The sequence below is a fragment of the Kitasatospora sp. Xyl93 genome (assembly GCF_055383135.1).
Map to the genome: position 1 here is coordinate 2,036,676 of NZ_AP029185.1, position 56,085 is coordinate 2,092,760.

A 56,085-nucleotide genomic window follows, 5' to 3' on the forward strand; every position below is an offset into this window, starting at 1 on the left:
CGGCCCGGACGGCGAGCTCGCCGCCGAGGTCGAGCGGCTGGTGCGGATCGCGCTGCGGATCGGCGCCGCCGAGCCCGCGCACGCCGACCACGCCCCCGGGCAGCTGCGCGCCGCGCTCGGCCGGCTGCTCACCGGCTACCCGGCGTACCGGCCGTACGCCCGGCCCGGCGAGCCCCCCTCGGCGGCCACCGCGGCGCAGCTTCGGGCCGCCCTGGACGGCTCCACCGACCCGACCGACCGGCTGGTGGCCGCGCTCGCGCTCGGCGAGCTGGGCCGCGGCGCGGACAAGGACGAGTTCTGCGCGCGCTTCGCCCAGACCGCCGCCGCGGTGGCCGCCAAGGGCGTCGAGGACACCGCCTTCTACCGCTGGAACGCGCTGCCCGGCCTCAACGAGGTCGGCGGCGAGCCGGCCCGGCCCGGGGTCCACCCGGAGGAGTTCCACGACTGGTGCCGCTACCTGGAGCGCACCTGGCCGCACAGCATGACGGTGCTCTCCACCCACGACACCAAGCGCAGCGCCGACGCCCGGGCCCGGCTCGCCGTGCTCGCCGAGCGGCCGGACGCCTGGGCCGCCGAGGCCGCCGCCTGGACCACCGCCGCGGGCCCCGGCTTCGACCCGGACGCCGACTGGCTGCTCTGGCACACCCTGGTCGCCGCCTGGCCGATCGACCCGGACCGGCTGGTCACCGCCCTGCTCAAGGCCGCCCGCGAGGCCAAGCTGCGCACCTCCTGGACCGCCCCCGACCCGCGCTACGAGCGGGCCCTGGAGCAGCGGGCCCGCTCCGTCCACGGCAATCCCGGACTGCTCCCCCGGATCGAGGGCGCGGTGCACGCCCTGGCCCCGTACGCCCGGGCCAACACCCTGGCCGCGGCGCTGCTGCACCTCACCGTGCCGGGCGTGCCGGACCTCTACCAGGGCAGCGAGGAGCCGCTGTACACCCTGGTGGACCCGGACAACCGGGGCGTGGTGGACCTCGGCGCGCTCGCCGTGCGGCTCACCGACGCGGCCGCGCCGCGCCCCGGCGACCTCGCCCGGGAGAAGCTGCACCTCACCACCACCGCGCTGCACCTGCGCCGCGACCGGCCGCTCGGCCCGTACCGGCCGCTGCCCGCCGCGGGCCCCGCCGCCGACCACCTGCTGGCCTTCGCCCGGGGCGAGGACGTGGTCACCGCCGTCACCCGGCTGCCGTACGGGCTGGAGCGGGCGGGCGGCTGGCGCGACACGGCGCTGGAGCTGCCGGCGGGCGGGCCGTGGACGGACGAGCTCACCGGGCGGAGCCTCCCGGCGGGCGCGGTGCCGGTGGCGGAGCTGCTGACGGCGCTGCCGGTGGCACTGCTGACGAGGAGGGCCTGATGCCGCTCTACCAGGTGTGGGCGCCCAGCGCCGGCTCCCGGGTGCGGGTCGAAGTCGACGGCACGGCGCACGAGTTGGCCCGCTGCCCGGACCGGGACGGCTGGTGGTCCGGCGAGGCCCCGGCCGGCGACTACGCCTTCCGGCTGGACGACGGCCCGCCGCTGCCCGACCCGCGCTCGGCCCGGCAGCCGCACGGCCCGGACGGGCCCAGCCGTACCGTGGACCACGCCGCGTTCCGCTGGTCGCGCACCGACTGGCGCGGCCGGGCGCTGCCCGGCGCGGTGCTCTACGAGCTGCACGTGGGCACCTTCACCGCCCGCGGCACCTTCGACGCCGCCGCCGAACGCCTGGACCACCTGGTCGAGTTGGGCGTGGACTTCGTGGAACTGATGCCGGTCTGCCCGTTCCCCGGCCGGCACGGCTGGGGCTACGACGGCGTCTCGCCCTGGGCCGTCCACGAGCCCTACGGCGGCCCCGAGGGGCTCAAGCGCTTCGTGGACGCCGCGCACCGCAAGGGCCTCGGGGTGGTGCTCGACGTCGTCCACAACCACCTCGGCCCGTCCGGCAACCACCTTCCCGCGTACGGCCCGTACTTCACCGACCGGCACCACACCCCGTGGGGCTCGGCGGTCAACCTGGACGCGCCCGGCTCGGACGAGGTGCGCGCCTACCTGGTCGGCAGCGCCCTGGCCTGGCTGCGCGACTACCGGATCGACGGGCTGCGGCTGGACGCCGTGCACGCCCTCGCCGACGACCGGGCGGTCCACTTCCTGGAGGAACTGTCCGGCGAGGTGCGGAAGCTGGCGGTCGCCACCAACCGGCCGCTGTTCCTGGTCGCCGAGTCCGACCTCAACACCCCCGCCACCACCGCCCCGCCCGAGGCCGGCGGCCTGGGCCTCACCGCGCAGTGGAGCGACGACTTCCACCACGCCCTGCACTGCGCGCTCACCGGCGAATCCCACGGCTACTACGGGGACTTCGCGCGCGCGCCGCTCGCCGCCCTCGCCAAGACGCTCACCCGGGGGTTCTTCCACGACGGCACCTGGTCCTCCTTCCGCGGCCGCCGCCACGGCCGCCCGTTCACCCCGCTCGGCGACGGCCACCGGCTGCTCGGCTACCTCCAGACCCACGACCAGGTCGGCAACCGGGCGCTCGGGGACCGCGTCTCCACCAGCCTCACCCCCGGCCGGCTCGCCTGCGGCGCCGCGCTGGTGCTCACCTCGCCGTTCACCCCGATGCTCTTCATGGGCGAGGAGTGGGGCGCCGCCACCCCCTGGCAGTACTTCACCGACCACACCGACCCCGGCCTCGCCGAGGCCGTCCGGCAGGGCCGGCGGCGGGAGTTCGCCGAGCACGGCTGGACCGCCGAGGCCGTCCCCGACCCGCAGGAGCCCGCCACCGTGCTGCGCTCGGTCCTCGACTGGACCGAGCTCCGGCGCGCCCCGCACAGCGAACTGCTCAGCTGGTACCGGACGTTGATCCGCTTGCGGCGCGAGCGCCCGGAGCTGTCCGACCCGGACCTCGGCGCGGTGCGGGTGACGTTCGACGAGGCGGCGGGCCGGCTGGTGGTGCACCGCGGGCCGTACCGGATCGCCGTCAACCTCGGGCCGGACGAGGCCGCGCTCCCGCTGGGGGCCGCCGGGCGCGAGGTGGTGGCGGCCTTCGGCGCGGCGGCGCTGGAGGGGACGGCGGTGCGGCTGGCGGCGGACGCGGTGGCCGTCGTGCTGACGGGCTGACCGGCCCTCGTACGGACGGGCCGGCGGGTCGGCGGGCCGGCGCGCTGACCGGCCGGCCGGCTCACCCGCCGGGCTCACCAGAGGAAGGTGCCGATCCGCTCCCGGAGCGACGGCGCGTCCAGGCCGTAGGCCGCCAGGTGCTCCCCGATCGAGCCGTAGTGCCGGTGCTCCTCGCGCGGCACGCCCAGGCCCAGCACCCGGTGCGCGCGGTCGGCCAGCGCCGCGTGCGCCTCGTTGGCGGAGGTGCCCGCCAGGTACGGCTCGACCAGCACCACGTCCGCCCGGTCACCGAGCGCCGCGCGCAGCCCGGCGCCGTCGAAGGGGCGCACCGTCGCCGCGTACAGCACGGTGACGTCCAGGCCCTCGGTGGCCGCGAGCACCGCGTCCAGCATCGGCCCGACGGCGAGCACCGCGCCGCGCGAGCCCTTCCGGACGGTGGTGAAGCGGCCCGGCTCGACCGGCACCGGGGCGGCGTTCTGGTGCGCCGAGAGCCGGACGTACACGTTGCGGTCGCCGTCCGCGTAGGCGTGGCGCAGCAGCTGCTCCGCCTCGTCCGGGTGGCCGGGGACGTGGACCGTCCAGTCCGGCAGGGTGTCCAGCAGGGCGACGTCGCCCGGGGACATGTGGGTGCGGCCGCCGGCCGGCCAGTCGTACGAGCCCGCCGCGCTCACCAGCACGGCGCCGACGCCCTGGTGGACCAGGTCCAGCTTGACCTGCTCGAAGGGCCGCTCGATCAGGAAGCTGGCGAAGGTGTGGGCGATCGGGCGCATCCCGGTGAGCGCCAGGCCGCCGGCGGCGCCGATCAGCAGCTGCTCGCGGATGCCGACGTTGACCACCCGGTCGGGGTGGCGCTGCTGCGCCGGGGTGAAGGCGGCCGCGGTGATGTCGGCGAGCACCAGGGCCAGCCGGGGGTCCTCGTCCAGCAGGCGGGTGGTCAGGTCCACGAAGCGGTCGCGCATGGTGTCCATCGGTGGAGTTCCTCTCGGGGGCTCGGTCGGGTGGCGTGCTCGGGCATGACGCGCCGGCTCAGTGCGGTCCCTTGGGCTCGACCCGGGCGACCACCACGTGCGGGCGGCCCGGGTGCTCCGCGGTGTACGCGCGGTACAGCGCCTCGTGGTCGCGGCCGTCCACCGTCGCGGTCGACCAGCCCTCGGCCGCGAACCGCCGGGCGATGCCGCCCTGCCAGCCGTGGGTGGCCGAGGAGTTGTCGATCACCACCGCGTGCAGCCGGTCCAGTCCGTAGGCCCCGGCGAAGGCCACCGCCTCGGCGTTGGAGCCCTCGTCGAACTCCGCGTCGCCGACCAGCACCCAGACCGCCGGGTCGGCCAGGCCCTGCGCCCGCAGCCCGAGCGCGGTGCCGACGGCCAGCGGCAGGCCGTGCCCGAGCGACCCGGAGGCGATCTCCACGCCGCGGACCAGGGTGCGGTCCGGGTGGTGGCCGAGCGGCGAGTCGTAGCCGCCGAAGCTCGGCAGCACCTCCGGGTCGACGAAGCCCTTGGCCGCCAGCACGGCGTAGTACGCCATCGGGCCATGGCCCTTGGACAGCAGGAAGCGGTCGCGGTCCTGCGCGTCGGCGCTCTCCGGGGCCACCCGCAGCACCCGGTCGTACAGCACCCAGAGCGCGTCCAGGGTGGAGGTGGCGGCGGGGCCGTGCTTCTCGTCCCCGGTCATCAGGCTCATCAGGGCGGGCAGGTCCTCGAAGCGGGTGCCGGTCGCGGTCTTGGCGGTCGCGTTCGTCGTCATGGCAACGATCGTGCAACTTAAAGCCGACTTGAGGTCAAGCGGCTACAGTGGGCTTCCATGACCGACCGCCCCGACGGCCGCCGCACCACCGGCCCGCACCACAGCGACCTGCTCACCATCGGCCAACTCGCCGACCGCAGCGGCCTCGCCGCCTCCGCGCTGCGCTACTACGAGAGCCTCGGCCTGATCCACGCCACCCGCACCTCCGGCGGCCAGCGCCGCTACACCCGCGCCACGCTGCGCCGGATCGCCTTCGTCCGCGCCGCCCAGCGGGTCGGCCTCTCGCTGGACGAGGCGAAGGTCGCCCTGGACCGGCTGCCCGACCGCCCGGCCCCCAGCCGCGCCGAGTGGGACCGGGTGGCCGAGTCCTGGCAGAACCGGGTCGACGACCAGATCGCCGAACTGCAGCGGCTCAAGGAGAAGCTCACCGGCTGCATCGGCTGCGGCTGCCTCTCGCTCTCCCGCTGCGCCCTCTACAACGCCGCCGACCGCGCGGGCGAGGCCGGCCCCGGCGCCCGCTACCTGCTCACCCGCGACCCGGACGGCGGGCCGGAGCCGCTGTCGGCGGCCGCCGACCCGTTCGGGACCTGCCCGGACGGGTACTGAGAACCCCTTTGCGCCGGGTCCGCCCGCCTGGTTAGCGTGCCGCCATGCTGCCCCTGGTGCTGACGGACGAGGAATGGGACGCGGTCGTCCCCGACGAGACGGTGATGCGCCCCGGCGCCGAGGCGCTCTGCGCCCGACTGGGCGTCGGGGGCCTGCCGTTGGAGCGCTTCGCGGAGGGCTCCGTCCCGGTGTACGCGGTCGGCGCGGAGCACGTCCTCAAGCTGTTCCCGGCGGCCAGTGCCCGGGACGGCGTCGTCGAGGAGCGGGTGCTCACCCGGCTGGTCGGCGCCCTGCCGATCCCCACCCCGACCGTCCGGGCGGCCGGCGAGGACGCCAACGGCTGGCGGTACGTCCTGATGTCCCGCATGCCCGGCGAGGGCCTCGCCCCGGCCTGGCCGCGCGTCCCGCAGGGCGAGCGCGAACGGATCGCCCGCGACTGCGGCGAGGCGCTCGCCGCCCTGCACGCCCTCGACCCCGAGCCGCTCGCGGACACCCTCGGCCCCGGTGACTGGCCGGCCTTCCTGGCCCGCCAGCGGGCCGGCGCGGTGGCCCGCCAGCGCGAACGCGGCCTGCCCGAGCACTGGTTGGAGCAGATCCCCGACTTCCTCGCCGCCGCCCCGCTGCCCGCCGCCCCCGGCCGCGCCCTGCTGCACACCGAGTTCATGCGCGAGCACCTGCTCACCGACCCGGCCGACGGCTGGCGCCTGACCGGCCTGATCGACTTCGAGCCCGCGATGATCGGCGACCCGGCCTACGACCTGGTCGCCGTCGGCCTCTTCACCACCCGGGCCGACCCCCGGCTGCTGGGACGGCTGCTGGACGCCTACGGGCGCCGCTTCGAGCCCCGGCTGCTGCTGGCGTACACGCTGCTCCACGTGTACAGCCACCTGCCGTGGTACCTCCGGGAGTTGAAGCCCTCGGCGCGGACGCTGGACGCCCTCGCCGAGGAGTGGTTCGGGGCACTCTAGGGGCGGCCGACGGTTCGCGCCCGGGCGGAACCGTCGGAACCGCTCCTACGGCCGCGGGTCGGTGCGCAGCAGGCCGTAGCGGACGATGTCGCGCCACTCGCCGTCCCGGAACGTCACCGCGCGCTGCACGCCCTCCCGGGTGAAGCCGAGCTTCTCCAGGACGCGCTGCTCGGCCAGGTTGCCCGCCTCGGTGTCCGCCTCCAGCCGCATCACCGGCGAGTGCGCGAACAGGTAGTCCACCAGCAGCCGTTGGGCCCGGGTGCCGATCCCGCGCCCGCGCACCTGCGGCAGCAGCTGCACCCCGATGCTCCAGTACGGGGCGGCCGGCCGCACCCCGCTGCGGTTGGCGGCGACGAAGCCGCCGAACCCGCCGTCGACGACGACCGCGAGCACCCACTGCCCGTCCTCCAGCAGCCCGTTCTCCTGCCACCGGCGGCGGAACCGCTGCGGGTCCCGCCAGCCGTACCACTGGAACTCGCCCAGCGCCTGCGGGTCGTTCACCAGCTCCTCGACCGCGGACAGGTCGTCCTCCGCGATCGGGCGCAGGGAGACTGATTCTTCGCTCATGCAGGCGCCAACGGCCGGGAGATCGTCGCGGTTCCTCCGTCGAGCGGCGGACGGGGATCGGTGCGCAGCAGGCTGTAGAGGACGACGTCGCGCCATGCGCCGGCCCGGAAGAGCTGCGCCCGTTTCACGCCCTCCCGGGTGAAGCCGAGCTTCTCCAGGACGCGCTGCTCGGCCAGGTTGGCGGATTCGGTCTCCGCCTCCAGCCGCATCACCGGCGAATGCGCGAACAGGTAGTCGGCGAAAAGCCGTTGCGCCCGGGTGCCGATCCCCCGGCCCCGCGCGCCGGGCAGCAGCTGCGCGCCCATGCTCCAGTGCCAGCCCGTCGGCGCCGCGACCTCCCGCATGGCGGCGGCGTAGCCGCGGAACTCCCCGTCCACGGTGATCGCGAGCGTCCACTGCTCCTCCGTGAGCAGCCCGTTCTCGGCCCAGACCCGGCGGATCCGGTCAGGCTGCCGCCAGCCGAACCACAGGTGCTCGCCCATGGCGTCGGGGTCGTTCAGCAGGGACAGGAAGTGCGGGAGGTCGGCTTCGGCGATCGGGCGCAGGGTGACGTTTTCCTCGTTCATGCCGGCGTCAACGCGCATATGGAAGGTGCCGGTTCCTCATTCCGCGAAAAAAGTCCCCGGGAATTCCGATTGGCCCGCGATTTACCGCGGCGGGCATTCTTTTACCGCGGCGGGCTCCCGTTTACCGCGCCGCGCCCGCTATTACCGCGGGCGCCGTCATCCGGCGATCGAGCGGGCGAGCCGGAACCCCACGTCGTCGATCCGCAGGGTCGGGTGGCTGCGGCGGCGGACGGAGGCGCGGCAGCTCCAGTGCTCGTCGAACCAGCCGCCGCCGCGCAGCACCCGGTAGTCGCCGTACACCTCGGGGTCGTAGCGGTCCCAGCACCACTCCCAGACGTTGCCGAGCAGGTCGTACAACCCGTAGCCGTTCGGCCGCAGCCCGCCCACCGCGTGCGGGCGCTCGTCCGAGTTCCCGCGGTGCCAGGCGATCTCGTCCAGCGGGCCGTAGCGCGGGCCGTCCGTGCCGGCGCGGCAGGCGTGCTCCCACTCGGCCTCGGTGGGCAGCCGGTAGCCGTCGGCGGCGCGGTCCCAGACGGCGTCCTCGCCGTCCACCTCGTAGGCGGGCGCCAGGCCCTCGCGCCGGGAGAGCTCGTTGCAGTAGCGGGCGGCGTCCAGCCAGGAGACGCTGTGCGCGGGGCGGCGGTCGCCGGTGGCGCCCTCGTACTGCTCGCGGGTCACCGGACAGGCCGCCAGCTCGTACGAGGCGACGTCGACGGCCCAACTGCGCTGGGTGCGACGGTCGGAGAGGGTGACCCGGCCGGACGGAACGGTGATCATCCACCGATCCTAGGGCCCCGGGCGGCAGGGCGGTCGCGCGGGAAGCCGGCCGGACCGGCTTCCCGCGACGACACGCCTCCTACGCCCGGACGACGACCGTGCACAGGCGCTTGGTGGCGCGGGTGAGGGCGACGTACAGGTCGCGCTCACCGGCCGGGCGGGCGGTGACGATGCCGTCCGGGTCGACCACGACGGCCTCGTCGAACTCCAGGCCGCGCGCCTCCGACGCCGGGACCAGCCGGGCGTACCGCTCGACCCCCGCGGCCGCCAGTTCCGCCACCCGGCCGTCCGCGCAGACCACGCCGAGCAGTTCGCCCGGGTGCGCGGCGCTCTGCGCCCGCAGCTCCCGGACGACACCGGCCGCCACCCGGTCCGGGGCCACCGCGACGGTCCGGGGCTCGTCCCCGTTCCGGATCGAGCGGATCGGCGGCTGGTCCGGGGCGATCCGGCGCAGCAACTCCGCGGTGGTGGCCAGGATCTCCTGCGTGGTGCGGTAGCTGACGGTCAGCGTCCGCAGGTCGAAGCGGTGGCCGAGGTGCGGGTCGAGCGCCTCGTTCCAGCCCTGCGCGGCCGTCACCGGGCCGGCCTGGGCGAAGTCACCGACCAGGGTCATCGACCTGCCGGGGCAGCGGCGCAGCACCATCCGCCACTGCATCGCGGTCAGCTCCTGCGCCTCGTCGACGACGACGTGCCCGAAGGACTGCTCGGGCGGGCCGTCGACCAGGCTCGCCGCCTCGTCGAGGAGCGGCAGGTCGGCGTCGGTCCACGGCGCGCCGGGCGTGCGCCGCAGCAGGGCCCGCTCCTCCCCGGTGAGGTGCGGGAGGTGCGCTTCCAGCGCGTCGGCGTCGGCCAGCAGGGCGCCGACCACGTCGCCGGGCTCCAGCCGCGGCCAGAGCTCCTCGACGGCCCGGTCGATGTGCGGGTCGTCGAGGAGCGCGGCGCGGACGGCGTCGGCGTCGAACTCGTCGGCCCCGGTGGCGGGCGCCTCGTCGATGCCGAGGTTGCGCAGGTCCCGGGCCGCCATCCGGTCGAAGTCGACCCCGGTGAGCTGGGCGACCTCGGCGTCGATGCGCTCCAGCGTCTCGGCCATGCCGCGGGCCAGCGCGCTGGTCAGGGCGTCGACCAGCAGTTCCAGGAACAGCCGGCGGGCCCGGTTGTGCGCGAGCCCGCTGCCCTGCGCCGCCTGCCGCGCCCCGGCGACCTCCTCCTCCGCCAGGCCGACCCACTCCTGCCCGACCCGGACCGTGAAGTCTCCGGCCGGGGCCTGCCGCGAGCGGACCGATTCGGCCAGCGCGTCCGCCAGTGCGGCCCCGCCCTTGAGGCGGGCCACGTCGAAGCGGTTCACGGCACCGGGGACCACGCCGGCCAGGTCCGCGCAGGTGGCCAGGACGACGTCGTTCTCCCCGAGCGAGGGCAGCACCTGGGAGATGTAGTCGAGGAACCGCGTGTTCGGCCCCAGCACCAGCACGCCGCGCTCGGCCGCCTTGGGGAACGCGTACAGCACGTACGCGGCCCGGTGCAGCGCCACCACCGTCTTCCCGGTGCCCGGGCCGCCCTGCACCACCGTCACCCCGCGGTGCGAGGACCGGACGATCGCGTCCTGCTCCGTCTGGAGCGTCGCGACCGCCGTCCCCATCCGGCCGGTCCGCCGCTCCTGGAGCGCCGCCGTCAGCGGACCGTCGCCGACGACGTCCCCGGCGGCCGGCTCCGAGCCGTCCAGCAGCTCGTCGCTCACCCCGACCACCGTGCGGCCCGTCAGGCTCAGGTGGCGGCGGCGCCGCAGCCCCAGCGGGTGGACCGGCGTCGCCTCGTAGAAGGCCCGCGCCGCCTCCGCCCGCCAGTCCACCAGCAGCGGCAGCTCGTCCTCGTCCCGCTGCAGGCCCAGCCGCCCGATCCGCAGCACCGTCCCGTCCGCCAGGTCGATCCGGCCGAAGACCAGCCCGCCCTCGGCCCCCTCCAGCCGGCGCACCTCACCCGCCAGCCGGCCCGCCGCCACCTCCCGCTCGTACACCTCGCCCGCACTGTCCGCCGCCGACGCGAGCACCTGCCCCAGCTGCGCCCGCGCCCCGGCGAGCCGCTCGTCGAACAGCTCGGCGATGACGGACACCTGCGCCCGCTCCAGCTCCACCTGCTGGACGGCGTTGTCATTGGTCTGCGACACGGAAGAGCCCCTCTCGATTCAACCCGCCACTATGCAGAGGGAATCCGGGGAAGTAAATGTTGACTTGTCCGGGATGAACGTGTCTTCCGATTCCCCGCACGGACTTTTCCGGCGGGAATTCCGGACGGCCGCCGGGGCCTCTCTCGCCGCCCCGCCCAGACGGCCCTTCCCGGCCCTGGGCCGGGGTGGGGCCGGGCGCCGGCCGGGGTCCGGACCCACCCGCCGGAAGCTGTCCTCGGCAGCTCCAACAACCCTACCCACAAGGCGTTTTGCGCCGCCTGCACCCGCCCGCCGGGCCGCCTAGGGTCGGCGGCATGAACCGTACGATCCGCACCACCGAAGACGTCCTCGCGCTTCTCGACGGCCTCTTCCCGCCGGCCGAACCGTTCTGGGACCGGTTCTACGCGGACCGGTCCGCCGGGCGCCCGTTCTTCGCGCCGGAGCCGGACGAGAACCTCGTCTCCTGGCTCGGCCGGGGCCTGCTGCCCCCGGCGCCCGGGCGGGCGCTCGACCTCGGCTGCGGCGTCGGCCGCAACGCCGTCCACCTGGCCTCGCTCGGCTTCGAGGTGGACGCCGTCGACCTCTCCGCCACCGCCGTCGCCTGGGCCGAGGAGCGCGCCCGCGAGGCCGGCGCGGGCGCCCGGCCGCGGTTCCACCGGGCGAGCATCTTCGATGCCCGACTCCCGCACGCCCACTACGACCTGGTCTACGACTCCGGCTGCCTGCACCACCTCCCGCCGCACCGCCGGGTCAGCTACCTGGCCCTGCTCGACCGGGTCCTGGCGCCGGGCGGGCACTTCGCCGTCACCGCCTTCGCGGCCGGCGCCATGGGGTCCGAGCGGCCCGACGAGGAGCTCTACCGGCTCGGCGCGCTGGAGGGCGGCCTGGCCTACTCCCCGGACGAACTGCGGTCGCTGTTCCGCGAGTTCACCCCGCTGGAGATCCGCCCGATGGTCGCCCAGGAGGCCGACTCGCCGCTGTTCGGCGTGCCCTTCCTCCTCGCGGCGCTCTTCCGGCGCACCACCGACGGCCCCGTCGGCGTTCCCACCGGCGGCCCCGTCGACGGGCGCGGGTAGGCGGCACCGGGCCCCGGCGCCGTCAGTCCCGCTCCCGCCCCACCGCCGCCTCGTACGCCAGCAGCGTGTCCACCACCAGACGCCGCTGCGCCGCGCTGAGCGGCCCGAGGGCGGTGCGCCAGGCGGCGGCCCCCGGGGCGAGCCACGCCTCGATGGCGGGCAGCCGGGCGGGGGCGATCGCGACGATGCGGCGCCGGCGGTCGGCCTCGTCCTCGCGCCGTTCGAGGATGCCCTGCCGGCTGAGGTCGCCGACCATCAGACTGACCGTGGTGGGGGCGACCTCCAGTCGGGCGGCGAGGTCATTGACGCCCGCCGGCCCGTCCAGCAGCAGGACGGCCAGCAGGGACAGATGACGGGGCGCCAGGGCGAAGCCGCGCAGCGGCTCGGGGACGGGGATCCGCTTGGCCCGCCCGACCAGTCGGGGCATCAGCAGCAGCATCGACCGCACGGCGTCGTCGAGCCGCTCCCCGGGCACCGGCTCCCCCTCCGGCGCCAGCCCGTTGCGCGGTTCTCCCTCGGGCGTTGACATCGCCCACCTCTCTCCGTTTACCTTTGGTAGCAAAGCTGTTTGACGTGCAAAGTGAGCCCGTCGGCCATGGTACGAACCGAGCCGAACGGAGCTCCACCATGCCGCACCTGGGCCTGCACATCCGCGAGGAGTCCCTCGGCCTGATGTCGAGCGGTCGCTCATCGCCGCTCTCACCGAAGCCGTCGCCTCGGTCTTCTGCGAGGGGTTCCGCCCCCTGGTCGCGGTCGAGTCGATCGGGGCCCCGCAGCGCCGCCCGGGCATCGGCGGGCTGCCGACCGAACGCGCCCGAACCGAACCGACCGGCCGTCGGCGCCCGTCCTTCCGAGAGGAGGCCCGGGCGCCCGCGTCCGGCCCGCCTCCGGCGCATCCGCCCCCACCAGGGTGGATGCGCCGCCCCGACCCGCGCGCGGGCACGATCGCACGCACCGGGGATCCACCGCACGCCCGCCACGGATCCGCCACGCCTGACCACATTCGTCCCACAGGCCTCACCAGCCCCAAAAGGGAATCCGGGCGTCCGGCCGGAACCCGGCTTTGCGACCGGCCGTCCGGTGGCATAGGTTTCGACCGCCGTCGACGCACCATCGACGCTGACCACCCCTCAATCTCGGGGCGGGCGGCGGGGCGAGGAGCCGACGGCCGTACGCACAGGGGGGAGGAGCTGCCATGCCGCACGCCCGCGACCACGGGTCGACCGGGCGGCGAGGACGGACGGACGGCGCCGCGCACCAGCGGCCGACGGCCGACGGCCGACGCGCGCCCGACCCCGACCCATGCCACCGGACACCCGAGGAACCGTCAGTTGCGCACCACCAGACTCGCCACCGCCACCGCCGCCGCCCTCGTCTGCCTGGGCGCGCTCAGCGCCTGCGGCCCCGACAACGGCGGCCAGGACACGGGCAAGCCCGCCGCCCCGGCCGGGGCCGGCACCGCCACGCCGAGCGTCAACCCCAACAAGCCCACCGGCGGCGAGAAGGGCATCCCGGACAAGGCCTGGATGGACGTCAAGAGCATCCCGATGGACGAGAGTTACCACTACACGCCGCTGGCGGCCAACGCCAAGCCGGTCTCCGGCCCGCTCCAGTTCAAGGGCATGGAGCTGTGCCACGCCGCGGTCACCAAGGACGACGAGCCGCTGTTCACCGGCACCGCCGCCGCGAAGTCCTCGGTCGGCTTCGGCGGGGACCGCTGGACGGCCCAGCAGACCCTGCTGTTCATCGGCGACCCCACCCACAGCAGCGGCGCCAAGCAGACCACCAACCTGGCCGAGGGCCGTTTGACGGAGGCGCTCAAGTCCTGCGCCAAGACCGCGCCCGGCGCCACCGTGAAGGTGGACAGCGCCCCGGAAGCGCCGTACTTCGCCGCAGTCCTGACCGTCCCGCAGGCCGACGGCGGCACCGTCACCCTGCACGAGTACGTGGTCAGCGACGGCGGCGCGGTCAGCGAGCTGGCCGTCTGGGCCACCACCAAGGCCGGCGCCCAGCCCAAGGACGCCTGGAAGGCCCCCGAGGACAAGTACGTCGGCACCGGCATGACGGCGCCGATGTGCGAGGCCCTCCCGGGCTGCGACGGGCGCTGACCCATCCGCGGGCGCCGGCCCCCTCCGCGGGCGCCGGCCCCTGCGAGGGCGCCGGCCCTCCACGGGTGCCGCCGCCTCGACGGGCGCTGACGCCCGACGGGCGCCGGAGCAGGAGCGCCCACCCCACAGACGGCCGCCCGGCCCGTCCGGAACAGGGGACCGGACGGACCGGGCGGCTCCCTTCGGCCCGGCCCGCGCCGAGCGGTCAGCCCCGCAGGACCGCCAGTTCGATCTCCCGGCCGCTCTGGTCACCGGGCACCGACAGCACCACCCCGGAGGGTTCGAAGCCGGCCTTCCGGTACAACGCCTCGGCCCGGGGGTTGTCCTCGTGGACGAACAGCCGCACCCGCTCGATCCGGGGCTCGGTGAGCGACCACGCCCACTCCTGGACCGTCCGGATCAGGTCGAGCGCCAGCCCGGTGCCGCGCGCCTCCGGCCGGACGTAGACCGCGACCACGTGTGCCTGGTCCACCTCGACGACGTCGCCCTCCAGGGCGCCCGCCCCGCCGGACCGTTCGACCAGCGCGGTCATGGAGCCGAGCCAGCGCCCGTCCTCGGCCTCGGCGACGAACTGCGCCACGTGCGGGTCCGTCGCGGCCCGGGTCGTGCGGTCCTGCCAGAACTCCTCGGGCCTGGTGACGGCCTGCTCGTGGGTCTCCAGGAAGGCCACGGCCGCGACCGGGTCCAGCAGTGCTTCCAGTCGGAGGTCCCTGGCCTGCCGCCAGTCCTCGACCCGTACCCGTCTGATGATGATTCCGCTGCTCATCGCGTGATCATTTCATCGGCACCGGTGGCCCTCGCAAGCGAATTCGGCGCCGCCCGGGCCGGCGCCGAAGGTCAGGCCTGAGCCGCCGCCCGGGCCGGATCGACTGGCCGGACCGGGGCCGCCGCCCGAACCGGAGCCGCCGCACGGGCCGGATCGACCCGGGACTCCTCCAGCAGCCGCGCCAGCAGCGCCGCCGGCCCCTCCGGCAGGCTGCCGTGGACGAGCTCGGTGCGGTGCACCAGCCGGGGCGCGGCGATCGGCGCGCGCCCGACCCCGGGCGCCGCCGCGAGCACCGGCTCGGGCAGCAGGCTGAGCCCGTGCCCGGCCGCCACCAGCGCGAGCAGCCCGTGCAGGTCGGTGCCCTGGTAACGGGTGGCGGGCCGGAAGCCGTCGACGCCCGCGGCCGCGCGCAGCCGGGCCGCCGTCGGGGTGAGGTCGGGGGCGTCCAGCCAGCGGGCGGCGGAGAGGTCGGCGAGCGCGAGGCCGCCGCGGCCGGCCAGCGGGTGGCCGACCGGCAGGGCCACGGCCACCGGCTGCTCGGCCACCGCGACGGTGCGCAGCGGGCCGACGTCGGCCAGCGGCAGCGGGTCGCTGGGCGCGGCGAGTCCGTCGATCAGGGCGAGGTCGACCTCGCCGGTGGCGACTTGGGCGGGCAGCACGTCCTGGGCCAGCACCCGGACGACCAGTTCCGCCCGCGGATACGCCCGGCGCACCTCGCCCAGCGCGCGCCCCAGCGTCGCCCCGACCGCCAGCGGGGTGGCTCCGAGCACCAGCCGGGCGCTCGGAGTGCCGGCCAGACGCGCGACGTCGGCGCGCGCCGCCGCCAGCCGGACCAGCAGCGGCGCGGCGTGCTCCAGCAGCCGCTGCCCGGCGCCGGTCGGACCGACCGGACGGCGGACCAGCAGGGCCGTCCCGAGGTCCGCCTCCAACGCGGCGATCTGCTGGGACACCGCGGACTGGGTGTAGCCGAGCTCCCGCGCCGCCTCCGAGAAGGAGCCGAGGCGGGCGACGGTGACGAAGGTGCGCAGCTGCTGCGGGTCCACGGCGGGCATCAACCGATCTGATCGAAGCTTAAGGAATCATCGTTGGCGCTGATCTCGGGGGCGGGGTCAGGATAGCCGCATGACCTATCCGACCCCGCGGATCGCCCTGGTCGGCGACCGCTCCCCCGCCGTCCGCTCGCACGCCCGGATCCCCGGCCTGCTGGACGCCCTCGCCGAGCACGACCACCTCGTCCTGGACGCCTACTGGATCCCGACCGGGGACGCCGCCGAGCCCGGCGCCCTGGACGGCTTCGACGCGGTCTGGCTGCTGCCCGGCAGCCCGTACCGCAGCGAGGCGGGCGCGCTGGCCGCCGTCCGGACCGCCCGCGAACGCGGCATCCCCTTCCTCGGCACCTGCGCCGGGTTCCAGCACGCGGTGCTGGAGTACGCCCGCGGCGTCTGCGGTCTGGCCGACGCCGTCCACGGCGAGGAGCACCCGGACGGGGAACGGCAGGTCATCACCCCGCTGGCCTGCTCCCTGGTCGGCCACGAGGGGGCCGTCACGCTCACCCCCGGGAGCCTCGCCGAACGCGTCCTCGGCGCCACCCGCACCCTGGAGCGCTACCACTGCGCGTACGGCCTCAACGGCGCCCACCTGGAACGGCTGTCCGCGTACGGCCTGCGGTTCAGCGGCGCGGACGAGTCCGGCGAGGTGCGCGTCCTGGAGCTGCCCGGCCACCCCTTCTTCCTGGCGTCGCTGTTCCAGCCCGAGCTGGCCGGCGACGGCACCCGGGCGCACCCCATGATCCGCGCCCTGGCCGGCGCCGCCGTGGCCCACGCCGACTCCAAGGCTCCGGCGGCGCACGCCTGAGCCGGCGTCACCAGCCGGCCTCACGACCCGGTCTCGCGATCCGGCATCACGGCCCGACAACACGGTTCGAGGTCACATCGGCAGCGACCGCAGCCGCACCGGCCCCTCCGGCCACCCGGCCCCCGCCACCAGGGGCGCCCACATGGTGCGCAGCGGCATCTCCGCCAGTCGGCCCTCCGGCTGCTCCACCGTCACCCCCTCCGCGACCTCCCGGAACCCGAGCCCCCGGTAGAACCCGGACAGCGGCGGGCGGCAGAACAGCAGCGCGTGCCGGTGGCCGAGCGTGCGCGCGTGGTCGAGGGCGGCCCCGACCACGGCCCGCGCGAGGCCGCCGTGCCGGTGGTCGGGCGCGACGCAGACCCCGCCGACGCCCATCACGGCCAGGTCGGTGCCGCCCACGGTGAGCGGCAGCGGCAGCAGCCCGGTGTGGGCGACGAGCCGGCCGCCGGCGGCCCGGACGCCGAAGTGGATCTCCTTGGGCAGGAAGGCCAGCCCGGTGTACGCGACGCCGTACGGGTCGTCGCCGGGGCCGAGGATCTCCTCCTGTTCGGCGCGGCCGTACTGCGCGAGCCGTTCGACCACCGGCGCCCCGACGAGGTGCGGCTCTGGCGAGAAACGATCATTCATCCCGCCATGCTCTCCTCCCACCAGGGCTTTTCACCAGTCCCTTCCCGGCCACTCGGTCCGACGCCCCTTCAGGCACCCTTACCGGACCCCCGGCCGGCGCCGGCCGGGGGTCCGGCTCTCCGTCAGGCCGCCGCGCGCCGCGCCAGCTCCGCCCAGACCTCGTCCACCCGCGCCTCCAGCTCCGCCAGGCCGCCGCCGTTGTCGATCACCAGGTCCGCGATCGCCAGCCGGTCCTCCCGGGAGGCCTGCGCGGCCATCCGGGCCCGGGCCTCCTCCTCGGCCATCCCGCGCAGCCGCACCAGCCGGTCCAGCCGCACCCCGTCGGCCGCGTCCACCACCACGACCAGGTCGAACAGCGGCGCCAGGCCGTTCTCGGCCAGCAGCGGCACGTCGTGCACCACGACCGCGTCCGGCGCGGCCGCCGCCTCCAGCTCGGCGGAACGGGCCCGCACCAGCGGGTGGACGATCGCGTTCAGCGCCTTCAGCCGCTCCGGGTCGGCGAACACCACCGCCCCGAGCGCCGGACGGTCCAGCGCGCCGTCCTCCCGCAGCACCTGCGGGCCGAACTCGGCGACCACGGCCGCCAGACCGTCCGTCCCGGGGGCGACCACCTCGCGGGCGATCACGTCGGAGTCCACGATCACCGCGCCACGCGCGGCGAACAGCCGGGACACCTCGCTCTTGCCCGCGCCGATGCCACCCGTCAGTCCGATCTTCAGCATGGCGTCAGGCTACCGGCGAGGCACCGGCGGCGTCAGCGCGGGCCGCCCCCGGAGCGGCCCCGCCCGACACCCGGCCGTCGCCGGAGTCCGTCAGTCCAGCTCCAGGCCCTCGCCGTCCCCCAGCAGCACCAACTCCGCGCCCGCGCTCGCGCCCGGCCCCTCCGGCCCGACCAGCCGGGTGTGCACGGCGAATCCGACCGGGCTGAGCACCGCCTCGTGCACCGGTACGGCCCGGCGCGGCCCGGCCTCCCGGATGTAGTCGACCACCTCGGAGGCCTTGCTCCAGGGTGCCGCGATCGGCAGCAGCAGGGTGTCCACGGTGTGCGGCGGCAGGGTCAACGCGTCGCCGGGGTGGAACAGCCGGCCGTCGAAGAGGAAGCCGACGTTCGGCACCCGCGGGATGTCCGGGTGGATCTCCGCGTGCCACTCACCGTGCACCGAGACGCCGAGCCCGCCGACCTCGAAGGCGTCGCCCTCGCCGACGACGGCGACCCGCTGCGCCACGCCGTCCAGCTGGGCGGCGACGGCGCGGTTGGTCCACACCCGCAGCGCCGGGTCGGCCTCCAGCGCGGCGCGCAGCCGGGACTCCTCGAAGTGGTCCATGTGCTCGTGGGTGATCAGGACGGCGTCCGCCCCGGCCAGGGCGGCGGGGTCGGTGAACGCCCCCGGATCGACGACGACGGTGGCCTCGCCGTGCTCGACGCGTACGCAGGCGTGTCCGAACTTGGTGATTCGCATGCCGGAAACCATACAGCAAGGCTGTACAGCTGTGCTGCATTAATTCCCGGTAGACTCCTCCCATGAGCAGTGAAGACCCCCACGCGGACACCCTGGAACTCGCCGCCGACCTGCGCGCCGCGATCGGCAGCCTGGTCCGCTCCCTGCGCGGCGGCGACGAACTCCCGCAGAACCAGGCCGCCGTCCTCGGCCTGCTGGTCCGCGACGAGCACACCTGCACGGTCGCCGAACTCGCCGCCCTCCAGCGGGTCCGCCACCAGTCGATGGCCCGCACCGTCGCACTGATGACCGGGGCCGGGCTGGTCACCCAGCAGCCCCACCCCACCGACGGCCGCAAGCTGCTCGTCACCGCCACCGAGGCCGGCCGCACCGCCCTGTTCGACCAGCGCGCCCGCCGCGAACGCCGGATCGCCGGCGTCATCGAGTCCCGCCTCACCCCCGAGGAGCAGCACACCCTGCGGGCCGCCGTCCCCCTGCTGCGCCGCCTGCACTGACCCCCCTGGCACCGCCCGCACCGCCCGCACCGCCGACACCGCCGACACCGCCATCGCCCCGCCGCCCCAGTCGCGCTGACGGACCGACACCCGCGACGAGCCGGCCTTCCGCCCCTGCTAGGGTCCGACCACGTGACGGACCGGGCAGAGCAGCACCACCAGGCCATGCGCGAGCACTTCCACCGCGCCGCCCACCAGCGGGGTTTCACCCTCGCTCCCGCCCAACAGGCGGCGGCCGAACGGCTCAGTCGGCTCGCCGGCGAACTGGCCCGGCCCGCCTGGCGCTTGCGGCACCCGCCACGCCACCTCTACCTGTGGGGCCCGGTCGGCCGCGGCAAGAGCTGGCTCGTGGACACCTTCCTCGACGGCCTGTCCACCCCGCACAAGCGGCGGCTGCACTTCCACGACTTCTTCCGCCGCCTGCACGAGGGGGTCGCCCACCACGACGCCGGCCCCCAGCACTCCGCACGCGACGGCGCCGCCGTCGACCGCGCCGTGGACGACCTGCTCGGCGACTGCCGGATCCTGGTCTTCGACGAGTTCCACGCCCATGACGCCGGCGACGCGATGCTCGTCGCCCGCCTGCTGCGCACCCTGCTGGACCGCCGGATCACCCTGGTCACCACGTCCAACTACCCGCCCGTCGGCCTGATGCCCGACCCGCTCTACCACCACCTCTTCGAACCGACGATCAGGCTCATCCAGGAGCGGATGGACGTCCTCGACGTCGCCGGCGCGGTCGACTTCCGCCGGGCGGCCCCGGCCGGGGACCGGCCCGCGGGGCAGGAGCCGCGCTTCACCACCGGCGCCGTCCTGCGCCCCGGCCAGGAGGCGGCCGCCGGCCTGACCCCGCCCGGGCCCGGGGAGGCCGCCCCGGTGACCGCCCACCACCGCGAGCTGCCCGCCCGCGCCGTGCGCGAGGGCGAGGGCCTGGTCTGGTTCGGCTTCGACGCGCTCTGCGAGGGCCGCACCGCCGTCCCCGACTACCTGGCGCTCGTCGAACGCTTCCCCACCCTCGTCCTGGACGGCGTGCCGCCGCTCACCGAGGCGAGCCCGGACGGCCGCCAGCGGTTCGCCAACCTGGTGGACGTCTGCTGCGACCGCGACGTCCGGCTGGTCCTGATCGGCGCCGACCCGATGACCGGCCTGGACCCGGGCTCCCCGCTCCAGCGCGACCTGGACCGCACCGCCAGCCGCCTCGCCCTGCTCCGGCAGCGGCCGGTCCCGGCGCCCTAGGTTCCGGACGCCCCGATGGAGCAGCCCCCTCCGGAGAAAGCCCCTCCGGAGCAGCCCGCTACGCCGTCCCGACCAGCGGCTTGGCCGGCCGCTGCACCGGGATCACCACCGGCTCGATCTCCGGCAGGTCGACGTGCTCGCTCAGCCCGAACCGCCGGTGCAGCCGCCGCAGCGGGGCGGGCGCCCACCAGTTGAACTCGCCGAACAGGCTCATCGCGGCGGGCACCAGCAGGCACCGCACCAGGGTGGCGTCCACCGCGACGGCGACGGCCAGCGCGATGCCCATCTGCTTGACCATCAGCATGTCCCCGAGCGCGAACCCGGCGAAGACGATCACCATCAGCAGCGCCGCCGAGGTGATGATCCGACCGCTGCGCTGCACGCCCAGCTCCACCGCCCGGGTACAGCTGTGGCCCTTGTCCCGCAGCTCCTTGATCCGGGCGAGCAGGAACACCTCGTAGTCCATCGACAGCCCGAAGGCGAAGGCGAAGACCAGCACCGGGATGAAGGTCTCCAGCCCGCCGGTCGGGCTGAACCCGAGCAGCCCGCTGAACCAGCCGTCCTGGAACACCAGGGTGAGCGCGCCGAGCGAGGCGCCCAGCGAGAGCAGGTTCATCAGCAGCGCCTTGACCGGCATCACCACCGAGCCGGTCATCAGGAAGAGCAGCACCAGGGTGCCGACCGCGACCAGGCCGAGCGCCCACGGTCCGCGGGAGAGCAGCTCGTCCTGGAAGTCCACCACCGAGGCCGCGCCGCCGGTGACGTAGGTGGTCAGCCCGCCGCGGTCGGCCCGCAGCTCCTTCACCACCTGCTTGGCCTGTCCGCCCTGCGGGTCCCCGTGCACCAGCACGTCGATCGTGGAGACCGTGTCGCCCACCGGCGTCACGGCCCGCACCCCGCTCACCCCGGGCAGCTTGGCGACCACCTCGTCCGCGTACGCCTGCGCCACCGGCGCCCCGCCCTCGACCACCACGGTGATCGGCGCGGCCGCGGCCTGCGGGAAGCGCTGGTCGACCGTCTCGGCGACCTGCCGCCCGGCGGAGGAGGCGGGCAGCACCGCGGCGCCGGAGCTGCGCATGTCGGCGTGCAGGAACGGCGCGCCGGCCGCCATCAGCAGCGCCACCGAGGCGAGCGTGACCGCCACCGCCCGCTTGCGCACCCGGCGCACGGTCCGGCTGAAGAACCCCTCGTCCGCCACGGGCGCGACGGGCGTCCTGATCCGCGCGCCGGCGAAGCCGAGCAGGGCGGGGATCAGGGTCAGCGCGGCGGCGACGGCGATCACCACCACGCTCACCCCGGCCGCGGCCACCGCGCCGAGCACCGGGCTGGTGAAGACGAACAGGCCCGAGAGCGCGACGGCAACGGTCAGCCCGGAGAAGGCCACGGTGCGGCCGGCGGTCGCCGCGGTCCGTTCGACGGCGGCGGCGATGCCCGCGCCGTGGCCGCGTTCCTCGCGGAAACGATTCACCATGAGCAGCGCGTAGTCGATCGAGAGCCCGAGCCCCAGCACCGTGGCGATCGGCAGCACGCTGGTGTCGATGTCCATGATCCGGCTGAAACCGAACATGGCCAGCAGCGCGCCGCCCACCGAGGCGACCGCCCCGATCACCGGCAGCGAGGCCGCCGCCAGCCCGCCGAAGACCAGCACCATGACGATCAGCGTGAGCGGCAGCGTCACCAGCTCGCCGAACCGGGTGTCCTTCTCGGTCTGCTTCTTGACCTCCTGCTGGAGCACCAGGTCCCCGCCGACCGTGACGTGGGCGCCACCGGTGCCGTCCAGCGCGGTGAGCCGCTGGGTGACGGCGTCGGTCTGGGCGGTGGACGCGGTGTCGGCCATCCGGACGCTGACCAGGCTCGCCGTCCCGTCGGCGGACCGCAGCGCGGCCGGTGCCGGGCCGGAGCCGTACGCGTCCAGCGCGGAGGAGACCCCGGGCAGGGCGGCGATCTCGGCGGTGGCCCGCTCGACGGCGGCCCGGACCGCCGGATCGTCCACCGGCCGGCCGTCCACCACGGCGGTGACGGTGCCCTTGGCCGGGTCGGCCGCGGTGACCACCGCGCCGCCCCGGTCGGCCTCGGCACTGGCGGAGGTGGCCCCGGCCACCGAGCCCTCGAAGACCCGCCCCCCGATCAGGACGCCGACCACCAGGACGACGGCCCACAGGCCGAGCACCCAGCGACGGTGGCGGAAGCAGAACCGGCCGAGGGCCGCGAGCCGGCCACCGACCACGGCGGTGGGGGCGGCGGAAGAGGGGTTGCGCATGAAGGAGCCTTTCGGGCAGCTCCCATCAATTTAGGTGCAACCCGAACTCCGGCCTATAGACGGGCAATGAGCCTCATCTCACACTTTCCTTCACATAAGGCACACATAAGTCGGAGCGGTATAAATCAGGGCGGAAAACGAAATGGGCCCCACCCGGAATTCCGGGTGGGGCCCACCGTCTAGCTATCGGCTAGCGGGAAGCGAGAGCCTCAGCTCTGGCCGCCGGCCAGCTTCTCGCGCAGGGCGGCCAGGGCCTCGTCGGAGGCCAGGGCGCCCGAGCCCTCGTCGCTGCTGGACGAGTAGGAACCACCGGCGGCGGCGGCGACGGCGTCGCCACCCTCCTCGGCGGCCTGGGCGTCGGCCTCGCGGCTCTTGATGACCTGGGCCTGGTGCTGCTCGAAGCGGGCCTGCGCCTCGGCGTACTGGCGCTCCCACTCCTCGCGCTGCTTCTCGAAGCCGGGCAGCCAGTCGTTCGCCTCGGGGTCGAAGCCCTCCGGGTAGATGTAGTTGCCCTGGTCGTCGTACGAGGCGGCCATGCCGTACAGGGTCGGGTCGAACTCGACCTCGGCCGGGTTGGCACCCAGGGCCTCGTTGGCCTGCTTCAGCGACAGGCTGATGCGGCGACGCTCGAGGTCGATGTCGATGACCTTGACGAAGATCTCGTCGCCGACCTGGACGACCTGCTCCGGGATCTCGACGTGGCGCTCGGCCAGCTCGGAGATGTGGACCAGACCCTCGATACCCTCGTCCACGCGGACGAACGCACCGAACGGAACCAGCTTGGTGACCTTACCCGGAACGACCTGGCCGATCTGGTGGGTACGGGCGAACTGCTGCCACGGGTCCTCCTGGGTCGCCTTCAGCGACAGGGAGACGCGCTCGCGGTCCATGTCCACGTCGAGAACCTCGACGGTGACCTCCTGGCCGACCTCGACGACCTCGGACGGGTGGTCGATGTGCTTCCAGGACAGCTCGGAGACGTGCACCAGGCCGTCGACGCCACCCAGGTCCACGAAGGCACCGAAGTTGACGATCGAGGAGACGACGCCGGAGCGCACCTGGCCCTTCTGCAGGGTGGTGAGGAAGGTCTGGCGGACCTCGCTCTGGGTCTGCTCCAGCCAGGCACGGCGGGACAGGACCACGTTGTTGCGGTTCTTGTCCAGCTCGATGATCTTGGCCTCGAGCTCCTTGCCCACGTAGGGCTGGAGGTCGCGGACGCGACGCATCTCGACCAGCGAGGCGGGGAGGAAGCCGCGGAGGCCGATGTCGAGGATGAGACCACCCTTGACGACCTCGATGACGGTACCGGTGACGATGCCGTCCTCTTCCTTGATCTTCTCGATCGTGCCCCAGGCACGCTCGTACTGAGCGCGCTTCTTGGACAGGATGAGACGACCCTCCTTGTCCTCCTTCTGGAGAACCAGGGCCTCGATGTTGTCACCGACGGCGACGACCTCGTGCGGGTCAACGTCGTGCTTGATCGAGAGCTCGCGGGACGGGATGACGCCCTCGGTCTTGTAACCGATGTCGAGGAGGACCTCGTCACGGTCGACCTTCACGATGACGCCCTCGACGATGTCGCCATCGTTGAAGTACTTGATGGTCTCGTCGATCGCGGCGAGGAAGGCCTCCGCGTCGCCGATGTCGTTGACCGCGACCTGCGGGGTGGTGCTGAGGGAGGAGTCGGTGGGGCTCGTCATTAGGAAAAGGGCTCCGGTACGGACATGAAAGTCGTAGGTAATGCCACGCGGAGGGCCCGTATCGCTCCCACCGAAAGCCGGACAGCCAAGAACACGGCGCACCGGGATTCCCGTAACAACGAGAACCGGCGTCCGTCTTGCGACCGTGGGGTCTTCGACAGATGCGAGCGCGACCTGCTCCGTCCGAGGCGCGCAGGCCCGCAGCGCAACTTGTAGCATACGGGGACGGCCAGGCACGGTCAATGCCGAAGGACGGCAAGACGGTGGAGCCCGGTACGGATCAGGCCATATCCTCCGAATGCGCGCCTCGCGGCGGCGCCCGAAGGGGCCCTGTCCCCGGATGCCACCGCCAGGACCCGGACCCTTACGGGCCGGTTCTCGGCAGCGACGCTTCCGCACTCCATACCCTACGCGATGGGCATTGTCACCGTGGCCACCACCCCCCAGTCGAACCTGCACGATCTTGACACCTCCCCCGTTCGGGACGAGGAGGAGGACGGCGACGACGCGCTCCGGCGGGAGGCCGGCAGCGGGGAGAGCAGCCGGGCCAGCCGGCACTGGTGGGACCGCAACGCCGACGAGTACCAGGACGAGCACGGCGAGTTCCTCGGCGACGACCGCTTCACCTGGTGCCCCGAGGGCCTGGACGAGGCCGACGCCCGGCTGCTCGGCGAGGTGGCCGGCCGGGACGTGCTGGAGATCGGCGCCGGCGCCGCCCAGTGCTCCCGCTGGCTGGCCGCCCGGGGCGCCCGGCCCGTCGCCCTGGACATCTCCTACCGCCAGCTCCAGCACTCCCGTCGGATCGACCTCGGCCGCGGCACCGCGCCCGTTCCGGTCGTCCAGGCCGACGCCGCCGTGCTGCCCTTCGCCGACGCCTCCTTCGACCTCGCCTGCTCCGCGTACGGCGCCGTCCCGTTCAGCGCCGACACCGCCGCTCTGATGCGCGAGGTTCACCGGGTGCTGCGGCCGGGCGGGCGCTGGGTGTTCTCGGTGACCCACCCGATCCGCTGGGCCTTCCCCGACGAGCCCGGCGTCGAGGGCCTCACCGCGGTGTCCTCCTACTTCGACCGCACCCCGTACGTCGAGCAGGACGAGCAGGGGCGCGCCACCTACGTCGAGCACCACCGCACCCTCGGCGACCGGGTCCGCGAACTCGTCGCCGCCGGCTTCCGGCTGGTGGACCTGGTCGAGCCCGAGTGGCCGGCCGGCCTGGAGCAGGAGTGGGGCGGCTGGTCCCCACTGCGCGGACGGCTGATCCCCGGCACGGCGATCTTCGTCACCGAGCGGGGCTGAGGTTGCCTCCGGTGGGGCACGACCTGCCCGTCCGCACCGCCCTGCCCGCCCTCCACGACGCGCTGGCCGGGCACGGCACCGCCGTCCTCGCCGCGCCGCCCGGCACCGGCAAGACCACCCTGGTGCCGCTGGCCCTGGCCGGGCTGCTGGCCCCCGGGAGCCCGGTGCGGCGGGTGCTGGTCGCCGAACCGCGCCGGCTCGCCGTCCGGGCGGCCGCCCGGCGGATGGCCTGGCTGCTCGGCGAGGCCGTCGGCGGCCGGGTCGGCTACACCGTGCGCGGCGAGCGCCGCACCGGCCCCGAGACGGTCGTCGAGGTGGTCACCACCGGCGTGCTGCTGCAACGGCTCCAGCGCGACCAGGAACTGCCCGGCGTGTACGTGGTCGTCCTGGACGAGTGCCACGAACGGCACCTGGACGCCGACACCGCGCTCGCCTTCCTGCTCGACGTCCGGGCGGCGCTGCGGCCCGACCTCGGGCTGGTCTGCGCCTCGGCCACCTCCGACACCGAGGCCTGGGCCGAGCTGCTCGGCGGCGCCCCGGTGGTGGAGGCGCACGGCACCTCCCACCCGGTCGGGGTGGTCTGGGCGCCGCCGCCGCGCGCCGTCCGGCCCGCGCACGGCACCCGGGTGGACCCGGCGCTGCTCGACCACGTCGCCTCGGTGGTGCGGCGGGCGCTGACCGAGCGGGACGGGGACGTGCTCTGCTTCCTGCCCGGCGTCGGCGAGATCGCCCGGGTCGCCGGGGCGCTGGGCGGTGTTCCGGCGGACGTCCTGCAACTCCACGGCCGCGCCCCGCAGGCCGTCCAGGATGCCGCCCTCTCGCCCGGCGAGGGCCGGCGGGTCGTGCTCGCCACCGCCGTCGCCGAGTCCTCGCTCACCGTCCCCGGCGTCCGGGTCGTGGTGGACGCCGGACTCGCCCGGGAGCCGCGCACCGACCACGCCCGCGGGCTCGCCGGGCTGGTCACCGTCCGGGCCTCGCTCGCCGCCGCCCGCCAGCGGGCCGGCCGGGCCGGGCGCGAGGCCCCGGGCACCGTCTACCGCTGCTGGAACGAGGCCGAGGACGCCCTCGCCGCCCGCTTCCCCACTCCGGAGATCGCGCTCGCCGACCTCACCTCCTTCGCCCTCCAGGCCGCCTGCTGGGGCGACCCGGACGCCACCGGCCTCGCCCTGCCCGACGCCCCGCCCGCCGGGGCGATGGCCGCCGCCCGGCAGACCCTGCTCGCGCTCGGCGCGGTCGACCCGGACGGACGGGCCACCGCGCGTGGCGTCCGGCTCGCCCGTACGGGGCTGCACCCCCGGCTGGGGCGCGCCCTGGTCGACGGCGCGGCGGCGGTCGGCGCACGGCGGGCCGCCGAGGTCGTCGCGCTGCTCTCCGAGGAACCGCCCCGGGCGCTGGGCGACGACCTCGGCGCGGTCTGGCGCACGGTTCGGTCCTCCCGCGACCCCTACGCGGGGCGCTGGCGCGACGAAGTCCGCCGGCTGCTGCGCGCCACCTCCGACGAGCCCGCCACCGACCTGCCCGACGCCGTCGCCGCCGGCCTCGTCGTCGCGCTCGCCTTCCCGGAGCGGATCGCCCGCGCCCGCGTCGAGCGGCCCGCCCCCGGCGAGCGCAGCCCGTACCTGATGGCCAGCGGGACGGCCGCCGAACTCGCGCCCGGCACGTCGCTGGGCGCCCTGCCCTGGCTCGCCGTCGCGGTCGCCGACCGCCCGGCGGGCTCGCACTCGGCCCGCGTCCTGCACGCCGCGGCGCTGGACGAGGCCACCGCGCTGGCCGCCGGAGCGGCGCTGCTGGCTTCTCGCGAGGAGGTCCACTGGGACACCCGGCGCGGGGAGGTCGTCTCGCGCCGGGTCGAGTCGCTGGGCGCCGTCGAACTCGCCGAGAAGCCCCTCAACCGCCCCGACCCCCTGCTCGTCCGGGCTGCTCTGCTCGAAGGCCTCGCCCGTGAGGGCGTCGGCACGCTGCTGACCTTCCCGTCCAACCTGCGCGAACGTCTGGCCTTCCTCCACGCCGCCATCGGCGATCCCTGGCCCGACGTCAGCGACGAGGCACTGCTCGAACGCGCCGAGGAGTGGCTGGAGCCCGAACTCTCCCGCGCCCGCCGCCGCGCCGACCTGGCCAGGATCGACACGACCGCCGCCCTCCAGAGGTTGCTCCCCTGGTCCACCGGTGAGGCGGGTCGGCTGGACGAGTTCGCCCCCGAGCGCATCACGGTGCCGTCGGGCTCGAAGATCCGCGTCGACTACACCACCGAACGCCCGGTCCTGGCAGTCAAGTTGCAGGAGCTCTTCGGCTGGACAGCGACGCCTGCCCTGGCCGGAGGCCGCGTCCCGCTGACCATCCACCTCCTGTCGCCCGCCGGCCGCCCCGCCGCCGTCACCGGCGACCTGGAGAGCTTCTGGCGCGACGGCTACCGCGCCGTCCGCGCGGAGTTGAGAGGCCGATACCCCCGCCACCCCTGGCCCGAGGACCCGACCACGGCCGAACCCACCCGCCGCACCAACACTCGGAAGTAGGTCAGTCCCGTCGGTTCGGCCGGATCGCGGAGAAGAGGACGAGTGTCAGGATCAAGGCGGTGAAGAGGATCAGGAACTTCCGTCCTCCCTCGGAGCCGGCGGGCAGCCAACCCTGCAACAGCCCGATCAACAGCACGATGTCGAGCACGACCGCGATCGCGTACCCTGGCCGCTTCATGGCCGATCTCCCTCCCCGGTTCCGTTCGCATCACACCTACCCCGTTCCAACCGCCAAGCACCAGAAGTCGGACCCGCCGACTTCCTGTGCACCCCACCGCCTCACGGCGCCGAAAACCGCCTCCCAGCCCGGCCAGTGGGCGAGTCGAAGGCCGTGCGGGACGCGAAACCGGTTGCGGGTGCGGCCCCCGGCGTCGGCGTCGACCACGCCAAGGACCTGAACATCGACCCGTCCCACGTCTACGTCGCCCGGGGCAGCGAGGACACGATGATCAAACACGTAGCGAGCACCGGCCTGGCCTTCGGGCTGGACCCCGTGGACAGCGGCTTCGGTGCCCAGCACCTGCCGGCCGGTAGTACCGACCACTCGCACTACTGGCTGCCAGGGAGCACGTCCGTCAAGGCGTTCGGCGCCGTGATCGCAGGCAACGGGGCCGGCCGGTGACGCGACACCGGCCGATCGCGGCAGCGGTGGCCGCCGGACTGCTGTTGACGGCCGCGGCATGCGGCGAGGACTCCGATGCCCCGACCATGACACAGGCGCAGGCGAAGCAGCGGACCGCGGACTACATGGGGCAGGCCCTCGCCGATCTGCCCCAGCCCGTCGCCACGGCCGGCGAGCGGGAGAACGGCACCAACTGCTTCAGGAACGACGCCCCCTCCGAGTACGACGGCCGCGTCGTGGAGGTCACGGAGAGGCGGCTCTCCGGCATTCCGGTGGACCGCCAGGCCGAGTACGTCGAGCGCCTCCGGACCCGGATCGAGGCCATGGGATTCCGGCAGGACGACTCCGGCGCCCTGCGCACGTCCGCCCACTTCACGAACTCGACCGACCAGTTCACCGGCTCCATCGACGGGATCGGCAGCTCGTACGGGACTCTCGTGATCGGCTTCTCCTCCCCGTGCGTGTGGCCCGACGGCACCAAGCCCCCGCGCTGAGCCGTACCTCCTCGACCGGCTAAACCCCCCGGCAGGCGCCAGGACGCCGGCTCCTCGCCGTCAGGCTCGGCGGGCGTGGGAGGCGAGGCGGTCGGCGAGGGCGGTGACGAGGTCGCGCAGCTCGTCGGGGCGCTCGATGACGAACGGCCGGTCGAGTGAGGCGAGGACCGGGGGCAGCCAGTCGAGACGCTCCGCCCGCAGCTCGACGCGCAGCCAGTCGCCGGACTCGGGCGCGCACTCCTCCAGGGTCGCGACGCTCGCGGGGAGGTGGGCGCGGATCTGCGCGGCCGTTCCGTGGATCCGCAGGGTCACCTCGTGCCGGTACTCGGCCGTGGCGAACGCCGACAACACCCGCTGCGCCGGGCCAGGGCCCTCAGGGGCCTCGAAGGAGCCGGGCCGGGTCCGCGCGTCCTCGATGCGGTCGAGCCGGAAGGTCCGGTCCTCGCCGATCGCGGGGTCCTCGCCCGTGACGTACCACCGGCCCGCGTGGGCGACGATCCCGTACGCGTGCAGCATGCGCTCGCTGCGCCGTCCGTCGCGGTCGGTGTAGCGGATCGAGACGGGTCGGCGGTGGCGCACCGCGTCGGCGATGGTGAGCAGGACCCCGGCGTCCGGGGTGGCGAACTCGCCGGGCCGGTCCGTGAAGTCGAGGGCTTCCAGGAGCGTGTCCAGTCGATGCGCGAGGTGCCGGGGCAGCACCCGCCGGATCTTGGCCGCCGCCGTCTCGCCCGCCGTGCGTTCGGTCGTCGTCAACCCCGCCCGGCGGCCGGCGACCAGACCGAGCAGGACGGCCAGCGCCTCGTCGTCGCTGAGCATGAGCGGCGGCAGGCGGTACCCGGGAGCGAGCCGGTACCCGCCGTAGCGGCCGCGCACCGACTCCACGGGGACGTCCAGCTCGATCAGCTGGTCCACGTACCGGCGCACGGTGCGCCCCTCGACGCCGAGCCGGTCGGCGAGTTCGGCCACGGTCCGGGTGCCGCCCGACTGCAGCAGCTCCAGGAGGGTCAGCACGCGGGCGGCCGGTCGAGGCATGTTCGCAGCCTAACGCGAATAGGGGACCGGTTCTGTCCACTATTTCTCCTAGCCTGCGACCCGCACCCATTCGGCACGGCCAAGGAGATCCCCATGGACTTCGTCTCGATCCGCATCATCACCGGCGACGTGGCGCGCCTCGTCGAGTTCTACGAGCGAGCCACCGGCGCCCGGGCGGCGTGGGCCACCGAGGACTTCGCCGAGCTCAGGGTCGGCGGCGCCACCCTCGCGATCGCCGGCACCCGGACCGTCCCGCTGTTCGCCCCGGGCTCCGCCCGCCCGGCGGCCAACCAGAGCGTGATCACCGAGTTCCTCGTCGACGACGTGGACCGCGTCCACCGCAACCTGCGCGGCTTCGTCACCGACTTCGTCACCGAGCCCACCACGATGCCCTGGGGGAACCGGTCGCTGCTGTTCCGCGACCCCGACGGCAACCTGGTCAACTTCTTCACCCCCGTCACCCCGGCGGCCGTCGAGAAGTTCGCGCGCTGACGCCACCCGCACGGCGGCCCGCACGACGGCATCACCGTGCACAGGAAGTCGGCCCCGCCGACTTCCTGTGCAGTACGAGTGCCGGCCCGCGCATCACGACGGTGCGGGGCCGGCGGGCGTCACGACGACGCGGTCGGACGCGGGGCGGCCCACCAGGTCGAGGGCGCCGCGACCGTGTACCCCAGCGACTCGTACAGCGGCCTGCCCAGCTTCGAGGCGGTGAGGGTGGCCGGGAGGTCCGCCAGGTGGGCGAGGGCGCCGAGCATGACGGCCCGGCCCACGCCGCGCGAGCGGAACGCCGACGACGTGCTGATCCAGTAGTGGCTGCCGACGCCGTCGGCCACCACGCTGACGCCGGCTCCCGCGGCCACGCCGTCGACCGAGGCGATGAACACGTCCACGCCCGGCTGTTCGATCAGCGACGTCGGGAAGAGTTCGCCGGGGCGGTGGGGCTCGAAGGTGTCCAGCTCGAAGCCCTCGATCACGAGCCGCTCGGCCGTCTGGAGGTCCTCGGGCCGCCGCACCCTGGTCACGTCCAGCGCCGGTTCGGCGACCGGCCCGGGCAGGCGCAGCATGACCGGCATCTGCCAGGTCCGCATGCCCAGGTGGCTCAGGTCGGTGGAGCTGAACGGATCCTCGACGTTCACCGCCCCCGCGGCCCGGCGGACCAGCTCCGTCAACCCGGCCAGTTCGTCCGGGTCGAGGTCGGGCTCCTGGACGAGGATCCGCAGACCCGCCCGCTCGTCGCCGTCGACCGCGACGAATCCGCGGCAGCGGATCACCTCGTGCCCGCGGGCTCGGCCGGTCGCGGTCCAGAAGGCGGCGGAGTTGCGGGCCTGGTGCTTCGGCGCCTGGGCCAGCGAGACGGGCTGGTCGGTCGCAGTGGATCCTGTTGTCATTGGGCCTACGGTAGTACGGAATTGACCCGTCGTCCGGGCCGGTTTTCCGACCGGCCGACCAGCCGCCTCCGACCCGGCCGCCTCCGACCGGGACGACGGCAGGCCGGGACGACGGCAGGAGCAGACGGCGGCAGGAGCAGACGGCGGCGGGCCCGGACGCTCCGCGCCTCCGGGCCCGCCGCGTACCGCACGCCGCGTCAGTGCGCGGCGGCCTCCCAGTTCGGGCCGACGCCGACCGAGACGTCCAGCGGGGCGCGCAGCGGGTAGGCGCCCGCCATCTGCTCGCGGACGAGGGCCTCGACCTGCTCGCGCTCGCCCGGGGCCAGCTCCAGCACGATTTCGTCGTGCACCTGGAGCAGCATCCGGGAGGTGAGGCCGGCCGCGCGCAGCGCCTCGTCCACCCGGAGCATGGCGATCTTGACGATGTCGGCGGCCGAGCCCTGGATCGGGGCGTTGAGGGCCATCCGCTCGGCCATCTCGCGGCGCTGGCGGTTGTCGCTGTTGAGGTCCGGCAGGTAGCGGCGGCGGCCGAGCAGCGTCTCGGTGTAGCCCGTCGCCCGGGCCTCGTCGACGACCCGGCGCAGGTAGTCCCGCACGCCGCCGAAGCGCTCGAAGTAGGTGTCCATCAGGCCCTGGGCCTCGGCCGGCTTGATCCCGAGCTGCTGCGAGAGCCCGTACGCGGACAGCCCGTACGCCAGGCCGTAGGACATCGCCTTGATCTTGCGGCGCATCTCGGCGTCCACTGCGGCGCGCGGCACCTCGAAGACCTGGGAGGCGACGGTGTTGTGCAGGTCCTCGCCGGAGGCGAAGGCCTCGATCAGCGCCTCGTCCTCGGACAGGTGCGCCATGATCCGCAGTTCGATCTGCGAGTAGTCGGCGGTGAGCAGCGACTCGTAGCCCTCGCCGACGACGAAGGCGCGGCGGATGGCGCGGCCCTCCTCGGTGCGGACGGGGATGTTCTGCAGGTTCGGGTCCTGCGAGGAGAGCCGGCCGGTGGCGGCGACCATCTGGTTGAAGGTGGTGTGGATGCGGCCCTTGGGCGAGACGGTCTTGAGCAGGCCCTCGACGGTGGTGCGCAGCTTGGCCTGGTCGCGGTGGCGCAGCAGGATGACCGGCAGCTCGTTGTCGGTCTGGGTGGCCAGCCAGGTGAGCGCGTCGGCGTCGGTGGTGTAGCCGGTCTTGATCTTCTTGGTCTTGGGGAGGGCGAGCTCGCCGAAGAGGATCTCCTGGAGCTGCTTGGGCGAGCCGAGGTTGAACTCGTGCCCGGCGGCGGCGTGCGCCTCCTCCACCACGCGCTGGATCTCGGCGGCGAACTGCGCCTCCAGGCCGGTGAGCCACTCGCGGTCGGCGGCGATGCCGTAGCGCTCCATCCGGGCCAGCAGGGCGGCGATGGGCAGTTCCATGTCGTGCATCAGCTCGGCGGCGCCGACCTCGCCGAGGCGGGTGTCGAAGAGCGCGGCGAGGTCGAGCACGGCGCGGGCCTGGAGCATCAGCGACTGGGCGGCGGCCGTCTCGTCCTCCTCCGGCGCGTCGAAGGAGAGTTGGCCGCTCTCGGCGGCGGGGGCGGGGGTGAGCGAGCGGGCCAGGTACTCCTCGGCGAGCACCTCCAGGGTGAAGGTGCGGCGGCCGGGCTTCTCCAGGTAGGCGGCGAGCGCGGTGTCGGCGACGACGCCCTCGATCGTCCAGCCGCGCTCGGCGAAGGCGCGCATCACCTGCTTGGCGATGTGCAGGGCCTTGGGGGCGGCGGGGTCGGCGAGCCAGCGGGTGAAGGCCTGCTCGTCCTCCTCGGCGAGCAGCGCCGGGTCGAACCAGGCGGCGGACTCCCCGGCGGCGAGGGCGACTTCGGTGACCTCGCCGGAGCCGAGCGCCCACTGGTAGACGGCGGCGAGGGCGACGGTGGTCTTGCCGTCGGAGGCGTGCTCGGCCAGCCAGGCGGCCAGGGTGCCCGGGTCGGTGAGGAGCTCGCCGTCGACCTCGACGCCGGGGGCGAGCTCGGCCTCCGCCTGGGCCTCGCCGGCGGCCGGGTCGATGCCGAAGACGCGGTCGCGGAAGTTGGCGTTGCGGAACTCCAGCGACTCCATCAGGGTGCCGACGGCGTCCTTGTCGAACGGCTTGCGGTCCAGGTCGGCGACGCCGACCGGGAGTTGGACGTCGCGGACCAGCTCGGTGAGCACCCGGTTGCGCTTGACCGAGTCGAGGTGGTCGCGCAGCTTCTCGCCGATCTTGCCCTTCACCTCGTCGGCGCGGGAGACCAGTTCGTCGAAGGAGCCGAACTGGTTGACCCACTTGGCGGCGGTCTTCTCGCCGACGCCGGGGATGCCGGGCAGGTTGTCGGACGGGTCGCCGCGCAGCGCGGCGAGGTCCGGGTACTGGCGCGGGGTGACGCCGTACTTCTCGGTGACCTTCTCCGGGGTGAAGCGGGTGAGCTCGGAGACGCCCTTGGTGGGATAGAGCACGGTGACGTGGTCGGTGACCAGCTGGAGCGAGTCGCGGTCGCCGGTGACGATGTCGACGTCGTAGCCGGCCGCCTCGGCGGCGGTGGCCAGGGTGGCGATGATGTCGTCGGCCTCGAAGCCCTCGACGGTGAGCCGGGGGACGTGCATGGCGTCGAGCAGTTCGCCGATCAGGCCGATCTGGCTGCGGAACTCGTCCGGTGTCTTGGCGCGGTTGGCCTTGTAGTCGGGGAACTCGACGGAGCGGAAGGTCTGCCGGGAGAGGTCGAAGGCGACGGCGAGGTGGGTGGGCTGCTCGTCGCGCACGGTGTTGGCGAGCATCGAGGCGAAGCCGTAGACCGCGTTGGTGGGCTGGCCGGTGGAGGTGTTGAAGTTCTCCACGGGCAGGGCGTAGAAGGCCCGGTAGGCCATCGAGTGCCCGTCGAGCAGCATCAGCCGGGGCCGCCGGCCGGCCCCGCCGCCACCCGTCGCGCCCTTGTCCGTACTCTGCGTAGCCACGTCAACGTCCGTTCCTGCCGATTCCACTACCGGCCACCGATCCTATGGCCCGGCACCGACAAAAAGGACGCCGCGCCGGTCCGTCCGCAGCTGCTACCTCCGAGTAGGACGGTCGTACGATCACAGGCGGCACGCCCCCGGCGTTCCCCGGCATTCCCGGCCTTCCCAGCAGTCCCCAGCAGTCCCCAGCGTCCCCCAGCGGCAGGAGCTCCCCCCATGACCGACGCGGCCCCCGGCACCGCCACCGACACCACGCCCGCCCCCGCGCCCGCCACCGCGCCCGCCACCGCGCCCGCGACCGACACCGCGCCGGTCCTGAACGTCCCGCAGGACGTGCTGGACCACTTCGCCAAGCTCGGCGTCAGCCCGCAGACCTTCTCCGGCGGCCACCTCGGCGAGAAGCTCGGCATCCGGATCGTCGAGGCCTCCGGCGACCGCGTGGTCGGCACCATGCCGGTGGAGGGCAACCAGCAGCCGTACGGACTGCTGCACGGCGGCGCGTCGGCGGCGCTGGCCGAGACGCTGGGCTCGATCGGGGCGATGCTGCACGCCGGACCGGGCCGCTACGCGGTCGGCGTGGACCTCAACGCCACCCACCACCGCTCGGCCACCTCCGGCCTGGTGACCGGGGTGGCGACGGCCGTGTTCAAGGGCCGCACCGCCGCCACCTACGAGATCGCGATCACCGACGACACCGGCCGGCGGATCACCAGCTGCCGGCTGACCTGCATGCTGCGCGACCTCTGACGGCCCCCCCGGGAACCGCCGGCCCGACGCGGACCACCGGCCCGACCCGGGACCTCCGGCGCGGCCCGAACCACCGGCGCGACAACGGCCGTACCGCGTCGCCGAGTTCACTCGAAACGACATCAAGTCCCTTTTCCGCCCCCTTGTTTGACCTTCCGCCGCCTTGGGCAGGCGTTGGTCTGGACAAGGGGGCGTTCACATGCCCGGGCGCGGCCGACCCCCATCCCGCAGCATGTGACGCTACGTAACAAGTAGGAAATCCGATCAATTGCCGGTTCCGAGACCTTCAGGCGCCTCGGAACCATGCGGCCGGGCTCTCCACGTCCGCAATCCGGACGCTCAAGGTCGAAACCAGGGCATCGGACATGATCGTCCGATAATCGACGCTGCCAGCTGCAACCCCCATTTCTGGGCCTTACATCCCCCTACCAGCAAGTAAACGCCTGACATCGCGGGATGGATCGAGCCGGAACGACCACATGGTGAGACAAATGCTCCGTGTGCTCATAACAAGAGAATCACAGCCTGCCCCCAGCACTGCCAGAGCCGCCCAACGGCATCTAGAGTCACGGCCAGTCACCGCGCCATTCGATTGGGCCAGGCCCTCCGCGCACTCCGGCTCCCGCCATTCCGGCGCGGGCGCCTCCTGAACCGAAGGGGACCCTCGTGCGTCACCGTTCAGCAGTTGTCGTGAGCATTGCCGTGATCGGCGCCCTCAGCCTCACCGCCTGCGGCTCCCGCGGAGAGAAGAAGGGCGGCGACGGCGGCGGCAACTCCGCCTCCACCACCGTCGTCATCGGCGTCGACGCCCCGCTCACCGGCGACCTCTCCGCCCTCGGCCTCGGCATCCGCAACTCCGTCGACCTCGCGATCAAGAAGGCCAACGAGAGCAACGAGGTCCCCGGCGTCAAGTTCGAGATCAAGGCCCTGGACGACACCGGCAAGCCCGCCCCCGGCCAGCAGAACGCCACCCAGCTGGTCGGCGACTCCAAGGTCCTCGGCGTCGTCGGCCCGCTCAACTCCAGCGTGGCGCAGTCGATGCAGCAGATCTTCGACGACGCGAACCTGGTCGAGGTCTCCCCCGCCAACACCGGCGTCGCCCTCAGCCAGGGCGAGAAGTGGGCCAGCGGCGAGAAGAAGCGCCCCTTCAACTCCTACTTCCGCACCGCCACCACCGACGCCGTCCAGGGCCCGTTCGCCGCCCAGTTCCTCTACAACGACGCCAAGAAGACCAAGGTCTTCCTCATCGACGACCAGAAGACCTACGGCGCCGGCCTCGCCGGCACCTTCAAGGGCGAGTTCACCAAGCTCGGCGGCACCCTCGTCGGCGAGGAGCACGTCAACCCCGACGACCGCGACTTCGCCGCCATCGTCACCAAGGTCAAGAGCTCCGGCGCCGAGGCCGTCTACTACGGCGGCGAGTACCCCGCGGCCGGCCCGCTCTCCCTCCAGCTCAAGGAGGCCGGCGTCAACATCCCCCTGATGGGCGGCGACGGCATCCAGAGCGGCGACTTCATCAAGCTCAACCCCAAGAGCCAGGGCGACTACGCCACCGCCGTCGGCCTGCCGGTCGAATCCCTCGACACCGCCAAGAAGTTCATCGCCGACTACAAGACGGCCGGCTACAAGGACGCCTACGAGACCTACGGCGGCTACTCCTACGACAGCGCCTGGGCCATCATCCAGGGCGTCAAGCAGGCCGTGAAGGACAACAACGGCAAGGTCCCCGACCGCAAGGCCGTCCGCGACGCCGTCCAGAAGGTCACCTTCGACGGCGTGACCGGCAAGGTCTCCTTCGACGAGTTCGGCGACACCACCAACAAGCAGCTCACCGTATACACCGTCAAGGACGGCAAGTGGGCCGTGGAGAAGTCCGGCACCTTCAAGGGCTGACACCGAGTCACCACCCGCTCCACCGGCCCCACTTCCCCACCACACCGCGCGCGGGGGCGCCACGAGTGCCCCCGCGCGCACCCACATCCACCACCCACGCGGACACCCCCGAACGCACTACGGAGGCCCAGCGGTGCACGACCTACCGCAGCAGCTGGCCAACGGCCTGATCCTCGGCGCCCTCTACGGGCTCGTCGCGATCGGCTACACGATGGTCTACGGCATCGTCCAGCTCATCAACTTCGCCCACGGCGAGATCGTCATGGTCGGCGGCTTCGGCGCCCTGACCGCCTACCTCGCCCTCCCCGGCGGCACCACCCTCTGGCTGGCCCTGCCGCTCATGCTGATCGCCGGCATCCTGGTCTCCACCCTCACCGCCGTCGCCGCCGAACGCTTCGCCTACCGCCCCCTGCGCACCGCCCCCCGGCTGGCCCCGCTGATCACCGCCATCGGGCTCTCCATCTTCCTCCAGCAACTCGTCTTCTCCTTCTACCCGGACGCCAAGAAGGCCCGGGTCTTCCCCAAGCTCCCCGGCGACCCGTTCAGCCTCGGCTCCGTCACCATCCAGCGCAGCGACCTCTTCCTGATCATCGCCGCCCCGCTGTGCATGCTCGCCCTCGGCTGGTTCGTCACCCGCACCCGCTCCGGACGCGCCATGCAGGCCACCAGCCAGGACCCGGACACCGCCAAGCTGATGGGCATCGACACCGACCGCATCATCGTCATGGCCTTCGCCATCGGCGCCGCGTTCGCCGCCGTCGCCGCCGTCGCCTACGGCCTGCGCAGCGGCCAGGTCGACTTCCGGATGGGCTTCATCCTCGGCCTCAAGGCCTTCACCGCCGCCGTCCTCGGCGGCATCGGCAACATCTACGGAGCCATGCTCGGCGGCCTCGCCCTCGGCCTCGCCGAAGCCCTCGCCACCGGCTACATCCAGCACCTGCCCGGCATGCACCTCTTCGGAGGCGGCGCCTGGAAGGACGTCTGGGCCTTCGTTCTCCTCATCCTCGTACTCCTGATCCGGCCCCAGGGCCTGCTCGGCGAGCGCGTCGCGGACAGGGCGTGACCACCATGACCACCACCACCGAAACGACCCCGGTCATCCCGCTGCCGGCCCGCGCCGCCGCCGCCGTCACCGCACTCGGCGCCCTCGCCACCGCGGCCTCCGCCGCCATGTCCTGGACCTGGACCTCCGAGTTCCCCGGCGACCTCACCTACTACGGCTCCCCGGCCGGCCTCCAGTGGCTCGCCCTCGCCGCCGGCCTGCTCACCCTGGTCCTGCTGCTCGCCGGCCAGGGCGTCCCCGGCCTGCGCTGGGCCGCCCCCTCCCGCAGCCACAACGCCGTCCTGTACGCCGCCACCGGCGCCCTCACCGTCGCCGTCTACTCGGTCGCCGCCGTCTCCACCGAACTCGGCGGCCTCGCCAACCTCGAACCCGGCGGCTGGGTCCTCGCCGCCGGCGGCCTGATCAGCGTCCTCGGCGCCCTCGGCCTCCCGCTCGACCGCCGCACCGCCGTCCCGCTGCGGACCCTCGACAAACGCCTCTTCCTGCTCGTCCCGGTCGCCCCCGCCGCCTGGTTCGCCGCCCACGCCATCCCCGAGGACAAGCCCGTCGCCCCGGTCATGACCGCCCTCGCCGGCGGCCTCGCCATCGCCGCCGGCGCCGTCCTGCTGCTCCAGCTCGGCCACCTCGCCAACAGCACCATCCGACTGGGCCGGACCGACCGCCCGCTGCCCGCACCGCGCCCGCTCCCCTCCTGGCTCGAAGTGCTGCTGATCGTCCTCGCCTTCGGACTCGGACTGTTCGCGATCACCTTCGGCATCGACACCGAGTACGGCGAACTCTTCACCGGCTACCTGCTGTTCGTCGCCCTCGCCGTCCCCGCCCTGTCCAGGTCCGGCCTGCTCGCCCGGCTGCGCGCCCTGACCGTCAAGCACCGCCCGGTCACCACCGGCGCCGCCTTCGCCGCCGCCGCCAGCTTCCCGTTCACCCAGACCAGCGACCAGTACACCTCCGTCGCCACCAACATCCTGATCTTCGCCACCGTCGCCCTCGGCCTCAACATCGTCGTCGGCCTGGCCGGCCTGCTCGACCTCGGGTACGTCGCCTTCCTCGGCGTCGGCGCCTACGCCGCCGCCCTGGTCTCCGGCTCCCCCGCCTCCCCCATCCACGTCCAGTTCCCGTTCTGGGCCGCGATGCTCACCGGCGCCGTCGTCTCGATGGTCTTCGGCGTACTGATCGGCGCCCCCACCCTGCGGCTGCGCGGCGACTACCTCGCCATCGTCACCCTCGGGTTCGGCGAGATCTTCCGCATCACCATGCTCAACCTCAACGGCACCACCGGCCCCAAGGTCACCAACGGCTCCAACGGCATCCCGCGCATCCCCGACCTGCAGATCCTCGGCTTCGACCTCGGCAAACCGCACACCGTGCTCGGCGTCGAACTCGGCCGCTTCTCCAACTACTACCTGCTGATGCTCCTGGTCACCGCCCTGGTCGTGCTCGTCTTCGCCCGGGTCGGCAACTCCCGCATCGGCCGCGCCTGGGTCGCCATCCGCGAGGACGAGACCGCCGCCGAGGCCATGGGCATCAACGGCTTCCGGCTCAAGCTGCTCGCCTTCGCCCTCGGCGCCCTGCTCGCCGGCCTCGCCGGCACCGTCCAGGCCCACGTCAGCTACACCGTCACCCCCGACCAGTACACCTTCGCCGAGGCCCTCCCGCCGAACTCCGCCTTCCTGCTCGCCGCGGTCATCCTCGGCGGCATGGGCACCATCAGCGGCCCGCTGGCCGGCGCCACCCTCCTCTTCCTCATCCCGAAGAAGCTCGAGTTCCTCGCCGACTACCAGCTCCTCGCCTTCGGCGCCGCCCTCATCGTCCTGATGCGGGTGCGGCCCGAAGGACTCATCCCCAACCGGCGCCAGCAGCTGGAGTTCCACGAGGCCGCCGTCCCGGCCCAGGCCTCCGGCGAGCCGACCGCACTCACCAAGGCAGGGGCGTGACCGACCCGATGACCACCACCGCCGCACCCCTGCTCGAAGTCACCGGCGTCACCATGCGCTTCGGCGGCCTCACCGCGGTCAACGACGTCTCCCTGACCGTCGGAGAGGGCGAGATCATCGGTCTCATCGGCCCCAACGGCGCCGGCAAGACCACCTTCTTCAACTGCCTCACCGGCCTGTACGTCCCCACCGAGGGCGCCGTCCGCTACCGCGACACCCTGCTGCCGCCCAAGCCCCACCTGGTCACCCAGGCCGGCATCGCCCGCACCTTCCAGAACATCCGGCTGTTCGCCAACATGACCGTCCTGGAGAACGTCCTGGTCGGCCGGCACACCCGCACCAGGGAAGGCATCTTCTCCGCCATCCTGCGCGGCCCCGGCTACCACCGCGCCGAGGCCGAGAGCCGCGAGAAGGCCATGGAACTCCTGGCGTTCACCGGCCTCGCCGACAAGGCCGACCACCTCGCCCGCAACCTCCCGTACGGCGAGCAGCGCAAGCTGGAGATCGCCCGCGCCCTCGCCTCCGAACCCGGCCTGCTGCTGCTCGACGAACCCACCGCCGGCATGAACCCCCAGGAGACCCGGGCCGCCGAGGAACTCGTCTTCGCGATCCGCGACAAGGGGATCTCCGTCCTCGTCATCGAGCACGACATGCGCTTCATCTTCAACCTCTGCGACCGCACCGCGGTGCTCGTCCAGGGCCAGAAGATCGTCGAGGGCGACCGCGAGACCGTCCAGAACGACGAACGCGTCATCACCGCCTACCTCGGCGCCCCGCTCGAAGGCACCAGCCCCGCCGTTACGGAGTCCGACCAGTGACCGCACTTCTCGAAGTTCAGGACCTCCGCGTCGCCTACGGCAAGATCGAAGCCGTCAAGGGCATCAGCTTCACCGTCGCCCAGGGCGAGGTCACCACCCTCATCGGCACCAACGGCGCCGGCAAGACCACCACCCTGCGCACCCTGTCCGGCCTGCTCAAGCCCACCGCCGGACGGATCACCTTCGACGGCCAGGACCTCTCCACCGTCCCCGCCCACAAGATCGTCGCCCTCGGCCTCGCCCACTCCCCCGAGGGCCGGCACATCTTCCCCCGGATGACCATCGAGGAGAACCTCCTCCTCGGCGCCTTCCTGCGCACCGACGCGGCCGGCATCGCCGCGGACGTCGAACGGGCCTACGGCCTGTTCCCGATCCTCGGCGAACGCCGCCGCCAGGCCGCCGGAACGCTCTCCGGCGGCGAGCAGCAGATGCTCGCGATGGGACGGGCCCTGATGTCCCAGCCCAAGCTGCTCATGCTGGACGAGCCCTCGATGGGCCTCTCCCCGCTGATGATGCAGAAGATCATGTCCACCATCGTGGAGCTGAAGTCCTCCGGTACGACCATCCTCCTGGTCGAGCAGAACGCCCAGGCGGCGCTCTCGCTCTCCGACCAGGGCTACGTCATGGAGACCGGCCGCATCGTCCTCTCCGGGACGGGAGCCGACCTCCTGCACGACGAGTCCGTCCGCAAGGCCTACCTCGGCGAGGACTGACCCACGCCATGCAGAAGGGCCCGGCAGAAACGTTCTGCCGGGCCCTTCGTGCGCGCCCTACTCGGACTTGCCCTCTTCCGCCTTCTTGCGGTCCTGGGCCTCGCCCTCCTCGATGACCGCCTCGGCCACCGCCGCCATCGTCATCCGACGGTCCATCGACGTCTTCTGGATCCACCGGAAGGCCGCCGGCTCGTTCAGCCCGAACTTGGTCTGCAGCACGCCCTTCGCCCGGTCCACCAGCTTCCGGGTCTCCAACCGCTGGCTGAGATCCCCGATCTCCTTCTCCAGCGCCCGCATCTCCGCGTACCGGGAGACCGCCATCTCGATCGCCGGCACCAGGTCCGACTTCGAGAACGGCTTGACGATGTACGCCATCGCCCCGGCGTCGCGCGCCCGGTCCACCAGCTCCCGCTGCGAGAAGGCCGTCAGCATGAGCACGGGAGCCAGGTGCTTCTCGTGGATCTGCTCGGCGGCCGACAGCCCGTCCAGGACCGGCATCTTCACGTCGAAGATCGCCAGGTCCGGCTTCAGCTCCTCCACGAGCCGCACCGCAGTCTCCCCGTCCCCGGCCTCACCGACGACGGTGTACCCCTCCTCCTCCAGCATCTCCTTGAGGTCGAGGCGGATCAGCGCCTCGTCCTCGGCGATCACGATCCGGGTGATCTGGGGCATATCGGTCTCAAGCGGCTGCGCCTGCTCGTCGGCGGTGCTCACGTGGCTCCTAGTTCCGGCGGGGTACTGCATGCACGAGGGTACCTAGACACGGTATGTTTGAGTCAGTCGGTCGGAGCCTTGAGCTTCGATTCGTAGGCCCCGATAGCCCAATTGGCATGAGGCAATGGTCTCAAACACCATACAGTGTGGGTTCGAATCCCACTCGGGGCACTTTTCCTTCAAAACGAAGGCAATCGCCAGGCAGGCAGCGGTTGGCGATCTTCACTGGTTCGAGTGAAGTTTCGATCATTCGCCGGACCAACCGTGAGCATCCGCACACGCTCGGCCCCATGCACGAGTTCTCCGTTCGCGAACAAGCTGTCCATCTCCTGCGGCGTGGCGCCGGAACTGCTGACACGGCCCGTCGACTCGGCCTTCCCGTTGGCACGGTCTCCTGGTGGAAGCACCGAGATCTCGCCAAACGCGGCGAGCTCCCCGGCCGCAAGCACTCCACCTGCATGCACTGCGACGGCGACGACGTGAACCGCCCCGCGTACTCATACCTGCTCGGGCTCTACCTGGGCGACGGTCACATCAGCCACCCGAAGCAACATCGAGTTCCGAGCCTCTTCATCACCTGCGACGACAAGTGGCCCGGCATCATGGACGCCGTCGAGGCGGCGATGCGGCAGGTTCTGCCCGCCCTGACCCCTTGCAGGGTTCGGCGGGCCGGCTGCCACAACGTCAAGGTGTACTCGAAGCACCTTCCCTGCTACTTCCCCCAGCACGGCCCCGGCAAGAAGCACGAGCGCACCATAGCCCTGGAGTCCTGGCAGCAGGAGATCGTCGACGCCCACCCCTGGGAGTTCCTACGCGGCCTCATCCACTCGGACGGCACGCGGATCACCAACTGGACGACCCGCACCGTCGGCGGCGTCACGAAACGCTACGAGTACCCGAGGTACTTCTTCACCAACACCTCGACCGACATCATCGGCCTCTTCACCGCCACCCTCGACGCCGTCGGCGTCCAGTGGAAGGCGTCGATCCCCCGCCCCACCGGCCAGGTCAACATCTCAGTCGCCCGCAAGGACTCCGTCGCCCTCATGGACGCCCACATCGGCCCCAAGTACTGACGGCGGCGCGCCCCCTGGACGGGGCCGCGCCGCCGAGGTGTCGCTCAGGCGTCCAACGTCCCCACGTGGTGGACGCGGACGAGGTTGGTGGAGCCGGCCAGGCCGGGCGGGGAGCCGGCCGTGATGACGACGATGTCGCCCTTCTGGCAGCGGCCGAGCGACAGCAGCGCCGCGTCGACCTGTTCGACCATCTGGTCCGTCGTCGGGGCGAACGGGCCGAGGAAGGTCTCCACGCCCCAGGTGAGGGCGAGTTGGGAGCGGACGGCCGGTTCGTAGGTGAAGGCGAGCACCGGGATGGGTGAGCGGTAGCGGGTGAGCCGGCGGGCGGTGTCGCCGGACTGGGTGAAGGCGATCAGGTACTTGGCGTGCAGGAAGTCGCCGATCTCGGCGGCCGCGCGGGCGACGGCGCCGCCCTGGGTCCGCGGCTTGCTGCCGGTGGTCAGCGGCGGCAGTCCGGCCGCCAGGATGTCGTTCTCGGCGGCCTCGACGATCCGGGCCATGGTCTTGACCGTCTCGACCGGGTACTTGCCGACCGAGGTCTCCCCGGAGAGCATCACCGCGTCGGTGCCGTCCAGGACGGCGTTGGCGACGTCGGAGGCCTCGGCGCGGGTCGGGCGGGAGGTGTTGATCATCGAGTCGAGCATCTGGGTCGCCACGATGACCGGCTTGGCGTTGCGGCGGGCGAGCTTGATGGCGCGCTTCTGGACCAGCGGGACCTGTTCGAGGGGCATCTCCACGCCCAGGTCGCCGCGGGCCACCATGATCCCGTCGAAGGCGTCGACGACGGACTCCAGGTTGTCCACCGCCTGCGGCTTCTCGATCTTGGCGATGACCGGGACGCGCCGCCCCTCCTCCGCCATGATCCGGTGGACGTCCTCGATGTCGCGCCCGCTGCGGACGAAGGAGAGCGCGACGAGGTCGGCGCCGGTCCGCAGCGCCCACCGCAGGTCGGCGACGTCCTTGTCGCTGAGCGCGGGGACGGAGACGGCGACGCCGGGGAGGTTGAGGCCCTTGTGGTCGGAGACGAGGCCGCCCTCGATGACCAGGCACCGCACGTGCGGCCCGTCGACGGCGACGACCTCCAGGGTGACCCGGCCGTCGTCGACCAGGATCCGCTCGCCGCGGCCGACGTCGCCGGCGAGCCCGGAGTAGGTGGTTCCGCAGCGGTCCTTGTCCCCCACGACGCCGTTGTCGGTGGAGATGGTGAACTCGTCGCCGCGTTCGAGAAGTACGGGCCCGTGGGCGAAGGTGTCGAGCCGGATCTTCGGGCCTTGAAGGTCGACGAGGACGCCGACGCTGCGGCCGGTCTCGTCGGCGGCCTTGCGGACGCGGCGGTAGCGTTCCTCGTGCTCGGTGTGCGAGCCGTGACTGAGGTTCAGTCGGGCGATGTCCATCCCGGCGTCGACCAGGGACTTGATCTGGTCGTACGAGTCGGTGGCGGGCCCGAGGGTACAGACGATTTTTGCTCGGCGCATAGTGCTGAGACTAGGCATTACCGGCGCGTAACCACGACGCGGGTCCGTACTGCGGGATGACCGTTGCCCCAAGGCGAGTTGAACAATCTGACACACCCTCGGACCACTGTACGAGCGCCCCGCGCCACACCCGTCCCGCGCTCCTCCCGTACGCCTCCCGCGCCGCCCCCCGATGCGATTCCGTGAAGGGGTGTTCACCTCCGGTTCACCGCCGCTTCCGTCCCCGCTCCCCGCCCGGCGGGACGCTCGTCACCCACGGGTGACTGCCCGGGCTCGCCGGGCGACCACCCGGACGAAGTAGCGGACGAGGGGGAAGCGTTCGGCATGAAACGCGCACTGGGCGTGGTGGCGGCCCTGGCCCTGCTGGGCGGGGTGGCCTATGCACTGATCCCCCCGGAGAAGGGCTCCGGCCTGGTCACGGTCACCGGCCTGATCGGGTCGGAGAAACGTGACTTCTTCGACAACCCGGACGTCAAGGCCGAGTTGAAGAAGCAGGGCCTGGTGGTCAAGGCGGAACCGACCGGCTCCTGGACGATGGACGACCAGGCGAGGAACACCCCGAACCTGGACTTCGCCTTCCCGGCGAGCAGCGCGCCGGCGCTGGCCATCCAGCGGGACTGGGCGCAGAAGGACTCGCCGCGGGTGCAGTTCTACTCCCCGCTGGTGATCGTCACCCACCAGCCGGTGGCGGAGGTGCTGAAGTCCAACGACCTTGCCGGTGTGAACGATTCGGGTGTCTGGACGTTCAACATGGACAAGTACGTGGAGGCCCTGAAGCAGGGCGGCCGGCAGTGGGAGACGCTGACGGACGCGTCCCGGCACCCGGAGCTGACCGGCACGATGTACGTGTCCACCACGGATCCGGAGAGCTCCTCCTCGGGTGCCCTGTACCTGGCGATCCTGTCCTACCTCGCGAACGGCAAGAAGGTGGTGTCCGACGACGCGGGCCTGAACGCCGTCAAGGGCGTCGTGTACGACGCGAACCGGTTCCAGGGGCTGCAGAAGGTCAGCAGTGACGGGCCGTTCCGGGAGTTCGGCGCGGGGGTCAACACGATGGTCTTCGCGTACGAGTCGCAGGCCGCCGCCCTGCCGATCCAGGGCAAGCAGATCGGCGACATGGTGGTGATGTACCCGTCCACCACGATCAAGACGGACCACACCCTGGTGGCCAGGACGCCGGGCGGCCAGAAGCTGGCCGACGCGCTGGTGAACAGCCCCGAGCTGCGCAGGCTGGAGGCCAGGTTCGGCCTGCACCCGGACGCCGAGCCGGACCTCTTCTGGAACGAGGTGAAGGGGAAGCTGCCGAAGTTCGTCCCCGACGTGCGGGCCGCGGGGCTGGCCCTGGCCCCGGTGCCCTCGCTGGAGTACATGAAGAAGCTGACCACCGCGGCGAAGACCGGGAGCGTGAAGTGAACCTCCGTACCATGTGCCGCGGCCGGCTCGTCGTGGCCGTGACGGCCGCGCTCGCGGCGGTGACCGCCTGCACCTCCGGCGGCGGAAAGGCCGGCCCCGACCCCAGCGGCCCGCCCGCCGAGACGGCCCGTGCCGGGGTGCTGCGGGTCCTGGCCGGCAGTGAACTCCAGGACCTGGCACCGGTGCTGGAGGAGGCCCGGAAGGCCACCGGGGTGACCGTGCAGTTCTCCTGGACGGGTTCCCTGGACGGCGCGGACACCGTCTCCTCGGGGCGGGCCGACGGCAGGTACGACGCCGTGTGGTTCCCCTCCAACCAGTACCTGCGGCTCGATCCGGCCGGCCGGTCCAAGGTGGTGTCCGAGACTCCGGTGATGGTCTCGCCGGTGGCGGTCGGGGTGCGGTCCTCGTCGCTGGGCGAACTCGGCTGGGGCGACGGCTCCAAGGTCAGCTGGGCGCAGGTCGGGGACGCGGCGGCGGCCGGGAAGCTGCCGTACGGGATGGCCGACCCGTCCCGGTCCAACTCGGGCTTCTCCACCCTCGTCGCAGTGGCCTCGGCCTTCTCCGGCGCGGGTGCGGCGCTGACCGACGCGGACGTGCAGAAGGCCAGCCCGCAGTTGAAGCAGTTCTTCAAGGGCCAGAAGCTGACCTCCGGTTCGTCCGGCTGGCTGGCGCAGGCGTACACCCGGGCCGAGTCGGGCGTGGTGGGCGCGCTGGTGAACTACGAGTCGGTGCTGCTGTCGCTGAACAGGACGCTGCCGCCGCAGCAGCAGCTGACGGTGGTGCGGCCGGTGGACGGCGTGGTGTCGGCGGACTACCCGCTGTCGCTGATGGCCTCCGCCGCGCCGGACCAGCGCGACGCCTTCCAGCGGCTGACCTCGTACCTGCTCAAGGAGGACGTGCAGAGGCGCATCTCCGAGACCACGCTGCGCCGTCCCGCGACGGCGGGCGTCGCCCCGGCCGCCGGGCTGCCGACCGACCGCCGCAGGGAGCTGCCGTTCCCGGGCACCAGGGCGGTCGCGGACGGCCTGCTGGGCGCGTACCAGAACGAGCTGCGCCGCCCGTCCCGGACGGTGTACGTGCTGGACACCTCGGGGTCGATGGAGGGCCCGCGGATCTCCGCGCTGAAGCGCGCGCTGGGCCGGCTGACCGGGGCGGACGACACCCGCGGGGTGCGGCGCTTCCGGGACCGCGAGGAGATCACCCTGCTGTCCTTCGCCTCCTCGGTGAAGTGGACCAGGACGCACGTGGTGCCGGCCACCGGTAGCCAGCCGGGCCCGCAGGCGGAGCTGGCGTCGATCGACGCGGACGTGCAGTCGCTGGCCGCCTCGGGCGGGACGGCGGTGTACTCCTCGCTGGAGGAGGCGTACCGGGTGATCGAGCGCCAGCAGGCGGCGGCCGGCGACGACCGGTTCACCTCGATCGTGCTGATGACGGACGGGGAGAGCAACGCCGGTGCGTCGGACGGCGACTTCAGGCGCTTCCACGAGGCGCTGCCGGCCGGGGAGAAGTCGATCCCGGTGTTCCCGATCAAGTTCGGGGAGGCGGCGGTGGGCCAGCTCCAGGGGATCGCGGACCTGAGCGGCGGCAAGCTGTTCGACGGGACGGGCTCGCTGGACGGGGTGTTCGAGGAGATCCGTGGCTACCAGTGACGGGTTCGGCTCCCGGGTGCTGCGCTACCTGGAGTCGGCCCGGAACCTGGTCGGCTGCGCGGGGGGCGCGGCCGGTCTGGGGCTGCACTTCGCCGGGCTGGGCGGGGCCTGGTGGCCGGCGGTGGTGGCCGGGCTGTACGGGGCGGGCGCGCTGCTGACGCCCGCCCCGGGGCCGCGCCGGGGGTCGCCGACGGCGCTGGGCGGGGGCGGGGTCCCCGGGTCGCGGCTGCCGGAGCGCGGGGAACCGTCGGGCGGAGGCCCGGTCGGCGGGGGCCCGGTCGTTGGGGGCCCGGTCGTTGGGGGCCCGGCCCGCCGGGCGCCGGCACCGCCGCCGGTAACGCCGGCCCATCAGCCGCCGGAGCGCGAGGCGCCGGAGCCGGTCCCCGCGCCCGACCCGGAGCTGGTGGCGCTGGCCGCCTACCTGGAGACGGTGCCGCTGCCGCCCTCGGCGGGGGTGGACGCCCTGCTGGCGGCGCTGCGCGCGGCCGGCCCGGGCCCGGTGGCGGACCGGATCGTCCGGCACCGGCTGCCGGTCGCGGTGGCCGGCTACCTGCGGGCGCGGACCTGGCGGCCGTGGGCCGGGCCGGACGACCCGGATCCGGCGCTCCACCTGGGCCGCGAGGTCGACCGGCTGGCGGCGGAGCTGTCCTGACCGGCCGCCGGCCCCGGGGCCTGTGTCCGGACTCGCGTCGTTCGCCCCGCCGAGCGGGTCCGGGGACCGGCCCCACCACCCCGACCTCGCCGTTCCCGTCACGAACGAGTCGCCAAGATCTCACCTCTCGGACAGGTCGGGGGGCTATTCAGCGCACCGGATCGCACGGCACACTTCTACGCGCGTCCCTCTACGCGCGTCGACGCGTGCACGCACACTTTTGCCAACGAATGCCAGTTGACGGTGGATCCGCCGTCGTCCCCACTCGGGAGAGTCGTCCATGCCCCTGAACCGCCGTGACTTCGTCACCCGGTCCGCCGCCACCGCCGCCGGCGCCGCCCTGGCCGGTGGCGCCACCCTGGCCGCCGCCCCCTCCGCCGCGGCCGCCCAGCCGGACACGGCGGCCGCCAAGGGCGGGCAGCGCCAGCCGCACAAGCAGGCCTTCACCGTCATGGGCACCACCGACCTGCACGGCCGGGTGCTCAACTGGGACTACTTCACGGACGCGGAGTACACCGACAAGGGCCACAACGCGGTCGGCCTCGCCAAGATCTCCACCCTGGCCAACCAGGTGCGCGAGGAGAAGGGCTGGAACCGCTGCCTGCTGATCGACTCCGGTGACACCATCCAGGGCACCCAGCTGTCCTACTACTACGCCCGGGTCGAGTCGATCGACACCGAGGCCGACACCGTTCCGGACCACCCGATGGCCGTCGCCATGAACCTCATGGAGTACGACGCCGCGGCGCTCGGCAACCACGAGTTCAACTACGGCATCCCGCTGCTGAAGGCCTACCAGGACCAGCTGGAGTTCCCGCTGCTGGGCGCCAACGCGCTGAACGCGAAGAACGAGAAGCCCGCCTTCAAGCCGTACGTGATCAAGGAGCTGCGCCTGGGCGGCGGCCGTCCGGTGAAGGTCGGCATCCTCGGCCTCACCAACCCGGGCATCGCGATCTGGGACAAGGCCAACGTCAGCGGGAAGATGGTGTTCCCGGGCATCGTCGAGACCGCCGCCACCTGGGTGCCGCGGATGAAGGCGGCGGGCGCGGACGTCGTCGTGGTCTCCTCGCACTCGGGCTGCGACGAGGCCACCACCTGGGGCGACCAGCTGCCCTGGGCCGAGAACGCCTCGGTCGCCCTGGCGGAGACCGTCCCGGACATCGACGCGGTGCTGGTGGGCCACGCCCACAAGGAGGTCCCGCAGCGCCTGGTCGTCAACAAGAAGACCGGCCGCACGGTCGTGCTCTCCGAGCCGCTCTGCTACGGCCAGCGGCTGACCTGCTTCGACTTCGAGGTCGAGTTCGCGGCCGGCGCCTGGACGGTCTCCTCGGTCTCGGCCCGGCTGCTGAACTCCAACACGGTCCCGGAGAACCCGGAGATCACCAACGCGATCGCCGAGCAGCACAAGAAGGTCGTCGCGTACGTCAACCAGCAGATCGGCACCAGCAAGATCGAGCTGTCGATCGCCGACGCCCGCTTCAAGGCGACCCCGATCATCGACCTGATCGGCAAGGTCCAGGCCGACGCCGTCAAGGCCGCGCTGGCGGGCGGGCAGTACGCCAACCTCCCGGTGCTGGCCCAGGCCGCCCCGTTCAACCGCACCGCGGTGATCCCGTCCGGCCAGGTCAAGCTGCGCGACGCCGCGGGCCTCTACATCTACGAGAACACCCTGGAGGCGCGCATCCTGACGGGCGCCCAGCTCAAGGACTACCTCGAGTACTCGGTGAAGTACTACAACCAGCTCGCCCCGGGCGCCCCGGTCGACAAGGAGGCCCTGACGGGCGCCGAGGCCACCCCGGACTACAACTACGACTCGGTCTACGGCCTGAGCTACGACATCGACATCGCCCAGCCGAAGGGCTCGCGGATCGTCAACCTGTCCTTCCAGGGCAAGCCGATCGACCCGGCCGCCGAGTTCGTCCTCGCCGTCAACAACTACCGCGCCAACGGCGGCGGCAACTTCCCGCACGTCGCCAAGGCCAAGACGGTCTGGTCGGACTCCGACGAGATCCGCAACACCATGATCGCCTGGGTGAAGGCCAAGGGTGTCATCGACCCCGCCGACTTCTTCACCGACTCCTGGCGCCTCGTCCGCGCCGGCCAGCCGGTCTTCTGACCCGTACCGCACCGCCACCGGAAGGCCGTCGCCCCCTCGGCGACGGCCTTCCGGCCTGCCCGGTGGAAGAATGGCAGCATGAGCGAGTTCCAGATCCCGGACCGCCATGCCCGGCTGCTGGCCTACGCACAGAGCCTGACGCCTCCCAGCGGGTGGAAGATCGAAATCTCCGGCGACGAGATCATCGTGACGGCCGGCCCGTCGGTGATCCACCAGCGCAACCTGCTGCTCGTCCGCAGGCAGTTCGAGGCGCACGAGCCCGCCGGGATGATGCCGAGCGAGAACACCGACCTCACGTCCCCGAACGTCGGCAAGCTGCGCAACCCCGACCTGACCTACATCCCCCTCTCGGCGCTGGAGGAGGGCGGCAACCAGGTCCCCGCCGAGCAGGCGGCCATCGCGGTGGAGATCGTCTCCCCGTCGAACCCGGAGAACGACCTGGTCGGCAAGGTCCGCGACTACCCGCTCATGGCCATCCCGCTGTACCTGCTGATCGACCCGCGCGAGGGCGACCTGACGCTCTACTCCGAGCCGTCCGGCAGCGGCTACCACCGGCAGTGGAACGGCAAGTTCGGCGACCCGGTCCCGGTCCCGGCCCCCTTCGGCTTCGAGCTCGCCACCGACGCCCTGCTCCGCTACCCGGCCTGAACGGCCGGACCCTACGGGGCCTCCCGGCGGCTGCCGCCGGGAGGCCCGTGCGTTCCTGCGAAACCCCCGGTCAGAAGGGGAAGACCGCGCGCTCGTGCTGGACGGAGATCCACTTCAGGGTGGTGAAGGCGTCCACCGTGGACTCGCCGTTGAGGCGGCCGACGCCGGAGTTCTTCTCGCCGCCGAAGGGCACGCCCGGCTCGTCGGCGATGGTGCCGCCGTTGACGTGGATCATGCCGGTCTCGATCCGCTGGGCGAGCTTCACGCCGCGCTCGACGTTCGCGGTGTGCACCGCGCCGCTGAGTCCGAACGGCGTGGCGTTGGCGAGCCGCACGGCCTCGTCCTCGCCGTCGAACGGCACCAGCAGCACGACCGGGCCGAACAGCTCGTTGCGCAGGATCGGCGCGTCCTCGCCCAGGCCGGTGAGCACCGTCGGCGACATCAGGCTGCCGACCGTGCCGCCGCGCAGCAGCGCGGTGGCGCCGGCCGCGACCGCCTGGTCGACCTGGGCGGCGAGGGCGTCGGCCTGGACGGGGTTGATCAGCGGGCCGATGTGGGTGGCCGGGTCCCTCGGGTCGCCGACGGTGAGCGAGGCGACCTTGGCGACGAACTTCTCGGTGAACTCGGCCTCGACGGCGCGGTCCACCAGCACCCGGTTGGCGGCCATGCAGACCTGCCCCTGGTGGACGAAGCGGCTGAACACCGCGGCGTCCACGGCGTGGTCCACGTCGGCGTCGTCCAGCACGATCAGCGCGCTGTTGCCGCCGAGTTCCAGGACCGTCCGCTTGAAGTGCGCGGCGGCGACGGTGGCGACGTGCCGGCCGACCTTGTCGGAGCCGGTGAAGGAGATCACCTTGGGCACCGGGTGCTCCAGGAAGCTGTCGCCGATCTCGGCGATGTCGGTGATCACCACGTTCAGCAGGCCGGGCGGCAGCCCCGCGTCCTCGAAGAGCTTCGCGATCAGCCCGCCGCCGACCACCGGGGTCTCCTGGTGCGGCTTGAGAACGACGCCGTTGCCGAGCGCGAGCGCCGGGGCGACGGCCTTGAGCGCCAGGAACAGCGGGAAGTTGAACGGGCTGATCACGCCGACCACGCCGACCGGCAGCCGGTAGAGCCGGTTCTCCCGGCCCTGGGCGGGCGAGGCGAGCAGCCGGCCCTCGGAGGCCACCGACAGGTGCAGGCACTCCCGCAGCACGTCCCTGACCAGCGACAGCTCGAAGCCCGCCTTCAGGGCGGTGCCGCCGAGTTCGGCCGTGATGGCGCCGACGATCTCCGGTTCGCGCTCCTCCAGCAGCCGCAGCGCGCGCTCGAAGACCAGCCGCCGCTGGTACGGGTTGGCGGCGGCCCACGCCTTCTGGGCGCGCGCGGCGGCGCGGTAGGCGAGGTCGACCTCTTCGACGGTGGCGACGGTGATGGTGGCGAGCTTGTCGCCGGTGTAGGGGTCGACGTCGACGATGTCCCAGGAGCCGCTGCCACTGCGCCACTCGCCGTCGATGTACTGCAGCGCCAACTCGGAGAAGTACGACATCTGATCCCTCTCATGCACCGACCTGATGGGGAATCATCGTACTGACGGATCAAAGCTCCTGGCGCACCGCGTACAGCAGGTCGCGGGTCCGCTCCGGGCTCAGGCTGTCGGCGACCAGGTCGTCCATCGCCTGCCGGTACTCGGCCACCTCGGCGGGCTTGTCGAGGTAGAGCGCGGTGGTGAACTGCTCCAGGTACACCACGTCCGCCAGTTCGGCCTCGGCGAAGCCCAGGACGGTGAAGGCGCCGCTCTCCGCGCTCAGCCCGGCGTTGCCCAGCGGCAGCACCTGGAGCCGTACGTTGGGCAGTTCGCCGAGCTCCAGCAGCCGGTCCAATTGGCCGCGCATCTGCTCCGGGCCGCCCCAGGGCCGGCGCAGCGCGGCCTCGTCCAGCACGGCGACCAGCTGCGGCGCCCGCGCGTCGGTGAGCAGCGCCTGCCGCCGGAGCCGGACGTCGACCCGGCGCTCGATCTCCTCCGGCCCGTTGGCGTGGCAGCCGGCGGTGACCACGGCCCGGGCGTAGTCGGCGGTCTGGAGCAGCCCGTGGACGAACTGGACCTCGTAGCTGCGGATCTCGGCGGCGGCCTCCTCCAGGCCCAGGTAGTTCTGGAACCAGCCGGGGAGCACGTCCCCGTACTCGTGCCACCAGGAGCTGGCGTTGGCTTCGCGCAGCAGTCCGAGGACGGTGGCGCGCTCCTGTTCGGCGTCGACGCCGTACAGGGTCAGCAGGTCGGCGACGTCGCGTTCCTTGAAGCCGACCCGGCCGAGCTCCATCCGGCTGATCTTGGATTCGGAGGCCCGGATCGAGTACCCGGCCTCCTCCCGGCTGACGCCTCTGGCCTCGCGGAGCTTGCGCAGTTGGGTTCCGAGCAGCAGTCGCCTTACGGTGGCGCCCCCGCCTGCCTGAGTCGTGCCCATCGACGTCATCCTCCGCACTCGCCCAGCCCCCCGGCCGTCGGCGGCAGTCTGCCACCTGGCACCGACGAACAACAGCCCGCTGCCCGGAAGCCGTCGGGGGCCGGGGCAACTGGGGGCGTTCGTTCGAGAGTTGACGCTACCCGGGACGGTGTGCGGGCGTCTCTTCCGGTGTGCTCCGACGCCTGCTGGTCGCCGTACCGCCGCTTGCCGTCCTCGTCCCCCTCGCCGCGTCGGCGTCCGGTCGGCCGGGTCGTGCCGGCCCCGGGGTGCGGGGCCCCGAGGTGCTGGGCCGCTCCTGGCGCCGTCGGCTTCTGGGGGAACGCGACGGCGCCCGCCCTCCAACTGGTCGGGGAAGAGGGCAGGCGCCAGGAGACCGCGTTGGCCCGGCGACGCTGGCGGGGGCAGCGGGTTGAGCTCCCGGCGATGCGGCGCCGGGGGTTCGGGGTCGGCCGGTCGGAGCCGTCCGGGGCCGTCAGACCACCAGGGGGCGGTCCGTGGGCCGGATCGGCGCGGGAAGCGGGGTCTTGCCACCGAGGTACCTGTCCACCGCGGCTGCGGCCGAACGGCCCTCCGCGATGGCCCAGACGATCAGCGACTGGCCTCGGCCGGCGTCTCCGCAGACGTACACGCCATCGACATTGGTGGCGAACCGGCCGTCGCGGCCAATGTTACCGCGCGCGTCGAGGTCCACTCCCAGCTGCTCGACCAGCCCGTTCCGCACGTCGGTCCCGGTGAAGCCCATGGCCAGGGTGACCAGCTGGGCCGGGATCGCCCGCTCGGTGCCCGGCACGGGCTCGAACCGGCCGTCCCTGGACTCCACCTCGACGAGGTGGAGTTCCTGGACGTTGCCGTCCTCGTCGCCGCTGAAGTGGGTGGTGCTGACGGAGTAGATCCGCTCGCCGCCCTCCTCGTGCGCGGAGGTGACCTTGTACGTCATCGGCATCGTCGGCCAGGGCTGGTTCCCGGGCCGGTCCTCGCCGGGCCGCGGCATGATCTCCAGCTGGGTGACGGAGGCCGCCCCCTGGCGGTGGGCGGTGCCGACGCAGTCGGCGCCGGTGTCGCCGCCGCCGATCACGACCACGTGCTTGCCCGCGGCGCTGATCGGGGACGCCACGAAGTCGCCCTCCTGCACCTTGTTGGCCAGCGGCAGGTACTCCATGGCCTGGTGGACGCCCTTGAGCTCGCGCCCGGGCACCGGCAGGTCGCGGGCGGTGGTGGCGCCGGCCGCGACGACCACGGCGTCGAAGCGCTCGCGCAGCTGCTGCCCGGTGATGTCCTCGCCGACGTGCACGCCGGTGCGGAACCGGGTGCCCTCCGCCCGCATCTGCTCGATGCGGCGGTTGATGTGGCGCTTCTCCATCTTGAACTCGGGGATGCCGTAGCGCAGCAGTCCGCCGATCCGGTCGGCCCGCTCGTACACCACGACGGTGTGCCCGGCCCGGGTGAGCTGCTGGGCGGCGGCGAGGCCGGCCGGGCCGGAGCCGACCACGGCGACCGTCTTGCCGGACAGCCGCTCGGGCACCTGCGGGGTGACCCCGCCGCGGTCCCAGGCCTTGTCGATGATGGTGACCTCGACGTTCTTGATGGTCACCGCGTCCTGGTTGATGCCGAGGACGCAGGCGGACTCGCACGGGGCGGGGCACAGCCGGCCGGTGAACTCCGGGAAGTTGTTGGTGGCGTGCAGCCGCTCGATCGCGCCGACGAAGTCGTCCCGGTAGGCCAGGTCGTTCCACTCGGGGATGAGGTTCCCGAGCGGGCAGCCGTTGTGGCAGAACGGGATGCCGCAGTCCATGCAGCGGCCGGCCTGCTTGGTGATGATCGGCAGGAGGCTGCGCTCGACGTAGACCTCGTTCCAGTCCTTGATCCGGACGTCGACCGGGCGGCGCTCCGCCAGCTGCTTGGGCGTGGTCAGGAAGCCCTTGGGGTCAGCCATTAGCCGCCTCCATCATCTTCGCGGTGGTCTCGGCCTCGGAGAGGCCGTCGCGCTCAGCGGCGTCCTTGGCGGCGAGCACGGCCTTGTAGTCGGTCGGCATGATCTTGGAGAAGCGGGAGACCCCGCTGCCCCAGTCCGCCAGGAGTTCGGCGGCGACGGTGGAGCCGGTCTCCTCGTAGTGCTGCTGCACGGTGTCGCGCAGCCAGTCGCGGTCGGCGGCGGTGGGGGCCTCGATGCCCACCATGCCGTCGTTGACGTTGGCGGGGCGCAGGTCCAGGACGTACGCGATGCCGCCGGACATGCCGGCCGCGAGGTTGCGTCCGGTCTCGCCGAGGACGACGACCCGGCCGCCGGTCATGTACTCCAGGCCGTGGTCGCCCACGCCCTCGACCACCAGGGTGGCCCCGGAGTTGCGGACGGCGAAGCGCTCGCCGGCCTTGCC

At 73.1% G+C, this 56,085-nt stretch carries 50 protein-coding genes and 1 tRNA gene (2 of these 51 running past the window's edge); 27 read left to right on the forward strand and 24 right to left on the reverse strand.

Features of this window, described 5'->3' with window-relative positions; all coding sequences use genetic code 11:
• Both treY and treZ read left to right on the forward strand, forming a co-directional pair.
• Positions 1-1,354, forward strand: the 3' portion of a protein-coding gene (treY, locus tag ACZ5GH_RS08700) for a malto-oligosyltrehalose synthase (RefSeq protein ID WP_464333861.1). 1,082 nt of this gene lie to the left of the window's left edge; only the last 1,354 of its 2,436 coding nucleotides appear in the window; the start codon falls outside the window, past its left edge; it ends in the stop codon at positions 1,352-1,354.
• Positions 1,354-3,090, forward strand: coding sequence for a malto-oligosyltrehalose trehalohydrolase (treZ, locus tag ACZ5GH_RS08705; RefSeq protein WP_464333862.1), 1,737 nt, complete (start codon positions 1,354-1,356; stop codon positions 3,088-3,090). Before treY ends, treZ begins: the two co-directional genes overlap by 1 nt.
• 74 nt (positions 3,091-3,164) lie before the next feature.
• Here treZ and ACZ5GH_RS08710 read toward each other — a convergent pair whose 3' ends face one another.
• Together ACZ5GH_RS08710 and ACZ5GH_RS08715 are read right to left on the reverse strand one after the other, a co-directional pair.
• On the reverse strand, positions 3,165-4,058 hold the full coding sequence (locus ACZ5GH_RS08710; protein WP_387749203.1) for a transketolase family protein: 894 nt from the start codon (positions 4,056-4,058) through the stop codon (positions 3,165-3,167).
• A 58-nt stretch (positions 4,059-4,116) separates the two neighbouring features.
• Positions 4,117-4,833, reverse strand: a complete 717-nt coding sequence (locus ACZ5GH_RS08715; protein ID WP_387749201.1) for a transketolase — start codon at positions 4,831-4,833, stop codon at positions 4,117-4,119.
• Between the two features lie 57 nt (positions 4,834-4,890).
• On the opposite strand from ACZ5GH_RS08715, the gene soxR reads away from it, so the two are divergent.
• Together soxR and ACZ5GH_RS08725 are read left to right on the forward strand one after the other, a co-directional pair.
• Positions 4,891-5,439 carry a redox-sensitive transcriptional activator SoxR gene (soxR, locus tag ACZ5GH_RS08720; protein WP_387749199.1) on the forward strand — a complete coding sequence of 183 codons (549 nt, stop codon included), beginning with the start codon at positions 4,891-4,893 and terminating at the stop codon, positions 5,437-5,439.
• A gap of 44 nt (positions 5,440-5,483) precedes the next feature.
• Complete coding sequence (locus ACZ5GH_RS08725) at positions 5,484-6,407, forward strand: phosphotransferase family protein (RefSeq protein WP_464333863.1); 924 nt, start codon at positions 5,484-5,486, stop codon at positions 6,405-6,407.
• 45 nt (positions 6,408-6,452) lie between these two features.
• On the opposite strand, the gene ACZ5GH_RS08730 is transcribed toward ACZ5GH_RS08725, so the two are convergent.
• From ACZ5GH_RS08730 to ACZ5GH_RS08745, 4 genes are all read right to left on the reverse strand, one after another.
• On the reverse strand, positions 6,453-6,974 hold the full coding sequence (locus tag ACZ5GH_RS08730) for a GNAT family N-acetyltransferase (protein WP_387749193.1): 522 nt from the start codon (positions 6,972-6,974) through the stop codon (positions 6,453-6,455).
• Positions 6,971-7,540, reverse strand: a complete 570-nt coding sequence (locus tag ACZ5GH_RS08735; protein WP_387749190.1) for a GNAT family N-acetyltransferase — start codon at positions 7,538-7,540, stop codon at positions 6,971-6,973. The genes ACZ5GH_RS08730 and ACZ5GH_RS08735 overlap by 4 nt, the downstream gene beginning before the upstream one ends.
• A 156-nt stretch (positions 7,541-7,696) precedes the next feature.
• The gene (locus ACZ5GH_RS08740) at positions 7,697-8,317 is read right to left on the reverse strand and encodes a formylglycine-generating enzyme family protein (RefSeq protein WP_464333864.1); all 621 of its coding nucleotides are present in this window, start codon (positions 8,315-8,317) and stop codon (positions 7,697-7,699) included.
• A 79-nt stretch (positions 8,318-8,396) separates the two neighbouring features.
• The gene (locus tag ACZ5GH_RS08745; RefSeq protein WP_464333865.1) at positions 8,397-10,478 is read right to left on the reverse strand and encodes a HelD family protein; all 2,082 of its coding nucleotides are present in this window, start codon (positions 10,476-10,478) and stop codon (positions 8,397-8,399) included.
• A 314-nt stretch (positions 10,479-10,792) separates the two neighbouring features.
• On the opposite strand from ACZ5GH_RS08745, the gene ACZ5GH_RS08750 reads away from it, so the two are divergent.
• Complete coding sequence (locus ACZ5GH_RS08750; protein WP_387749182.1) at positions 10,793-11,554, forward strand: class I SAM-dependent methyltransferase; 762 nt, start codon at positions 10,793-10,795, stop codon at positions 11,552-11,554.
• 22 nt (positions 11,555-11,576) lie between these two features.
• Here the strand turns inward: ACZ5GH_RS08750 and ACZ5GH_RS08755 are convergent, their stop codons facing one another.
• Entirely contained in the window at positions 11,577-12,083 is a 507-nt protein-coding gene (locus ACZ5GH_RS08755) for a MarR family transcriptional regulator (RefSeq protein ID WP_387749179.1), read from the reverse strand.
• Between the two features lie 802 nt (positions 12,084-12,885).
• Here ACZ5GH_RS08755 and ACZ5GH_RS08760 point away from each other — a divergent pair.
• Complete coding sequence (locus tag ACZ5GH_RS08760; RefSeq protein WP_387749176.1) at positions 12,886-13,662, forward strand: hypothetical protein; 777 nt, start codon at positions 12,886-12,888, stop codon at positions 13,660-13,662.
• A 205-nt stretch (positions 13,663-13,867) separates the two neighbouring features.
• Here ACZ5GH_RS08760 and ACZ5GH_RS08765 read toward each other — a convergent pair whose 3' ends face one another.
• Positions 13,868-14,428: a GNAT family N-acetyltransferase gene (locus ACZ5GH_RS08765; protein WP_387749173.1), complete on the reverse strand. Its 561-nt coding sequence runs from the start codon at positions 14,426-14,428 to the stop codon at positions 13,868-13,870.
• A gap of 71 nt (positions 14,429-14,499) precedes the next feature.
• The gene (locus tag ACZ5GH_RS08770; RefSeq protein ID WP_464333866.1) at positions 14,500-15,480 is read right to left on the reverse strand and encodes a LysR family transcriptional regulator; all 981 of its coding nucleotides are present in this window, start codon (positions 15,478-15,480) and stop codon (positions 14,500-14,502) included.
• A gap of 70 nt (positions 15,481-15,550) precedes the next feature.
• Between ACZ5GH_RS08770 and ACZ5GH_RS08775 the strand changes: the two genes are divergently transcribed.
• Complete coding sequence (locus tag ACZ5GH_RS08775) at positions 15,551-16,282, forward strand: CTP synthase C-terminal region-related (seleno)protein (protein ID WP_387749167.1); 732 nt, start codon at positions 15,551-15,553, stop codon at positions 16,280-16,282.
• Positions 16,283-16,354: 72 nt separating this feature from the next.
• On the opposite strand, the gene ACZ5GH_RS08780 is transcribed toward ACZ5GH_RS08775, so the two are convergent.
• The 3 genes from ACZ5GH_RS08780 to ACZ5GH_RS08790 all read right to left on the reverse strand — a co-directional run bounded on the left by ACZ5GH_RS08780 (position 16,355) and on the right by ACZ5GH_RS08790 (position 18,369).
• A complete protein-coding gene (locus tag ACZ5GH_RS08780; protein ID WP_387749164.1) occupies positions 16,355-16,909 on the reverse strand; it encodes a GNAT family N-acetyltransferase in 555 nt (184 codons plus the stop codon).
• Positions 16,910-17,031: 122 nt separating this feature from the next.
• Positions 17,032-17,631, reverse strand: coding sequence for a dephospho-CoA kinase (coaE, locus tag ACZ5GH_RS08785; RefSeq protein ID WP_387749162.1), 600 nt, complete (start codon positions 17,629-17,631; stop codon positions 17,032-17,034).
• 90 nt (positions 17,632-17,721) lie between these two features.
• Positions 17,722-18,369: an MBL fold metallo-hydrolase gene (locus ACZ5GH_RS08790; protein ID WP_464333867.1), complete on the reverse strand. Its 648-nt coding sequence runs from the start codon at positions 18,367-18,369 to the stop codon at positions 17,722-17,724.
• 62 nt (positions 18,370-18,431) lie between these two features.
• Here ACZ5GH_RS08790 and ACZ5GH_RS08795 point away from each other — a divergent pair, with 62 nt between their 5' ends.
• Both ACZ5GH_RS08795 and zapE read left to right on the forward strand, forming a co-directional pair.
• Entirely contained in the window at positions 18,432-18,863 is a 432-nt protein-coding gene (locus tag ACZ5GH_RS08795; RefSeq protein ID WP_464333868.1) for a MarR family winged helix-turn-helix transcriptional regulator, read from the forward strand.
• 132 nt (positions 18,864-18,995) lie between these two features.
• Entirely contained in the window at positions 18,996-20,099 is a 1,104-nt protein-coding gene (gene zapE, locus ACZ5GH_RS08800) for a cell division protein ZapE (RefSeq protein WP_464333869.1), read from the forward strand.
• 58 nt (positions 20,100-20,157) lie between these two features.
• On the opposite strand, the gene ACZ5GH_RS08805 is transcribed toward zapE, so the two are convergent.
• Both ACZ5GH_RS08805 and rpsA read right to left on the reverse strand, forming a co-directional pair.
• Complete coding sequence (locus ACZ5GH_RS08805) at positions 20,158-22,359, reverse strand: MMPL family transporter (protein WP_464333870.1); 2,202 nt, start codon at positions 22,357-22,359, stop codon at positions 20,158-20,160.
• Between the two features lie 209 nt (positions 22,360-22,568).
• Positions 22,569-24,059 (reverse strand): 30S ribosomal protein S1, encoded by a 1,491-nt coding sequence (gene rpsA / locus ACZ5GH_RS08810; RefSeq protein ID WP_030061640.1) that lies wholly within the window; start codon positions 24,057-24,059, stop codon positions 22,569-22,571.
• A gap of 414 nt (positions 24,060-24,473) precedes the next feature.
• On the opposite strand from rpsA, the gene ACZ5GH_RS08815 reads away from it, so the two are divergent.
• Together ACZ5GH_RS08815 and hrpB are read left to right on the forward strand one after the other, a co-directional pair.
• Entirely contained in the window at positions 24,474-25,352 is an 879-nt protein-coding gene (locus ACZ5GH_RS08815) for a class I SAM-dependent methyltransferase (protein WP_464333871.1), read from the forward strand.
• Positions 25,353-25,363: 11 nt separating this feature from the next.
• Positions 25,364-27,865: an ATP-dependent helicase HrpB gene (gene hrpB, locus ACZ5GH_RS08820; RefSeq protein ID WP_464333872.1), complete on the forward strand. Its 2,502-nt coding sequence runs from the start codon at positions 25,364-25,366 to the stop codon at positions 27,863-27,865.
• A 1-nt stretch (position 27,866) separates the two neighbouring features.
• Here hrpB and ACZ5GH_RS08825 read toward each other — a convergent pair whose 3' ends face one another.
• Positions 27,867-28,043 carry a hypothetical protein gene (locus tag ACZ5GH_RS08825; RefSeq protein ID WP_464333873.1) on the reverse strand — a complete coding sequence of 59 codons (177 nt, stop codon included), beginning with the start codon at positions 28,041-28,043 and terminating at the stop codon, positions 27,867-27,869.
• A gap of 135 nt (positions 28,044-28,178) precedes the next feature.
• On the opposite strand from ACZ5GH_RS08825, the gene ACZ5GH_RS08830 reads away from it, so the two are divergent.
• The gene (locus ACZ5GH_RS08830) at positions 28,179-28,487 is read left to right on the forward strand and encodes a hypothetical protein (protein WP_464333874.1); all 309 of its coding nucleotides are present in this window, start codon (positions 28,179-28,181) and stop codon (positions 28,485-28,487) included.
• An 86-nt stretch (positions 28,488-28,573) separates the two neighbouring features.
• Entirely contained in the window at positions 28,574-28,981 is a 408-nt protein-coding gene (locus ACZ5GH_RS08835) for a hypothetical protein (protein WP_464333875.1), read from the forward strand.
• A 60-nt stretch (positions 28,982-29,041) separates the two neighbouring features.
• Here the strand turns inward: ACZ5GH_RS08835 and ACZ5GH_RS08840 are convergent, their stop codons facing one another.
• Positions 29,042-30,013: a helix-turn-helix transcriptional regulator gene (locus ACZ5GH_RS08840; RefSeq protein ID WP_464333876.1), complete on the reverse strand. Its 972-nt coding sequence runs from the start codon at positions 30,011-30,013 to the stop codon at positions 29,042-29,044.
• Between the two features lie 93 nt (positions 30,014-30,106).
• Between ACZ5GH_RS08840 and ACZ5GH_RS08845 the strand changes: the two genes are divergently transcribed.
• Positions 30,107-30,505: a VOC family protein gene (locus ACZ5GH_RS08845; RefSeq protein ID WP_464333877.1), complete on the forward strand. Its 399-nt coding sequence runs from the start codon at positions 30,107-30,109 to the stop codon at positions 30,503-30,505.
• Between the two features lie 119 nt (positions 30,506-30,624).
• Here the strand turns inward: ACZ5GH_RS08845 and ACZ5GH_RS08850 are convergent, their stop codons facing one another.
• Positions 30,625-31,404 (reverse strand): GNAT family N-acetyltransferase, encoded by a 780-nt coding sequence (locus ACZ5GH_RS08850; protein WP_464333878.1) that lies wholly within the window; start codon positions 31,402-31,404, stop codon positions 30,625-30,627.
• 197 nt (positions 31,405-31,601) lie between these two features.
• Positions 31,602-34,289 (reverse strand): DNA polymerase I, encoded by a 2,688-nt coding sequence (gene polA, locus ACZ5GH_RS08855; protein ID WP_464336807.1) that lies wholly within the window; start codon positions 34,287-34,289, stop codon positions 31,602-31,604.
• Positions 34,290-34,571: 282 nt separating this feature from the next.
• Between polA and ACZ5GH_RS08860 the strand changes: the two genes are divergently transcribed.
• The 6 genes from ACZ5GH_RS08860 (at position 34,572) to ACZ5GH_RS08885 (ending at position 41,523) form a co-directional block, all read left to right on the forward strand.
• Positions 34,572-35,102 (forward strand): PaaI family thioesterase, encoded by a 531-nt coding sequence (locus ACZ5GH_RS08860; protein WP_387749130.1) that lies wholly within the window; start codon positions 34,572-34,574, stop codon positions 35,100-35,102.
• A 666-nt stretch (positions 35,103-35,768) separates the two neighbouring features.
• A complete protein-coding gene (locus ACZ5GH_RS08865) occupies positions 35,769-36,995 on the forward strand; it encodes a branched-chain amino acid ABC transporter substrate-binding protein (protein ID WP_387749127.1) in 1,227 nt (408 codons plus the stop codon).
• A gap of 133 nt (positions 36,996-37,128) precedes the next feature.
• Positions 37,129-38,058 (forward strand): branched-chain amino acid ABC transporter permease, encoded by a 930-nt coding sequence (locus tag ACZ5GH_RS08870; protein WP_387749124.1) that lies wholly within the window; start codon positions 37,129-37,131, stop codon positions 38,056-38,058.
• A 5-nt stretch (positions 38,059-38,063) separates the two neighbouring features.
• Positions 38,064-39,992 carry a branched-chain amino acid ABC transporter permease gene (locus ACZ5GH_RS08875; RefSeq protein ID WP_387749121.1) on the forward strand — a complete coding sequence of 643 codons (1,929 nt, stop codon included), beginning with the start codon at positions 38,064-38,066 and terminating at the stop codon, positions 39,990-39,992.
• A gap of 8 nt (positions 39,993-40,000) precedes the next feature.
• Positions 40,001-40,810 carry an ABC transporter ATP-binding protein gene (locus ACZ5GH_RS08880; protein ID WP_387749315.1) on the forward strand — a complete coding sequence of 270 codons (810 nt, stop codon included), beginning with the start codon at positions 40,001-40,003 and terminating at the stop codon, positions 40,808-40,810.
• Complete coding sequence (locus ACZ5GH_RS08885) at positions 40,807-41,523, forward strand: ABC transporter ATP-binding protein (RefSeq protein ID WP_387749119.1); 717 nt, start codon at positions 40,807-40,809, stop codon at positions 41,521-41,523. Before ACZ5GH_RS08880 ends, ACZ5GH_RS08885 begins: the two co-directional genes overlap by 4 nt.
• A gap of 57 nt (positions 41,524-41,580) precedes the next feature.
• On the opposite strand, the gene ACZ5GH_RS08890 is transcribed toward ACZ5GH_RS08885, so the two are convergent.
• Positions 41,581-42,195 (reverse strand): ANTAR domain-containing response regulator, encoded by a 615-nt coding sequence (locus tag ACZ5GH_RS08890; protein WP_387749312.1) that lies wholly within the window; start codon positions 42,193-42,195, stop codon positions 41,581-41,583.
• 138 nt (positions 42,196-42,333) lie between these two features.
• Between ACZ5GH_RS08890 and ACZ5GH_RS08895 the strand changes: the two genes are divergently transcribed.
• A tRNA-Leu gene (locus tag ACZ5GH_RS08895) sits at positions 42,334-42,408 on the forward strand.
• Positions 42,409-42,527: 119 nt separating this feature from the next.
• Entirely contained in the window at positions 42,528-43,313 is a 786-nt protein-coding gene (locus ACZ5GH_RS08900; RefSeq protein WP_464333879.1) for a helix-turn-helix domain-containing protein, read from the forward strand.
• 44 nt (positions 43,314-43,357) lie between these two features.
• On the opposite strand, the gene pyk is transcribed toward ACZ5GH_RS08900, so the two are convergent.
• The gene (gene pyk, locus ACZ5GH_RS08905; RefSeq protein ID WP_387749113.1) at positions 43,358-44,788 is read right to left on the reverse strand and encodes a pyruvate kinase; all 1,431 of its coding nucleotides are present in this window, start codon (positions 44,786-44,788) and stop codon (positions 43,358-43,360) included.
• A 324-nt stretch (positions 44,789-45,112) separates the two neighbouring features.
• Between pyk and ACZ5GH_RS08910 the strand changes: the two genes are divergently transcribed.
• The 5 genes from ACZ5GH_RS08910 to ACZ5GH_RS08930 all read left to right on the forward strand — a co-directional run bounded on the left by ACZ5GH_RS08910 (position 45,113) and on the right by ACZ5GH_RS08930 (position 51,266).
• A complete protein-coding gene (locus tag ACZ5GH_RS08910) occupies positions 45,113-46,201 on the forward strand; it encodes a substrate-binding domain-containing protein (protein WP_464333880.1) in 1,089 nt (362 codons plus the stop codon).
• A gap of 11 nt (positions 46,202-46,212) precedes the next feature.
• Positions 46,213-47,850 (forward strand): VWA domain-containing protein, encoded by a 1,638-nt coding sequence (locus tag ACZ5GH_RS08915; protein WP_464336808.1) that lies wholly within the window; start codon positions 46,213-46,215, stop codon positions 47,848-47,850.
• A complete protein-coding gene (locus tag ACZ5GH_RS08920; RefSeq protein WP_464333881.1) occupies positions 47,837-48,502 on the forward strand; it encodes a hypothetical protein in 666 nt (221 codons plus the stop codon). Before ACZ5GH_RS08915 ends, ACZ5GH_RS08920 begins: the two co-directional genes overlap by 14 nt.
• Before the next feature lie 280 nt (positions 48,503-48,782).
• Complete coding sequence (locus ACZ5GH_RS08925; protein WP_464333882.1) at positions 48,783-50,618, forward strand: bifunctional metallophosphatase/5'-nucleotidase; 1,836 nt, start codon at positions 48,783-48,785, stop codon at positions 50,616-50,618.
• Between the two features lie 78 nt (positions 50,619-50,696).
• Positions 50,697-51,266 carry a Uma2 family endonuclease gene (locus tag ACZ5GH_RS08930; RefSeq protein ID WP_464333883.1) on the forward strand — a complete coding sequence of 190 codons (570 nt, stop codon included), beginning with the start codon at positions 50,697-50,699 and terminating at the stop codon, positions 51,264-51,266.
• Positions 51,267-51,336: 70 nt separating this feature from the next.
• Here the strand turns inward: ACZ5GH_RS08930 and ACZ5GH_RS08935 are convergent, their stop codons facing one another.
• The 4 genes from ACZ5GH_RS08935 to gltB form a co-directional block, all read right to left on the reverse strand.
• A complete protein-coding gene (locus tag ACZ5GH_RS08935; RefSeq protein WP_464333884.1) occupies positions 51,337-52,794 on the reverse strand; it encodes an aldehyde dehydrogenase family protein in 1,458 nt (485 codons plus the stop codon).
• Positions 52,795-52,843: 49 nt separating this feature from the next.
• Positions 52,844-53,710, reverse strand: coding sequence for a helix-turn-helix domain-containing protein (locus ACZ5GH_RS08940; RefSeq protein WP_387749096.1), 867 nt, complete (start codon positions 53,708-53,710; stop codon positions 52,844-52,846).
• 472 nt (positions 53,711-54,182) lie between these two features.
• Positions 54,183-55,643, reverse strand: a complete 1,461-nt coding sequence (locus tag ACZ5GH_RS08945) for a glutamate synthase subunit beta (protein ID WP_387749093.1) — start codon at positions 55,641-55,643, stop codon at positions 54,183-54,185.
• Positions 55,636-56,085 carry the 3' portion of a glutamate synthase large subunit gene (gene gltB, locus ACZ5GH_RS08950; RefSeq protein ID WP_464336809.1) on the reverse strand. 4,152 nt of this gene lie beyond the right edge of the window, so 450 of the gene's 4,602 nt are visible here — the last part of the coding sequence; its start codon lies off the right edge, out of view; it ends in the stop codon at positions 55,636-55,638. The genes ACZ5GH_RS08945 and gltB overlap by 8 nt, the downstream gene beginning before the upstream one ends.

Bases quoted from the DNA above. Each gene is read 5' to 3' on its own strand.
- ACZ5GH_RS08750 (WP_387749182.1), top strand. From the start codon at position 10,793: ATGAACCGTACGATCCGCACCACCGAAGACGTCCTCGCGCTTCTCGAC.
- ACZ5GH_RS08930 (WP_464333883.1), top strand. From the start codon at position 50,697: ATGAGCGAGTTCCAGATCCCGGACCGCCATGCCCGGCTGCTGGCCTAC.
- ACZ5GH_RS08775 (WP_387749167.1), top strand. From the start codon at position 15,551: ATGACCTATCCGACCCCGCGGATCGCCCTGGTCGGCGACCGCTCCCCC.
- ACZ5GH_RS08790 (WP_464333867.1), bottom strand. From the start codon at position 18,369: ATGCGAATCACCAAGTTCGGACACGCCTGCGTACGCGTCGAGCACGGC.
- polA (WP_464336807.1), bottom strand. From the start codon at position 34,289: ATGCTGCTCGACGGGCACTCGATGGCCTACCGGGCCTTCTACGCCCTG.
- ACZ5GH_RS08770 (WP_464333866.1), bottom strand. From the start codon at position 15,480: ATGCCCGCCGTGGACCCGCAGCAGCTGCGCACCTTCGTCACCGTCGCC.
- soxR (WP_387749199.1), top strand. From the start codon at position 4,891: ATGACCGACCGCCCCGACGGCCGCCGCACCACCGGCCCGCACCACAGC.
- ACZ5GH_RS08850 (WP_464333878.1), bottom strand. From the start codon at position 31,404: ATGACAACAGGATCCACTGCGACCGACCAGCCCGTCTCGCTGGCCCAG.
- ACZ5GH_RS08900 (WP_464333879.1), top strand. From the start codon at position 42,528: ATGCACGAGTTCTCCGTTCGCGAACAAGCTGTCCATCTCCTGCGGCGT.
- ACZ5GH_RS08915 (WP_464336808.1), top strand. From the start codon at position 46,213: ATGTGCCGCGGCCGGCTCGTCGTGGCCGTGACGGCCGCGCTCGCGGCG.
- ACZ5GH_RS08780 (WP_387749164.1), bottom strand. From the start codon at position 16,909: ATGAATGATCGTTTCTCGCCAGAGCCGCACCTCGTCGGGGCGCCGGTG.
- treZ (WP_464333862.1), top strand. From the start codon at position 1,354: ATGCCGCTCTACCAGGTGTGGGCGCCCAGCGCCGGCTCCCGGGTGCGG.
- ACZ5GH_RS08725 (WP_464333863.1), top strand. From the start codon at position 5,484: ATGCTGCCCCTGGTGCTGACGGACGAGGAATGGGACGCGGTCGTCCCC.
- ACZ5GH_RS08730 (WP_387749193.1), bottom strand. From the start codon at position 6,974: ATGAGCGAAGAATCAGTCTCCCTGCGCCCGATCGCGGAGGACGACCTG.
- ACZ5GH_RS08910 (WP_464333880.1), top strand. From the start codon at position 45,113: ATGAAACGCGCACTGGGCGTGGTGGCGGCCCTGGCCCTGCTGGGCGGG.
- ACZ5GH_RS08945 (WP_387749093.1), bottom strand. From the start codon at position 55,643: ATGGCTGACCCCAAGGGCTTCCTGACCACGCCCAAGCAGCTGGCGGAG.
- ACZ5GH_RS08925 (WP_464333882.1), top strand. From the start codon at position 48,783: ATGCCCCTGAACCGCCGTGACTTCGTCACCCGGTCCGCCGCCACCGCC.
- ACZ5GH_RS08835 (WP_464333875.1), top strand. From the start codon at position 28,574: ATGACACAGGCGCAGGCGAAGCAGCGGACCGCGGACTACATGGGGCAG.
- ACZ5GH_RS08710 (WP_387749203.1), bottom strand. From the start codon at position 4,058: ATGGACACCATGCGCGACCGCTTCGTGGACCTGACCACCCGCCTGCTG.
- ACZ5GH_RS08845 (WP_464333877.1), top strand. From the start codon at position 30,107: ATGGACTTCGTCTCGATCCGCATCATCACCGGCGACGTGGCGCGCCTC.
- ACZ5GH_RS08860 (WP_387749130.1), top strand. From the start codon at position 34,572: ATGACCGACGCGGCCCCCGGCACCGCCACCGACACCACGCCCGCCCCC.
- rpsA (WP_030061640.1), bottom strand. From the start codon at position 24,059: ATGACGAGCCCCACCGACTCCTCCCTCAGCACCACCCCGCAGGTCGCG.
- ACZ5GH_RS08795 (WP_464333868.1), top strand. From the start codon at position 18,432: ATGAGCAGTGAAGACCCCCACGCGGACACCCTGGAACTCGCCGCCGAC.
- ACZ5GH_RS08755 (WP_387749179.1), bottom strand. From the start codon at position 12,083: ATGTCAACGCCCGAGGGAGAACCGCGCAACGGGCTGGCGCCGGAGGGG.
- ACZ5GH_RS08840 (WP_464333876.1), bottom strand. From the start codon at position 30,013: ATGCCTCGACCGGCCGCCCGCGTGCTGACCCTCCTGGAGCTGCTGCAG.
- ACZ5GH_RS08825 (WP_464333873.1), bottom strand. From the start codon at position 28,043: ATGAAGCGGCCAGGGTACGCGATCGCGGTCGTGCTCGACATCGTGCTG.
- ACZ5GH_RS08715 (WP_387749201.1), bottom strand. From the start codon at position 4,833: ATGACGACGAACGCGACCGCCAAGACCGCGACCGGCACCCGCTTCGAG.
- coaE (WP_387749162.1), bottom strand. From the start codon at position 17,631: ATGCTGAAGATCGGACTGACGGGTGGCATCGGCGCGGGCAAGAGCGAG.
- ACZ5GH_RS08735 (WP_387749190.1), bottom strand. From the start codon at position 7,540: ATGAACGAGGAAAACGTCACCCTGCGCCCGATCGCCGAAGCCGACCTC.
- ACZ5GH_RS08875 (WP_387749121.1), top strand. From the start codon at position 38,064: ATGACCACCACCACCGAAACGACCCCGGTCATCCCGCTGCCGGCCCGC.
- ACZ5GH_RS08890 (WP_387749312.1), bottom strand. From the start codon at position 42,195: ATGCCCCAGATCACCCGGATCGTGATCGCCGAGGACGAGGCGCTGATC.
- ACZ5GH_RS08815 (WP_464333871.1), top strand. From the start codon at position 24,474: ATGGGCATTGTCACCGTGGCCACCACCCCCCAGTCGAACCTGCACGAT.
- ACZ5GH_RS08805 (WP_464333870.1), bottom strand. From the start codon at position 22,359: ATGCGCAACCCCTCTTCCGCCGCCCCCACCGCCGTGGTCGGTGGCCGG.
- ACZ5GH_RS08935 (WP_464333884.1), bottom strand. From the start codon at position 52,794: ATGTCGTACTTCTCCGAGTTGGCGCTGCAGTACATCGACGGCGAGTGG.
- ACZ5GH_RS08940 (WP_387749096.1), bottom strand. From the start codon at position 53,710: ATGGGCACGACTCAGGCAGGCGGGGGCGCCACCGTAAGGCGACTGCTG.
- pyk (WP_387749113.1), bottom strand. From the start codon at position 44,788: ATGCGCCGAGCAAAAATCGTCTGTACCCTCGGGCCCGCCACCGACTCG.
- ACZ5GH_RS08765 (WP_387749173.1), bottom strand. From the start codon at position 14,428: ATGAGCAGCGGAATCATCATCAGACGGGTACGGGTCGAGGACTGGCGG.
- ACZ5GH_RS08740 (WP_464333864.1), bottom strand. From the start codon at position 8,317: ATGATCACCGTTCCGTCCGGCCGGGTCACCCTCTCCGACCGTCGCACC.
- ACZ5GH_RS08880 (WP_387749315.1), top strand. From the start codon at position 40,001: ATGACCACCACCGCCGCACCCCTGCTCGAAGTCACCGGCGTCACCATG.